Here is a 57,671-nt window from a genome sequence, read left to right on the forward strand (position 1 = left end):
CGAATGCATGCACGTATTGGGATCGGCAGGAACTGCAGCGTCAAGCACCCTGGCTAAGCCGGGATACGTATGGCGGGTTGTACAGGCAAGCTGAAAGCGAAGTGCTGCCGTTAAACCTTGTCACAGCTTATGCCAAGTCCGCTCAAGCATACGGGGCTCGAATCATGGAAGGCATTCAGAATGTAACGCTGCAAACCGGGGCAGGACGCATACAAGGGGTTCAAACCTCCATTGGCATGTTGACATGTAAAAATGTCATAGTCGCGGCCGGGCTGCAAGGAGTAGAGTTGATGGAAAGCGTAGGGTTGAACATGCCTGTCGTGCCGGTAAAGGGAGAAATGGTTGCTGTCCGGTTTTCGCATCATGACGCTGCACGGGGAAATGTACCGGACAGGACCGTTTATGCGGAAGATGTTTATATCGTTCCAAAAGCGAATGGAGAAGTGTGGTTGGGTGCAACAAGCTTGGCGGGAGCTTCGGATTTGCATGTGACCCCTGGAGGAATCCAGAAACTGATCTCCGCCGCGGCAGCATGGGTTCCCGCCGTTGCGCACGCCCGATTCGAGCGAGCCTGGGCCGGCGTGAGACCATCGACTCCGGATGGTTTGCCGTATTTGGGGGAAAGCGAACAATATTCCGGATTGTATGCCGCTTTCGGACATTATCGGAACGGTATTTTGCTCAGCGCTATCACAGGCAGTGTGTTGGCGGATTTGATCGAGGGGAAATCAGCCGGTGAACTCGGGATTGCTGCTTTCAATCCGGAGCGCTTAAGCGGAAAGGGGATGATGCATTGAATATTATCGTCAACGGACAATCGATGGAGATTGAAGACCAGTTGAATCGTGTGGACAAATTGTTGCTCTCTTTCAATCTTCAGGTGAAAACCGTCGTTGTTGAGCTGAATCGGCAAATTTTAACGCGAGAGCTTCATGAGACGACGCCGCTGAAAAACGGAGACCGAATCGAAATCGTACATTTTGTGGGAGGCGGATAAGTATGTTAAACATTGGAAAATATGCCTTTGAATCGAGATTGCTGCTGGGAACAGGGAAATTCGAAGACTTGGATGTACAACGACAGGCGGTTGAGGCATCAGGCACAGAGGTTCTGACATTTGCTATAAGGCGCTTGAATTTGGAGCAGCGGGAACGCAAGCATTTTCTCGACACGTTGGACCTGAGTCGATTCACGTTGCTGCCGAATACCGCTGGAGCGACGAATGCCGAAGAAGCGGTACGCATCGCCGAATTGGCACGGGCATCGGGACTTTGTGATATGATTAAGGTAGAAGTGATCGGCGATGGGCGAACGTTGTTGCCCGACCCGATCGAAACGTACAGGGCTTGCGAGATGCTGCTTGAAAGAGGATTTACGGTGCTGCCGTATATTTCGGATGACGTCATTTTGGCCAAACGTCTGCAATTGCTCGGTGTACACGCCGTGATGCCCGGGGCCTCGCCGATTGGTGCGGGCAAAGGGCTGATAAATCCGTACAATCTTGAGCTGATCATTGAACAGGCTGCGGTTCCGGTCATTGTGGATGCAGGCCTTCGTTCTCCCAAAGATGCTGCCCAAGCGATGGAACTTGGGGCAGATGGCGTATTGCTTAATACGGCTGTTTCAGGTTCACGCGATCCGGTTAAGATGGCTAAGGCCATGCGAATGGGCGTTGAAGCAGGAAGATTGGCATACGAGGCAGGCATGATCCCCGTCAAGCGTTATGCAGCAGCGAGCAGTCCTGCGGAAGGAATGGTTCAGTCATGACAAACCCGAACACGAACGAGCATCCAGAGCAAGAAAACCGTTACTCACGGCAGGAACGATTCGCGCCGCTGGGCAAAAACGGACAGGAGCGGCTGAAAGGAAGCCGTGTACTGATCATTGGTGCAGGCGCGCTGGGAACGGGAATCGCCGAGACGTTGGCACGTGCCGGAATCGGGCATATCACGATCGCCGATCGCGATTACGTGGAGTGGAGCAACCTGCAGCGCCAGCAGCTCTACGCAGAGAAGGACGCATTGGAGCGCATGCCGAAAGCGATCGCTGCTGTAAAGCGTCTGAAAGAGATTAATTCCACAGTAGACATCGTTGGAAAAGTCATGGATGTGCGGACGGATGAATTGGAAGAACTCATTGCGGATGTCGATCTGGTGATGGATGCAACGGATAACTTTGATACAAGACTGCTGATCAACGATATGTGCCAAAAACATCGCAAACCATGGATTTACGGTGGGTGCGTAGGCAGCTACGGGATTACCTACACCTTTATGCCAGGGGAAACCCCTTGTTTGAATTGTTTGCTCGGGGAGGTGCCGTTGGGCGGGGATACCTGCGATACTTCTGGAATCATTCCGCAAGCCGTGCAGATGGTCACGGCCAATCAGACTGCAGAAGCCATGAAGCTTCTTAGCGGAAATCATGGCGCCTTAAGGCGCAAGCTGCTGTCGTTTGACCTGTGGCGGAACGAGTACATAACGATCAACGTGGATGGCGCGAAGAAGCCGGATTGTCCTTCGTGCAGCGCATCGGCTTCATTTCCGTATTTATCCGCCTCGAATCTCGAAAAAACGGACGTGCTCTGCGGCAGGGATACGGTGCAGATCCGTCCTTCCCGCCCATTGAAGCTGGATCTCCAACAGACCGCTGAACGTTTGGGTAAGCTTGGGGAAGGGGTCGTGGAACACAATCCGTTTCTGGTCTCGTTCAGCCTAGGGGAACATCGGATGGTTATTTTTCAAGACGGTCGGATCCTCGTCCACGGGACCAAAGATACTGCTGAAGCACGCACGCTTGTCCATCGCTATTTTGGCTAATGCCGTGCACCAAATTCAAGTTCGTTCCTTTCGAGGAATGGACTTTTTCGTTTTTCGGCATCATAACGACATATGGAGGATCGCACGCGACCTCTACAGAGAAAGAATTTGTCCAAGGCCGGGTGAACGGATGAAAACGACCATTTTACTTGTTGGCGCCCAGGAACAGACAAGGTCGCTAAAAGAAGCGCTGAGTGCCGAGGGCTATGCCGTGCTCTTGGCCAGCGCAGGTACATACAAGCAGCAATTGGAGATGGTCAAGCAGAATCTGTCCATGATCATCTGGACCGCTGCTCCTGAAGACACAATCCAGCCCGACGAAGGATTGAAGTGGCATCGCGGACAGAACCATCACAACATTCCGTTTATAATTATTACGACCGCAATATCCGCGGATCGAATCGTGGAATGGTTGGACAGCGGGGCAAACGACATACTCGAGCAAGAGAGCGAACCGAGTATATTGATGGCAAGGATTCGAAATTTGCTTCGCTTGTTTTCTCAAGGTTCGCAGTTCGACGAAGAAGTTATCATGGTGCATGACCTTAAAATCAATTTGCGCTCGCGGAGAGTCAGCCGGGCTGGGGAGTATTTGACGCTCACGCCGAAAGAATACGAATTGTTGGAGTTTTTGGCGCGGCATGCAAACGAAGCCTGTTCGCGGAAGGCGATCTTATCGGAAGTATGGGGCTATGATTTTCAAATGGATACGAACGTGGTGGATGTGTATATCAAACATTTGCGTGAAAAAGTGGACAAGGGTAGGGGCGTCAAACTCATTCAAACTGTGCGCGGAGTGGGTTATATGCTTCATTCTTCCCATTAAAAATGGCCAGATCCTTAATGGATCCGGCCATTTTAGACATATATTCAATGATTCGTAGGGAAATTACAGTACACGGCGTGCTTTAATATACGTTTTCTTCCAGTTTCCCGAGTTCAGGTCAGAGAACGTTACCCCTGGAGATCCGTAAGTGTGCAAGATCTTTCCGTTGCCCGCGTAAACTGCTACGTGCGTAATATTGCTGCCTGTGGAACGGCTGCCGCTCGAAAAGAATACCAGGTCTCCGACGCGCAGGTTCGCTTTGGATACGGCTACGCCTTCCTTGGATTGTTTGACGCTGGTACGCGGAAGGTCCACGCCATACTTTTTAAAGATATATTTCATGAAGGAAGAGCAGTCAAAATTTTTGGTCGTCGAAGTGGATGCTCCAAATTTATATGGCGTTCCCATAAATTGTTTACCGTAATTGACGATTTGTTGTCCTTTGGACACGGTTGCGCTTGCTGCTTGAGCAGCAGGTGCCGATGTCATTGCGATGGCTCCAAAACCAAGTGCTGCGCACAATCCCACGGTCACGGCCTTTTGGACAAAGATGTTTGTTTTCATGTAGTACCTCCAAAATTAAGTTTTCGTTTCGTTTGCTAGAGCGAGTATAACAGGTTTGTAACACCCTAAAATTTGGAGTAGAAGCTTGAAGTGCTTGAAGTGACTGGTTTTGGAGCGTTTTATTAAAATACCATTAAAAATGTCAAAAAATTAATCGTTGACGGATGCATTTAAGGTTTGAAACAGAAAAAACCTTTGAAAATCAAAGGTTTTTACGAATAATAAGTTGCTCTTTTTATTTTTCAGCAAGTTACAAAAATGTAACTTTCATATGAACCAACGTTAATCCTTGCTCTGAATAATGAGCAGCAATCCGCTATCGATGGTAACTGTCCCCGCAGGTCCCAAAAGCTTGTTGCTTATGCCGAGGGATTGTCCCATCCGGAGCGTTGCTTTATCCAGAGGGTACTGAAAGCCTTCCAGACTGATTCCGGTGACCTCGGGCGTCAACGGCAGCAATGAAACGTACTGATACCCCCGATCTTCGACCGAGGCTTCGGACGTGGTCAGTGTCAGATAGTTGTGTTCGTCCTGAAGCGTGCAAGAGATATGATGCTGCATCGCACGGACCATGATATGTACGTTGGCAAGCGTATGATCAAGGCGAGTGCCTGTAGCGCCCAGCATGAGAATATGGGTAGGTTCCATATCCAATGCGGTTTCGAAAGCCATTTCCGTATCCGTCCAGTCCTTCTCGACGGCATCGACGGAAATCATGCGTTCACTGTTCAGGCGGACCCTTTCCCGTTCCTCGTCAGTAATAGAGTCGAAGTCGCCTACGGCAAAGTGGGGTCGAATGCCGTGATCGATCAGGTACAGTGCCCCGCGATCTGCAGCGATGAGCACGTCATCGTGCCTGATTTCTTTGAGAAATTCGGGAGACAGGCTTCCCCCCGTAAAAATGACGACGCGTTTCATGGTCATTCTATTCATCCTTCCTGCCATGAAGAAAGTTTTCATTTATCATTATATTGCGAACCCTTCCAGTATAAATCACAAAATCTAGTTGCACAATTCCGGCACTCGCGGATACAATGATGAGAGCGACATGGAGATGACTTGAAAAGTGAGGTTTGGACGGAATTGGACTTGCACATTTTTGAAGTGTTCAGCATCATCGGCACCATTGCGTTTGCGATGTCGGGGGCTTTCGTGGCCATGGAAGAGGAATACGACATTCTTGGCGTGCTGGTGCTGGGATTGGTCACCGCCTTCGGTGGCGGGGTGGTAAGGAATGTTCTGATCGGTGTGCCCGTGACCACGCTGTGGAGCCAAGGCGCACTTATTATGCTTGCCCTCGTATCCGTAGCCGTGGCATTTGTGCTCCCGCTGAAATGGATCGGACATTGGAAGCGGACGGAAGCGCTCTTCGATGCCATTGGACTTGCCGCCTTTGCGATTCAGGGTGCCCTATATGCCGTTAACATGGGTCATCCCATCAGTGCGGTCATTGTGGCAGCAGTGATGACAGGCATCGGCGGGGGTATCATTCGCGACCTGTTGGCAGGACGCAAACCTTTGGTGTTGCGGGATGAAATCTATGCGGTATGGGCGATCGCTGCCGGGTTTGCGATCGGAATGGGCTGGCTGACAACCAATACGGGATTGCTTATCGGATTTGTTGCGGTCGTATTTTTCCGGATGTGTTCCGTCCATTATAAATGGAAGCTTCCGCGCCGTTCGCTGGTACAGGCGGATCGTGTGCAGCCTCAGGCGGCACAAAGCTCATTAAATCGTACGTTCGGAAAAGGGGAGTAACGAGATGATTCATGTTTTGTTTGTATGTTTGGGGAACATCTGCAGATCCCCGATGGCCGAGGCGGTGATGAGGCACAAAATAGAGCAGCGCGGACTGCAGGACCGAATTCGCGTAGACTCGGCTGGGACAGGCAATTGGCATGTCGGGAAGCCGCCTCATGAAGGAACGCGCCAATTGTTGGATGAATACGGGATTTCCTATGCCAATATGGCCGCCAGGCAATTCGCAAGTACAGACTTTGAACAGTTCGATTATATTGTGTGCATGGATGATTCCAACGTGGCGAACGTACGCAAAGTCATTGGCGGAGAGAAAGCCGATCTGCTCAAATTGATGGATTTGCTGCCTGATGAGACGTTGCGCGAAGTGCCTGATCCGTATTATACGGGGAATTTCGAAGAGGTATACAGACTCGTGGATGCCGGGTGCGACGCATTATTGAAACGGATTGAAAGTGATCATTCACTATCATTATAACATTTCGGAATTCTTCCATACTGAGCGCAACAAAAAGCGACTGAAAGAGCAGGGCGTCCTGCTTCTTTTTTGATCTTGAATGTAAACGCTAACAAATATGCCGGGAAAAAAGCGGCCTTTCAGCCGCCGCCGGACAGATGTTGTTAGCGCTCGCTCAGGAAATAAAGCAGAGCCTCGGGGAGCTCTTTTTGCCAAAACCCCCATTGATGACGCCCGTCTTTTTCCCGGTACGATACAACCGCATCGCGGTTCTCCAAAATGTCGCGCGTATCGCGGTTCAGCTGCACGAAATCGTAGATGCCTGTATCGGATTCAAATGCATCCTCCTGCAAGCCAACGATCATCCAGATGTTCAGCCACGACAAGTCTTCCTCAGCAGCGTAAATTTCTTGGGAAGCGGAATAGAAGGCTCCTGACAGGCTGATGACCCGGTTAAAAAGGTGAGGATAAAGCAGGGCGAGGTGCAGCGATACGCTGCCGCCGAGGGAATCTCCCGCAAGCACACGTTCCTGGGGAGAGCGGCGTACAGGATATTTCTCTTCCACATAGGGAATAATCTCTTCAGCGAAGCAGGCCGTGTATGCTTTGAAGCGATCGCCGAACGGAGCATACTCTTGGGTTCTCACCGAGACATCCACCTGAACGCCTACAATAATGAACGGCTCGGCGCCTTCATCCAGGATGATCCGGTTCGCCGTCGTCGCGATGCGTCCAAAATTGAAAAACTCCTCTCCGTCCTGACAATAAACGACAGGATAAGTTAGCAGTTCGTTATACCCCGGGGGAAGGTAGATGCGCAGGACGCGCTTTTCGCCAAGATGGCGACTCTCGATTTCTTCTTTCACAATCGTCCGTTTCAAATAGCGGGAATCCGTCATAAAACGTCACCTTTCTCGGTTATTTTTTTGCATTCAACTGCACAATACGGTAAGATTAACCTTGTGCGCGGATAGGTCAGACCAGCAGCCATGTACTATGCTGTTATACCATTATTCATCTCCTGTTATACATACAATCCGAAAGGGAATATAAAAAAATTACGGATTTCTTTGACGTATGCGGTGAAACAGGTGTATAATAATTCTATAACAGCGGAACTTGATATTCAAACTTTTTGTTGAGGTGAAGAAAAAAATGAGCAAGGTTCCTTATGAAGTATACACGGAGGAAGTAGAAGCTCTGTCCGTACTGTCTCCGGATGGTGAAATTATTAACAAAGACAAGTTGCCAGAACTTTCCGACGATCAATTAAAAGAAATTATGTACCGCATGGTATTTACCCGCACTTGGGATGATCGTGCAGTTAACCTCGGTCGCCAAGGCCGTCTCGGTTTCTATGCTCCGGTATCCGGACAAGAAGCAACAATGGTGGGTAGTGAATTCGCCATTCAAAAAGAAGACTTTATCTGCCCAGGCTATCGCGACATTCCGCAGCTCGTATGGCATGGACTTCCATTGTACCAAGCATTCCTGTATTCCCGTGGACATCAGCATGGTGGCCAAGTGCCTGACGGCGTTAACGTATTGATGCCGCAAATCATCATCGGCGCGCAAATCCTGCACGCGATGGGGATTGCAATGGGATACAAATTGAAAAAACAAAAACAAGTCGTTATCACATATACAGGTGACGGCGGTTCTTCCGAAGGTGACTTCTACGAAGGTTTGAACTATGCCGGCGTTTACAAACTGCCTGTTATTTTCTTTGTGCAAAACAACGGCTACGCCATCACAACTCCGTTTGCTAAACAAACCGCTGCATTGTCCATCGCTCATAAAGCGGTTGCAGCAGGGATCAAAGGCGTTAAAGTTGACGGTATGGACGTTCTGGCTGTCATCAAAGCGGTTCAAGAAGCTGCTGAGCGCGGCCGCAATGGCGAAGGCGCAACATTGATCGAAGCCGTAACGTATCGTTTCCGTCCTCACTCCCTTTCGGACGATGCTTCCAAATATCGTACCAAAGATGAAGAAGCAGAGTGGAGCGAAAAGGATCCAATCGCGCGTTTTGCGAAATATCTGGAGAAAAAAGGTCTGTGGACCGAAGAAGATACAGCTCGCGTGAAAGAAGAAGCAAAAGCGAAAGTCAACGACGAGATCAAAAAAGCGGAAAAAACAGAAAAAATGACGATTCCAGGCTTGCTTGACAGCATGTTCGAACATACGCCTAAGCACTTGGAAGAGCAAAAAGCAGACTTCCAATAAGTTTTTTCCATTAAAAGCATATATCGTGTCCGGACGATCGTCCGGATTACGGTTCCTTGTGTGATTTCGAGAATGTGAACTGTCAATGTTTAAGGAGGAAATGAAGCAAATGGCACAAATGAACATGAAAGAAGCAATCCGTGATGCGCTTCGCGTTGAATTGAAACGTGATCCTAACGTTGTGCTTTTCGGTGAAGATGTAGGTCATGTAGGCGGCGTTTTCCGTGTAACGGAAGGCCTGCAAAAAGAATTTGGTGAAGAGCGCGTATTCGATACACCGCTGGCTGAGTCCGCAATCGGCGGTCTGGCTGTAGGTTTGGGTATTCAAGGCTTCCGTCCGGTTGCCGAAATCCAATTCGTAGGTTTCATTTTCGAAGCCCTTGACCAAATGGTTGTGCAAGCTGCGCGCATGCGTTACCGTTCCGGCGGCAAATACAACTCCCCAATCGTTTTCCGTACACCTTACGGCGGCGGCGTAAAAGCAGCCGAATTGCATACAGACGCTTTGGAAGGTTTGCTTGCGCAAACTCCGGGTATTAAGGTAGTAATCCCTTCGAACCCTTACGATGCAAAAGGTTTGATGATCGCTTCCATCCGCGACAATGACCCTGTATTCTTCATGGAGCATTTGAACCTGTACCATGCTTTCCGTGCAGAGGTTCCTGAAGAAGACTACGTGGTTGAACTGGGTAAAGCGAACGTGGTTCGCGAAGGTTCGGACGTAACGATCGTTACTTACGGCATGATGGTGCACACGTCCATCAAAGCTGCTGAAGAGTTGGAGAAAAAAGGAATCAAGGTTGAAATTATCGACTTGCGTACGGTTAGCCCGATCGATATCGATACCATCGTTGCTTCCATCAAAAAAACCAACCGCGCTATCGTGGTTCAAGAAGCTCAAAAGAGCGCAGGCGTTGCGGCTGAAGTCATTGCCCAAATCAATGAAAAAGCTATCCTGCACCTGGAAGCGCCGGTTCTGCGCGTAGCAGGTCCTGACACGGTATATCCTTTCGCGCAAATCGAAGATGCTTGGCTGCCTACTCCTGCTCGAATCATCGATGCAGTGAACAAAGTAGTTGAGTTTTAATTCAATCATCTGACATGCCGCAAGGCGCAGTATGGTGATTCACATCGCAGCTGCAAAGCTGCACTGAAAACAGCCATTAGCCCCTTGAGTAGTCACAGTTATTTGCTCTCGCAGTAACGGTAATAGACTTGGAGCTAAGGGTTGTTTTCAGGATTGAGCACATAATCAAGGAGGTTTTTCAGTTGGCTAAATTTGAATACAAATTCCCTGAACTGGGTGAAGGCCTGCACGAAGGCGAAATCATCAAGATGCACATCAAACCCGGTGACAAAGTAACAGACGACGACATCATCATGGAAGTACAGAACGATAAAGCGGTCGTTGAAGTTCCTTGTCCGGTTAACGGAACAGTAACTGAAGTATTTGCAAAAGATGGTCAAGTTTGCCACGTTGGCGAAGTTGTTGCGATCATCGATGCAGAAGGTGACATTCCGGATCAAGGCGACGACGCTGGCGATCAAGCTGAACAAGAAAAAGATGCGGCTCAAGGCGGAGCAGACACTAACGCTTCTTCCCCTGCTCAAGCAAGCAACAACGTTGCTCCAGCAGCTCCGGCCAAAGACGTTTTGGCTACGCCAAGCGTTCGCAAGTTTGCTCGTGAGCAAGGCGTTGACATTGCTCAAGTGAACGGCACCGGCAACAACGGCAAGGTAACCAAAGAAGACGTTGAAGCTTTCAAAAACGGTGGCGGCCAAGCAGCAGCTTCTTCTGCAGCTCCAGCAGCTCAAGAAGAGAAAAAATCCGCAGCTCCGGCAGCCGCAGCAGCAGATGCGCGTCTGGAAGAAGAACGCGTACCATTCAAAGGAATCCGCAAAGCGATTTCCAATGCCATGGTTAAATCTGCTTACACAGCTCCACACGTTACAATCATGGATGAAGTGGACGTCACTGAACTGGTAGCGTTCCGCACTCGCATGAAACCAATTGCAGAGAAAAAAGGCACAAAAGTGACTTATCTGCCATTCATCGTTAAAGCTCTGGTTGCGGCTTCCCGTCAATTCCCGGCTCTTAACGCGATGATTGATGAAGAAGCTAACGAAATTGTATACAAAAAATACTACAACATCGGTATCGCTACAGATACAGACAACGGCTTGATCGTTCCTGTTATCAAAGATGCTGATCGTAAATCCATCTGGATGATCGCTGATTCCATCCGTGACCTGGCAGCTCGTGGCCGCGAAGGCAAACTGAGCCCTAACGAAATGAAAGGCAGCACGATCTCCATCACGAACATCGGTTCTGCTGGCGGCATGTTCTTCACTCCGATCATCAACTTCCCTGAAGTTGCTATTCTCGGAACCGGACGCATCAGCGAAAAAGCGGTTGTGAAAAACGGCGAAATCGTTGCAGCACCTGTAATGGCTCTGTCCTTGAGCTTTGACCACCGTATCATCGATGGCGCAACAGCACAAAACTTTATGAACTACATTAAACAGCTGCTCGCTAACCCTGAGCTGCTTGTTATGGAGGTGTAAGATATGGTAGTAGGCGACGCTTCTCTCAATATCGACACATTGGTAATTGGTGCAGGACCTGGCGGCTACGTAGCTGCCATCCGTGCTGCACAACTGGGCCAAAGCGTATTGATCGTAGACAAATCCGAACTGGGCGGCGTATGTTTGAACCGTGGATGTATTCCATCCAAAGCTTTGATCTCGGCTGCGCATCAATATGAAAGTGCATTGCATGGCGACGCTTTTGGTATCTCTGCGGAGAACGTAAAAGTGGACTTTGCCAAAACGCAAGAATTCAAAAACGGCGTTGTTAAGAAAATGACTAGCGGCGTGACTGGCTTGCTCAAAGGCAACAAAGTTGAAGTTTTCAACGGTGAATGCATGTTCATCAACGAAAACGAAGCGCGTGTATTCAACGATCACGAATCTCCGCGTTACAAATTCAAAAATGCAATCATTGCAACAGGTTCCCGTCCAATCGAACTGAAACCTTTCCCGTTTGGCGGTCGCATTCTGTCCTCGACGGAAGCGTTGAACCTGCCTGAAGTACCGAAAAGCCTGATCGTAATCGGTGGCGGATATATCGGTGCCGAGCTTGGTCAAATGTACTCCAAATTCGGTGCGAAAGTAACGATCATCGAAGGTATGGACACGGTATTGCCAGGTTTCGATAAAGACATGACGAGCCTTGTGGCTAAAAACATGAAGAAAACCGGCATCGAAATCGTAACGGGTGCAAAAGCGGAAAGCGCTGAGCAAACGGACAAAGACGTAACGGTTAAATATTCCGTAAACGGCGAGTCCAAAGAAATTACTGCAGACTATCTGCTCGTAACGGTTGGACGTCGTCCAAACACAGACGGAGAACTGGGTCTGGACTTGATCGGTGTTGAAACTGATGAGCGCGGCTTCGTTAAAGTTGACCACCAAGGACGCACTAGCATTCCTCATATCTTCGCAATCGGTGATATCGTGGCTGGTCTGGCATTGGCTCACAAAGCTTCTTACGAAGGTAAAGTGGCTGCAGAAGCCATTGCAGGACAACCGTCCGTAGTTGACTACAAATGTATGCCGGCTGTTGTGTTCACAGATCCTGAGTGCTCCAGCGTAGGTCTGACTGAAAAAGAAGCCAAAGAAAAAGGCTACAAAGTAAAAGCAGGCAAATTCCCTTATGCGGGTAACGGCCGTGCCGTATCTTTGAACCATGCCGAAGGTTTCGTAAAAATCGTTGCTGACGAAGAGAATGGCCTTGTTCTGGGCTGCCAAATCGTAGGTCTGGAAGCTTCCAACTTGATTGCTGAGCTGGGTCTCGCTATCGAAATGGGTGCAACTCTGGAAGACTTGGCTCTGACTATTCACGCTCACCCAACATTGGGCGAAATCGTGATGGAAGCAGCGGAACTGGTTATGGGTCATCCGATCCACATCATTTCCCGTTAATTCAGAACAGCAATGGCCTTGGATTCGTCCGGCCTTATAGATGAACGTACAAGGGATGGGTAACGCCACAGCGTTACCTGTCCTTTTTTTTGACTTGCACGAAACGACAACCTTCGAACACAGTGAGGATGAAAAGCGGAAAACTTTTCGTTGACTGGGTTATGAAATATGCGAAGTGTGAAGTCACCGAATAATGATGCCTTTCCGTGAAAGAATGATATATGATAAACTGTTACAATGAGCTTCTCCAAGAGGTTGAGACTTATCGACAGATGTCCTCCTTGAAAAAGGAGTCAAAAAAATCTGGGATAACAGCAATCGGAATATGGTTCTGACTACATAGTGGCTCGATGTAAAACCATTCGTTCAAACTTATATAGAAACGACTGTGAGGCGATGAATACATGAAAAATTATCTGGAATTGCTGCAGGACGTGCTGCACAACGGGGTTCACAAAGAAGACCGCACGGGCACGGGCACATTGTCCGTCTTTGGGCGCCAATTGCGCTTTGATCTGAACGAAGGTTTTCCGCTGGTTACGACCAAGCGCATCCATCTGAAATCGGTCGTTCACGAGTTGTTATGGTTTCTGAGCGGAGATACCAACATTCGCTACCTGAAGGATAACGGCGTGAGCATCTGGGATGAATGGGCGGATGAGAACGGCGATCTTGGCCCGGTATATGGGTCGCAATGGCGGACCTGGGAAGCTCCGAGTGGCGAAAAAATCGACCAAATCGCTGCCGTGGTGGACGCGATCAAAAACAATCCCGATTCCCGGCGCCATCTGGTTAGCGCGTGGAACGTGGCCGAAATCAATCGCATGAAGCTTCCGCCATGCCATTTTGCGTTTCAGTTTTACGTGGCTGAGGGTAAATTATCCTGTATGTTGACCATGCGTTCGGTGGACACGTTCCTTGGACTGCCGTTTAACATCGCCAGCTATGCGTTATTAACCCATATGATCGCTCAACAGTGCGATCTGGAAGTGGGCGAGTTCATTTGGTCCGGAGGAGATGTGCACATCTATTCGAACCATTTGGAACAAGTCAAAACCCAATTGGAACGTGAGCCGTTTGCATTGCCGAAGCTGGTGATCAAACGCAAACCGGATTCGATTTTCGACTACAAGTTTGAAGATTTCGAATTCGAGAACTACCAGCATCATCCTGGAATCAAAGCCCCGGTTGCCATCTGATTGCATCCGGTGAAAGGAGTGCATACACATGAGTATTGAACTGGTATGGGCCATGGGAGAGAACGGAGCGATCGGCCTTAATAATGCGATCCCTTGGCGATTGCCGAAAGACATGGCTTTTTTTAAACAGCGTACGTTGAACAAAACCATCATCATGGGGCGCAGAACGTGGGAATCTTTCGGTGGCAAACCGTTGCCGCAGCGCCGAAACATCGTGATTACGCGGGACCTGGACTATAAGGTTGAACAGGCAGAAGTGGTCCATACGATTGAAGAAGGTCTGAGTGCAACCCAAGGCGAAGAATTGTGCGTGATCGGGGGTTCCGAGATCTATCGTGAATTCCTTCCGTTTGCCGATCGGTTGGTTGTGACCAAAATTCACGAACATTTTGAAGCGGACACCTTTTTTCCCAACATCGATTGGTCGGAGTGGGAGCTCGTTGAGCAGATCGAAGGCGAACAGGACGAAAAAAATATTTACCCCTACACGTTTGAATTTTATGAACGAAAAAAGTAAATAAAGCATACGTTGAGATCAAAGAGCCCAGATATGACATCAAAGGTCAAGATCCCAAAAAATGATGCACGCAGAAAAAGGGCGCTCGTTACGAATGGTTCGTGACAGTAGCCCTTTTTTTATTCTCGAGCGAAAAAAACGGATATGAAGGTCTGACCGAAGATTTTACATAAAACTAACATAAAAAGTACCAACATCAGGAATGAAATGTGAATTGGGTTTATATATTTTGGTGAAAAAGTATAAACGATGTGCCTTTTTACCGTTGTAAAGCTTTAAATCCGAACAATTCGTTCAACTTGTCTAGCTTTTATTACTTAAAACGTTGATTTTGATGGCAAATTATCTCACATTTACGTAACGTGCATTCATTTTTCTTTATGATCAAGTAATGTGCAAGACGAAATACCCGTATCTGGATAACCAAAATTCGGTTGTTGACCTGCGGTCCTTTGGCCCTCTATGATGTATAAAATACAAATTATTATGCGGATAATCCATTTAATATTCAAATGTTGAAATGCTACTATTATTGAAATATCTTCGACAAGATTTTGTGATACAATATTCAAAAAATGAGAAGTTTGCATAATTCATTCATATAGGGCCTCGGTTATGAAGGGATTAAGATAAAAGAACGGATGGGGGAAATGTAAGATGTCTACACCTACTGGATTTATGGAATACAAACGCCAACTGCCCGCGGATCGGGAGCCTGCAGAGCGTATCAAGGATTGGGAAGAGTTTCATAAACATATGGCGGAAGAAGAGCTGAGAACGCAAGGGGCGCGCTGCATGGATTGCGGAACTCCTTACTGCCATACAGGTATAGATATGATCGGCGGTACGTCGGGCTGTCCCGTGCATAACTTGATTCCGGAGTGGAACAACTTGGTGTATCGTGGTTTGTGGAGAGAGGCACTCGATCGCCTGCACAAAACCAACAATTTCCCTGAATTTACAGGACGTGTATGTCCTGCTCCGTGTGAAGGTTCCTGTACGGTCGGGTTGATCGGGCAGCCGGTTACCATCAAAACGATTGAAGAAGCGATTATCGAAAAAGGATTTGAAGAAGGCTGGGTTGTACCCCAACCGCCTGAAAAGCGTACAGGCAAACGCGTAGCCGTCGTTGGCTCCGGTCCTGCAGGACTTGCCGCAGCAGCGCAGTTGAACAAAGCCGGCCATCTCGTTACGGTGTACGAGCGTGCTGACCGCGTTGGCGGTTTGCTGACGTACGGAATCCCGACCATGAAACTGGATAAAAGAGTCGTACAACGTCGTGTCGACCTGCTTGAGGCTGAAGGCATCCAGTTTGTGACCAATACGGAGATCGGCAAGGACATACCTGCACAGCAATTGGTTGACGAATATGATGCTGTTGTGTTGTGCGGCGGCGCAACCAAACCGCGTGAATTCAACATCGAAGGCAGCGATTTGAACGGCGTGCATTATGCGATGGACTTTTTGAACGGAAGCATCAAAAGTTATTTGGATTCCAAACTCGAAGACGGAAATTACCTGTCTGCAGCACAAAAAGACGTTATTGTCATCGGTGGCGGAGACACCGGTTCGGACTGTGTGGCGACCTCCCTCCGTCATGGCTGCCGTACCGTAACCCAATTCGGTACCCATGCCAAAGCTCCGCTGGAGCGCGATCAAATCAATAACCCTTGGCCGCAATTCCCTAACGTATACACACTGGATTACGCGCAACAAGAAGCCAAAGCCATCTTTGGTCAAGATCCGCGCGAGTTTTCGATCATGACAACCAAGTTTGTGGGTGACGATGAAGGCAACCTTAAAGAATTGCACACGGTTCAAATCGAACGGATCGTGGACGAAACGGGCCGCAAAATCTATCAGCCGATTCCTGGTACGGAGCGCGTATTCCCTGCGCAAATGGCGTTGATCGCCATCGGTTTTGACGGACCGGAGCAAACGTTGGTGGAACAGCTTGGCCTGGCGACGGACCGCCGTACCAACGTGAAAGCACGCTATGGCAAATACAACACCAATGTGGATAAAGTGTTTGCCGCAGGCGACATGCGTCGTGGCCAAAGCCTGGTGGTATGGGCGATCAATGAGGGACGCGAAGCAGCTCGCGAAGTGGATAAATATTTGATGGGTTCCACCGTTCTCGTATAATACGTTTATAAAATAATAGTTTTGCATGTTTTGCCAGCATGATTTAACTTGGCTGCAAACAAAACCCTCCGCAAAAACCCTCCGCAGAAATGCGGGGGGTTTTTGCTATGAATGCGATAGCGCGGTTTCTTCATTGAAAGTGTGATCGAAAGTGTGATCAGCGGCATTGCTTTTTTGACCAGAAAGACTTATTATTAGTTTATAATTATTATAAATAAGAAAATTTGACAACGACTAACCAAAGCAATATTTAGATTGAAGTAGTCATTTACACGAAAACATATATTTCGGAGGTGCGGCCTGCTATGACAAATAACCAGGGCAAATCCATTCAAGAGCAAATTCAATATATAAAGAAGCAGCTGGTCGAGAAAGGGTACAAACTGACGCAGCAGCGGGAAGTCACGGTCCGAGTGCTTCTGGAGCATGAAAAGGACCATTTTAGCGCAGAAGAAGTGTTTTTGCTGGTGAAGGAGCAGTTTCCCGAAATCGGTCTGGCTACCGTTTATCGCACGCTGGAGCTGCTTAGCGATCTGCAGGTCGTGGAAAAAATCAACTTCGGCGACGGGGCTGCCCGCTTTGATCTCCGCAGCACGGACGGGTCGCACCATCATCATCATCTGATATGCATGCACTGCGGCAGCGTGGAGGAGATTATGGAGGATGGATTGTTGAAACTGGAGCAGATGGTGGAACGACAGTACGGTTTCAAAGTGATGGATCATCGTCTGGATTTCCAAGGCGTGTGCCGCGAATGCAGACAGAAGCAAGCCGTGAATGAACCGGCAGTGGGTTAATTCAATGGGGGAGGATGCTCCCGCGATCAAAATCTGATATAATGGATTATAGAAGCAGGGGCTTCCGTGGGCGGAAGGCCCTTTTTGCCGTCATGTGACGGTATAGGAGGAGATTGAGACGGATGAAGACACTGGTTATCGCGGAGAAACCGGACATGGGGAGAACCATTGCCGCCGTTATGGAACCCGGGGCCAAGAACAATCGCACGTATCTGGAAGGCGAAAGCTATATCATTACGTGGGCGATCGGACACTTGCTCGGACTTGCAGAACCGGATGCTTATGATAGCAAATATAAGCGTTGGAACCTCGCGGATTTGCCGATCATTCCGGACCAGTTCAAAATTGTCCCTAACCCGAAAACGAAGGATCAACTGAAAACGATCGGTGAACTGGCCAAAAAATGCTCCATGATCGTTAATGCTTGCGATGCGGGGCGTGAAGGACAATACATTTTTGCATTGATCCAACAGCAGCTAAAGCTTCGTCAACCGGTCAAACGACTGTGGATATCGGACCTGACGGCCGAAAGCATACGGAAGGGATTCGCAGGGCTAAAGGATGCTTCCGAATTCGAAAATCTGACGCATGCTGCGCGGGCGCGAAGCGAGGCCGATTGGTTAATCGGCATGAATGCGTCGAGAGCGTTCACGACCCGCCACAATGCGCTTTTGTCCGTGGGGCGTGTGCAGACCCCTGTTTTGGCGCTGATCTATGACCGTGAAACGGAGATCGAAGCTTTTCAGTCCCAGACTTACTACGAGGTTGCTGCTTGGTTCCGCCAGGAGGATGTGGAGTACCGCGGAGTGCTGCAGGTTCAAGGAGACAAGCTGACTGATCTTGAGGCGGCGGAGGGCATTGCAGCGAGCGTAAAGGGGAAGACGGGCCGCATTGCCAAATACGAGGCGAAACCGACAAAGGAGTATCCGTACCGGTTATACGACTTGACCCTTTTACAGCGGGAGGCCAATGCGAAATTCGGTTACGGCGCGAAAAAAACGTTAGATATTGCCCAAGCTCTTTATGAAAAGCACAAGGTCATTTCGTATCCGCGGACCAATTCCAATTACGTGACCGAACAAAATTTGGACGGCATGCATAAAACGCTGAACATGCTCAAAACAGGAGCATACAGTGAGCTTGCCCAAGGCGCGAAGCCTGAATTGGTGCATAAAAACAACAAGGGTGTCTGCAATCCATCCAAGGTGGAGGATCACCATGCCATCCTGCCTACACTGAAGCGGCCGGGGACGTTGTCGAAGGACGAGCAGAACATTTACGATTTGATCGTCCGGCGATTTTTGTCCCATTTTTATCCTCCGGCAGAGTATAAGCAGCATACCGTGCTGACCGAGGTGGAGAAACACACTTTCAAAACATCCGTAAAAGAGCTCATTTCGTTGGGGTGGAAAGCGGTTCTTCCCGCAGCGGATCAGGAAAAGGGCAAGACGTCGGGCAAAAAGAGGGGCAAAGCCGGCGCTCAGGAGGAGGAGGAACCCGAAGAATGGACGGACAAGGCGTTTTCGGTACGGCCTGAGCTCCCGGTGCAGTGCCAGAAAAGCGAATGCAAGGAGAAGGCGACCCAGCCGCCGAAAAGCTATACCGAAGGCACGTTGTTGCGTGCGATGGAAAGTGCGGGCAAACAGATCGAGAACGAGGAGCTTCGCGACGCGATGAAAGACAGCGGCCTAGGCACCCCTGCAACGCGGGCAGCTACGATCGAACGGCTTAAAAACGTCGGTTATATCACCATGCAGGGGAAAAAGATGCAATTGACGCTGAAAGGGCGAACGGCCATCGAGTTGATTCGGCGTGCCGGGGTCGACCTGTTGACTTCGCCCGAAATGACTGGCCAGTGGGAGCGAAGGTTGTACCAGATTTCCAAAGGCGAAGCCGGGCAGGACAAATTTATGGAAAACGTGAAAAAGTTTACGTTATCCATCATCGATAAAGTGCGTGTCCAGACACCGGCTCCGGCGGACGCGTTTGGTGACGAAGCGCGTGGCGGCCGCGGCAAGGGCAAAGGGAAAGGAAACCGTGCACGCAAAAGCAGCTCGTCTTCAACAGGTTCTCGGCAGGCGGAGTCGGTTGCGACGCGAAGCAGAACAGCTGCAGCAGCAACTACCGGCACGATCAAAACCCCGGACAAGGCAAACGCAGGAAGCAGGGAAGCTTTAGGTTCATGTCCTTCGCAGGGGTGTACGGGGCATATTATCGAGGGCAATAAAGGTTTCGGATGCACCCGCTATAAGGAAGGCTGTCGATTCGTCATTTGGAAAGAATATGCGGGCAAAAAAATTACGGGCACGATGCTGAAGTCGCTGATTGAGAAAGGAAGCACTCAGGTGCTGTCCTTTAAACGGAAAGACGGGAGCACCGTTAAGGCGAGGATTATCCTTGAGGACCGCTCCACCGGTAAGTTGTCTGCAGAACGTGTTTAGGCGTATGGTTGGCGCCGATCGATAACGGCACGAGCCAAAACTGGAATGACAAAAAAGGACCCGAGAGATAGAGACGGGTCCTTTTTTGTGGTTGGGTTCTTCATTTTGGCTTCAGTGCCCTATGACTAATTCGGAAGACGGATCAAAGAAGCAAAGAGTCCTATCTCATTTCGACTGGTGCCGATAGATTCGTTTTGCATGGTGCTGCAGATTTTCATGAATAATCTCTGGCACTTCTTTCAAGGCAGTGATCGTGTACATGGACACATCAGGGTTGGGCTGAAGCTCCACGATGTTATACTGCCACTCGTTCGGCTGTTTGATATAAATGCTGTGGATGCCCGCCGTTACTGCCGGCATAATATCCGTGCGAAGCGAATTGCCCACCATCCAGGTTGCAGTGCGGTCGAACGGTCCGTTTGACAGAATACCCTCCAATGCTTCGATGTTTTTATGCTGCCGGATATAGATCCGGTCATCGAAGTAAAGAGATAACTTCATCTGATCGATTTTGCGCTGTTGAATGACTTTTTCCCCGCCGGTATACAGATAAAGGGAATGTCCTTCCGATTTCAGCTTCTCCAACGTTTCGACCATGTGCGGGTAAGGCTCGACTTCCTGTTCGTATACGCTCATTCCCAGCTTGTGCAGGTAAGCCTCTTCGGAAGCAGCCGTCGGTCGTTTATACTTTTGCGAAAAGTAGCGATACGTGTCAATCAGCGATTGAGGGAAGTGATGGCTCGCGAAGCCGACTTTGTTTACTCCCGTAACATCGATCTCCAGCTGTTTGTCCCGAACCTGCTGAACGGACAAGGCATCGCCTTTAAACCATTCCTGCATATTTTCGAAAAACTCGCCAAGCACGAGGTTGAAGTATTTGTTGCAATAGACGAGCGTATCGTCGAGATCGAATAATATGTGCTGTTTCCAGGTGTTCATCATTAATCACTCCTTGCAGCCGACGGCTACGCATTTCATTCCGATACGGATCAAATACGTATGTAGGATTCCAAAAACATGTTCAATTCGGAAACGCCATCGGGACGGATGCTGTATTTTTCTTTGCGATTGCTGCCGAGCAAATGGGTGCGCAGCAGTCCGGCAATGCGAAGCGCCATAACCTGATCCTTGACCGTATCCTCATCCTTGCCGAGCATTTCGCACATTTCGGCGAGTGATCGGGGTTCCCCGGAGACGTAGCGGAGCAGGCGAAGCCTTTCCGGATCGGAAAGGGCATGGGTAAAACGCAATAAGCAGGTAGGCGGCTGATCCTCGTCCTCTTCCGGAACATCAATCGGATACTGCATGATCATCGCGCCTTCATAGAAATTATACATATTAATAGGCCGATTATGGACGGTCGGGAACAAAATGACCTCTTTGACACCAGGGGTCGGTTCGACGATTACGCCTGCGGTGGCGTATTCCACGAGCAGCTCAGGACCCATCTTGTCAAGCAGTATCCGTTTCTCTTCGGCGTCTTCTTCAATCCAGCACCGGTAATCCTGGCTGATATCCTGGCAATAGTGCTCGTTCCAAAGACGAAGCAAAGGAAGATAACTGTTGCAAATGCGCGTAGTTTCTTCTATTGTAATATGCGGCATAAGGGCAGAGATCCTCGCGAGCGATTGCTCGGGGGTCGAATCGGCCAGCATGCCAAGGAAATCCTCGTTTTCTTGGCCGCAATCGCGATAGGCTGCCCAAGCGAACAGAACGTCAAAATCGTCGAAAGGCCAGGCGGCTGCCGGAGCCAATGCAGCCTTCACGTTGGAACTTAGTTTGCCTTCGACGTCCAGAATCCATTCAGGACCAATATCCAGATGCTGGATCCATTTCTTCGTCACATAAACCATGAAGCTGTTGAGCATCTCATATATCGGTGAAACATCAATTTTAACTTGATAAGACATACGATGCGGAATCCTCCCGTCACATCATTTATACGCAGCGACTTATGTACTATTATGGCTTGTTTTAGAGGGCGTTGTCCACTATAATGTTCAAGTCCGGGACAAACGGCCTTACCACTGGCAGGGTTCGGGCGAATAACTAGATATCTATTTAATGTAAAAAGTCGTCAGCGATGGCGATTTTTCTTTGTATGCACGCAGGGGGAATCATTTTATGTCAAAAAACAGCAGTATCGCCACACATTCATTATCGAATTATTTCATCTTGATTACCGTCATTGTCGTTGCCGGAATAAGCCAGGGCTTATTATTGCCGGTGCTGTCGATCTTTTTGGAGGAGCGAGGCGTTTCACCCGGCCTAAACGGCTTAAACGCCGCAGCGCTGTATATTGGCTCCTTTGCGATGACACTTATTGCGGAACGATTGCTTGGTGCCATCGGGTTCAAGCGGTTGATCGTGAGCGGACTGGTTTTGGTCATGTTCGCGCTTGTCCTTTTTCCTTATATCCCTGATATCAGGGTATGGTTTATGTTGCGGCTGATCGTAGGTTTGGGGGACAGCGCTTTGCATTATGCAGCTCAACTCTGGGTGCTGCTGGTAACAACGCCCGAAAAGAGGGGGCGCTACATCTCCTTGTATGGCATGTCTTACGGACTTGGCTTTAGCATCGGGCCGCTGGGAATCAAGCTGCTTGGTTATGGAGAAGCGGTTCCGTTCTGGGTGCTGTTTGCGTGTCTGGCGGCTGTGTTGATGCTGGTTTTGATCAAACTTCCGGATGCAAGACCGGAAAAGACGGAGCAGGGCGAACGGCCGGAGAGACGTTTTCGGCGCAGCTTTGCATGGGCATGGTATGCCTTGCTGCCTGCGTTTTTATACGGTTACATGGAAGCCGGAATGAACAGCAATTTCCCGGTATACGGTTTGCGCATTGGTTTCGATGCCAATGAGATTTCGTCGCTGCTGCCGTTTGTGGGGATTGGGGGACTACTTCTGCAGCTTCCGCTGGGCATGCTCAGCGACCGCTTTGGGCGCAAAGCGGTATTGATGTTTGCCGGGATCATGGGAGGAGCGACGTTTCTGGTTTTCCCGCTGGCAGGTACACATTTCTGGTGGGCCTTGGTTCTCTTGACCGTGGCTGGCGGCCTGGTCGGCTCCTTTTTTTCGCTTGGCTTGGCCTACGCTGCTGATATTTTGCCCAAGGCGTTTTTGCCGGCGGCGAATGTGGTCGCTTCTTTTTACTTTACGATCGGCAGCATGATCGGCCCCAATCTGGGCGGTCAATTCATTCATTGGTTCTCGCCGGGAAGCATGTTTGTTTTGCTGGGGGTGTTATACATGCTTTTTGGCATCGGAGGACTGTTATTCAAGCGTAAACCTTCCAAGGAATTTGTGGTAGAATAGAAGCGGGTGTTCGCATGGAAATGTATGTCCTTTTCCGAGTACACTAGTAGTAGGAAAACATGGACAAGAGGAGACGTCGCGATGATCAGAGTAGAGAATTTGAATAAATTCGTAGGAGCGGACCGGATTCCGGTGCTGCGCGATATCCGATTCGATATGCAACAGGGGGAAATGATCGCCGTCGTAGGCGCCAGCGGGAGCGGCAAAAGCATGCTTTTGAAATGCCTTGCCCTCATGGAAAAATGGGATAGCGGCAAGTTTACCGTCGACGGAGTCGACATTTTGAGCCAAGGCTGGTCCGGAAAAACGAAAATCAAGCGCGAATGGGCATACTTGGAGCAAAACCCGCAATTGTATCCGAGGCGCACGGCCCTGAAAAATGTGCTGATCGGCCGGGCCGGACAAACACCGTGGTGGAGGATGCTCACCGGTATGGTAAGATCCGACGATTACATGGGAGCCATGGACGTGCTGGAAGGGCTGGGGCTGCTGGATAAAGCGCACCAAACCGCCGAAAAGTTGAGCGGTGGCGAGAGGCAGCGTGTCGCTACGGCAAGGGCCCTTGCTCATGGCGCAAAGGTCATTCTGGCCGATGAACCTGTGGTGGGGCTTGATCCGCATACGGCGGATTCCGTGCTGGAAACGCTGCGCAAATTGTGTGAACAGGAACGAGCAACCGTCATCGCGGTGCTGCCGATCGAACTGGCCGAGAAGCATGCGACCCGGATCTGGGGGCTTGCAGAAGGCCGCATCGTTTTCGATATCCGCGGACGGAGACTGACGCAGCAAGAAAAAAATCTGATTTGATTGAAATGAGTGATGAAATTGCTTAATTCGCGCTGGAGGCGAGCATTCGCTGGCGGAGCCGTCTCCATGATGCTTGTTTCGCTACTGAGTGGGTGTACGGTCATCAGCGATCCCAAAATATTGATGAAACCGCCGACGATGTCGATGGACAAGGAGAGGCTGTATACCATCGTACAGAAAGAACAGCCGCCGGAAAGCAAACTGATCCGTCCCAAAGATCTGAATAATACGAGCATGATTCGTGTAGCCGATCTGGATGGGGACGGTACGCGGGAGGCCATCGTTTTTTACGATACTCCCAACGAAAATGTGCGCATCCACGGCATGCTGCTCGAAGAACAAGGGGATACCTGGGTTAAAAAATTGACGTTTGACGTGCCGGGCAACAGTCTCGAGTCCTTCAAACTGCTTGACATTACGAACGATGGCTACCCTGATATCGTGCTTGGAGTGAGCTTGGAAGCGCAAAAAGCTATGATGGCATATTCTTATAAAGGCGGAGCCCTTGAACAGGTGATGGGCGGCGTTCCGTATAATCAACTGGTGATTGACGACGGCCAGGGGAATCCGTTGGATCTGAACGGGGATGGGGAGAACGACTTTGTTATCGTGTCGCTGAATACCAGCGGGTTTGTTTCGATTGCCCTCTACCAGTATAACGAAGGAAGCTTCAAGGAACTCGACCGGATCCAGTCCGATTACACGGTGAAGGACATTTATACCGCCCTTGGCGGTCAGGTTGCAGAAAACCGGACAGGTATTGCGCTGGATGCCGAGTTGGATGACCGGAGCACATTTTCCCAGATCGTCTACGTTAAGGATAATAAACTGGTGAATGCTTTCCAATCTCCGGACCAAACGTACAGAGATGACAAAATTTTAAGCGGTGACATCAACAATGATGGTATTATTGAATTTGGACTGAAAGAAACGCCCAAAGGTTGGGAGCACTATGTGTTCAATGACCGGATGTGGTTTTACACGTTTTATCAATGGGATGGAAATGAAGGCAAGAAATTTGTGAATTTCCAATACAGGGATGACGCGAATTTGTTCCATTTGAATCTAAAACCCGAGTGGTATGGCAAAATCACCATTGATACCAAATCCGAGAAGGGCAAATATATTCGCTTCAAAATGATCGATTCCGACGAAACGGTCGGTGAGATTCGATATTTCACCATGTCTCAGTGGGAGCAGGAGAAAGGCAAGAAGTGGAAAGAAATTACGCGAACGAGTGATCGTGTAATTGCTTCGCGTGGCGCGCAATTGGATGGTAATGACGGATTACTGGACAATATATCGCAGCTGAACAGAAAGGAAGAACTAAATGAGTAAAGTGCTTATTCTTGAAGATGAAGAATCGATCCGCAGTTTTATCGTCATTAATCTGAAACGAAACGGATTTGAAGTGCTGGAAGCGGGTGACGGAAATGAGGCGCTCCGCATTTTGCAATCCGTGCCGGATATCGACCTCGCATTGCTGGATGTCATGGTGCCGGGCATAGACGGTTTTGAAGTATGCAGACGCATTCGGGAAACGAATGAACGAATCGGTATTATTTTCCTTACAGCCAAGGTACAGGAGCAAGACAAAGTGTATGCACTTTCGGTGGGAGCCGATGACCATGTGAGCAAGCCGTTCAGCCCGACGGAGCTGATTGCCCGCATCCAGTCTTTGCTGCGCAGGGTCAACGTGCATCGTGAGACGGCTGCCAAGGTGACGTTCCAGTCAGGACCGTTTTCGTTGGACTTGATCTCCAAGCAGTTCAAGAAAAACAACGAGCTGATCGAACTGACGCCGACCGAATTTTCGTTGATCCAGTTCTTCCTCGAAAAAGAAAACACGCCGCTGAGCCGCGATCTGCTGCTTGATCACGTATGGGGCAAGGAGTATATGGGAGATCCCAAAATCGTCGATGTGAACATCCGCCGTTTGCGCCAAAAAATCGAAAACAATCCTTCCGAACCAGAGTACCTGCAAACCGTATGGGGACACGGGTATAAGTGGAAGGGCAGGGATCAATGATCAAAAAGGGCATTACCCGGCAGATCGTTCTGCATTATTTTTTCGTGGTGTTCCTGGCACTCTTGCTGGTCGAGTTCATCTTCATGCTTGCGGTCCAGAGATACTACTATGAGAGCATCTATAATACGATTAACCAACGTATTACCGCCACCAATGATTATAAGGAGCCGCTGTCCCTCGTAAGCGGGGCGGAAGATGGAAACAATCTGTCATACTTGCTCGTGAACTTGCAATTGGATAATACCGAACTGCAAATTCTGGATTTGAACGGTCGCGTGCTGGCGAGTTCAACGGCGTTTGAATCGGAGCGGGCCGTTATACAGACGAGCGATATTACCCAAGCGATGAATGGCAGCATTGGACGATGGGTTGGAAGGCAGCCGAATACGGGCGAACAAATCATGGCCGTTTCCCATAAGCTGGACCTGGGCGGCGAGAACACGTACATCATACGATATTTGACCTCCCTGGAGGACGTGAATTCCAGATTGCTGGTGATGGGGTTGCTGGCTATTCTGGTGGGTATCGCGGTACTGGCCATCGTGCTCATTATTAGCATCGGTATGGCGAATTCCATCGTCAAACCGATTAACAACATCACCGCAGTGTCGGAACAGATGGCCCGGGGCCGTTTGGATGTGAGGGTCAAAGGAAACTATAAGCATGAGCTGGGGGAACTGGCTTCAACGCTGAATTTCATGGCTCAGGAAATCGTGCGCAGCAATCAGATCAAGGATGATTTCATTTCCTCGATATCTCACGAACTGCGTACCCCGCTGACCAGTATCAAGGGTTGGAGCGAGACGCTGGATTCCGGCGGCTACGATCCGGATGAGACGCGAATCGGCATGAGCATCATCTCCAAGGAAACGGAACGGTTGATCGGTTTGGTTGAAGAAATGTTGGATTTCTCGAAATTGCAGCAAAATCAGATGAAACTGGTCAAAGGGACGGTCAGCATTCGGGAAATCGTGCAGGAAACGATGTTGAACGTCTGGGCCAAAGCCGAACAGAAACAGATCCATCTCAAGCTGGATGCCGATGAAACGAAGGCCTATAATGTTTTCGGAGACGGTAATCGGCTGAAGCAGGTGTTCCTTAATATCGTCGATAATGCCATCAAATTTTCGCATGAAAATTCGTGGATATACTTGTCCGTGAAAGAAGAAGACGGCAAGGTGATTGCTGCTGTCCAGGATACGGGCATCGGGATTAGCGAAGAACATTTGAGCAAGGTCAGGGACCGCTTCTTTCAGGTTAATCATCAAAACGGAGGCACAGGGTTGGGGCTTGCCATCACCCAGCAGCTGGTCGAACTGCATGAAGGAACAATCTCGATGCAAAGCGAGCTGGGTTCGGGAACGACGGTTACGGTGATGTTGCCAGCTTTGGCTGAAGAGGATGATTTAATGAAACATGACGATCAACAGGCAGGGCCGGATATCGGAACAACGTAAGGAACAAAGCATATCCCTTGTTTGAACCGGGCAGAATGGTTAGGAAATTGAAACACAGGGCTGCGTTACATCCGTCCCGGTTCAAATGAAATAAGATGTATAATAAAGGATATAGGATGAAGCAACAAAAAGGGCGAACCGTTCAACGGCTCGCCTTTTTTGTTTATAAAATCAGGAATAATTAACCTCATACAAATCCTTCGTTATATATTCCCAAGTGAAACTTATGATGAAAGTTCGCCTGCACGCAGTCGACCGGTCTTCTCATAGACTTCCTTCAAAATTCGCGCGGATTGTGTACGCAATGCCGGTTTGGCAGAAACGACTTCTCCTGGGCCAATCACGGCAATTTCGTCTGCGCTGCCTTTGACGATGGCACCGTCCTTGATAATGGCTCCTTCGCCGATAATGGCATGCTCAATGTGGACGCCGCGGCCGATGCGAGCATTAGGCATAATTACGCTCTCCTTGATTTCCGAACCTTTGCCGACCTCAGCCCCGCAGAAAATGACAGAACGTTCGGCACGCCCATCAATGGCACAGGATTCATGGATCATGGACATGGCATGCTCGGTACGGGAAGCGGGGATTCGATACGTACTCGTTTTGCTTCTCCAGCCACGCGTGAACATGGGCCAATGTTCTTTGTGAAGACTCCAGTCCTGATCATTGTGCAGAAGATCCATATGGGCATCCCATAGGCTTTTTACCGTGCCGACATCTTTCCAGTACCCGTTAAAATTATAAACGTAAAGCGAATTGCTTTCATTCAGCATTTGCGGGATGACGTCTTTGCCGAAGTCATGGCTGGAATCCGGATTTTGAGCATCCTCGAGGAGATGGCGCTTCAGATATTCCCAGTTGAACACGTAAATACCCATTGAGGCCAAATTGCTTTTTGGTTTGGCCGGTTTTTCGGTGAACTCGGTTACGCGCAATTCATGGTCTGCGGCCATGATACCAAAACGGTGAGCCTCATTCCAAGGGACTTCCATCACCGAAATGGTGGCGGCTGCTTTGTTGGATTTGTGAGCGTTCAGCATCTCGCGATAATCCATATGATAAATGTGGTCTCCCGACAAAATCAGCACATTTTCGGGGTTTTGTTTATCAATAAAGTCGATATTTTTATAAATGGCATCCGCAGTTCCCAAGTATTCGTCATTTCCTGTATGGTAAGATGGAAGCAACGATATTCCAGATTCAGACGAGTTCTCTTTTCTCCAAGGCTCTCCGCTTCCAATATGTTCATGCAATGATCCTGCTTGATATTGCGTGAGCACGCCAACAGTATCGATTCCCGAGTTTACGCAGTTGCTGAGAGGAAAATCGATGATCCGGTAATGCCCGCCAAACGGCACAGCGGGTTTAGCGATACTTGAAGTCAGGGGTGCCAAACGTTTACCCTCTCCTCCCGCCAACAGCATAGCGATGCAATCTTTATTAAACATAATCGTTTCCCTCCCGGAAATTTTTGTTGAAAGTTGTACATACATTAACGCGATTTGGAGCTGATGAAACGATATATACGGTTAAAAATCTGTAAAATTACAACATTTTCGAAATCGGTCATTTTTCTTTTCAATTTGGCTAGAATGGGGTAATGGTTAACGTTATTATTATTTTCTGGGAAAAGCAGGTGATTTTATGGCGATTGAACCATTCACAGATCCGGTCATTTCACCGGAACTTATTTATTTGTTTCATGAAGGAAGCCTTCATCACAGTTATCGTATGTTGGGTGCACAGCCTGTCGTCGAAAATCAACAACAAGGGTACCGGTTTACGGTATGGGCGCCCCATGCGAAGGAAGTGGGTCTGGCCCTTGACCGCAACCATTGGAACGGAAAAAAGGATCCATTACATAAAGTGCCCAATTCCGGATTTTGGACTCGTTTCTTTCCTGACATTCAGGAAGGGACCCTATACAAATTTCACTTATTGACCAAAAACGGTGAAGAATTGCTCAAAGCCGACCCTTATGCATTTCACGCCGAAGTCAGACCGCGTACGGCATCCATCACCAGCTCCATCGACGGTTACAAGTGGAACGACGGAGCATGGAGGCGCAAGCAAAGAGGCGTATACAACAAACCCGTGCACATTTACGAGATGCACCTGGGAACCTGGAAACGCCGTCCAGACGGCTCGCTTTATAATTATCGTGAAATGGCTGACCTGTTGATTCCGTACCTGTTGGAGATGAACTACACCCATGTAGAGATTATGCCCTTGACGGAGCATCCTTATGACCTTTCATGGGGATATCAAAATACCGGTTTTTTTGCGCCAACGAGCCGCTACGGAAAACCAAAAGATCTGATGTACTTTGTAGACAAGCTTCATCAGGCAGGAATCGGCGTTCTGTTGGATTGGGTTCCTGCCCACTTTGCCAAAGATGCCCATGGCCTCAGATTGTTCGACGGTACGCCATTATACGAGTATGCTGACCCGATGTTAGCCGAGAGACCGGGGTGGGGCACGCTCAGTTTTGACTATTCGAAACCAGAAGTCCGCTCCTTCCTCATCTCCAATGCCGTTTATTGGTTGGAAATGTATCATTTTGATGGGCTGCGCGTTGATGCGGTAACAAGCATGCTGCGGCTGGATTTTGAAAAATCTCCGGGCCAGTTTCGTCCGAATCCGGACGGCGGATTGGAAAACAAGGAAGCCGTATCTTTTTTACAGGAATTGAACGAGACGATATTCCGCTATTTCCCGTACGCGTTAGTCATGGCCGAAGAGTCCAGTGCATGGCCCATGGTGACGTCCCCTACGGATGCAGGAGGACTGGGTTTTAATTACAAATGGAATATGGGATGGATGAACGACACGCTCGATTACATCAAGAGCCCGTTTCATGAGCGCCCAGCCAAACACCATTTGCTAACCTTTCCGATCATGTACTCCTTTAGTGAAAATTACGTGCTGCCTCTGTCCCATGACGAGGTGGTTCATGGCAAAAAATCATTGCTCGACAAGATGCCGGGAACATATGAGCAGAAGTTTGACGGTATGCGGGCGTTTTTGGGTTACTTTATGACATTCCCAGGCAAAAAGCTGTTGTTCATGGGCGGCGAATTCGGCCAATTTATCGAATGGAAGGACGAAGACCAACTGGACTGGTTTTTGCTCGATTATGAGAGCCACCGCAAACTGCATCGTTTCGTACGCGACTTGTCGAAGTTCTACCTTAACGAAAAAGCCTTGTGGGAGCTTGATCATTCCTTTGAAGGATATGAATGGATCACTCCGGATGACCATGGTCAAAGTGTCATTTCATATGTGCGCAAAGGAAAAAAACCATCGGATACACTCCTGGTCATTATTAACTTTCAGCCGATCGAACGGAAGCGTTACCGAATCGGAGTCATGCGTCCCGGTATGTATACCGAAGTGCTGAACAGCGATCATTCCGATTATGGAGGATCAGGTACTCTCAATCATATGCAGCTGCCTACGGAAAAGATTCCATTTCATGGGCGGCCCTATAGCCTTGAAGTGGTGCTGCCTCCGCTCAGCATTGTCATTTTGAAGAAAGCGGGTCGCCAGAGAGCCGCGAAACCCGCTTTGGATGCAGCCGAAGGCAAAGTGAAAGCTTCAAAGAAGGCCCCATCGGGTAAAGCTTCCAAAGACGAAGTTCAGACGCAACCAAAGAGGAGGAAAAAGGCATGAAACTATTGTTTGCAGCAGCTGAAGCACATCCTTTTGTCAAAACGGGTGGTTTGGCCGATGTCATCGGGGCTTTGCCGCTCGCCTTGAAGAAGGCTGGAGTCGACGTTCGGGTGATATTGCCCAAATACAAAAGCATTCCGGACGAATTCAAACAGGCCATGGAAACGGTCGCGGTTACGGAAGTGCCGGTCGGTTGGCGAAGGCAATATTGCGGAGTCGAGATGTTAGTCCATGAAGGCATTCCCATTTACTTTGTCGATAATGAGTACTATTTTGCGCGGGATGGCGTGTACGGTTACATGGATGACGGAGAACGGTTTTCCTTTTTCAATCGGGCGGTGCTCGAAGTGCTGCCTAAGATCGATTTCAAGCCAGACGTTTTGCATACTCACGATTGGCACGCGGGAATGATCCCGTTGCTGCTTCAGGCACATTACGCCCACCATCCGTTTTATACGGAGATCCGTACGGTGTTTACCATACATAACCTGCTGTACCAAGGCATTTTTCCCTATGAAGTGTTCGGTGAATTGCTTCAGCTGCATAGTCGTTACTTTACGATGGAAGGCGCAGAATATTATGGTAACGTCAATTTCCTGAAAGCAGGGGTCGTTTATGCCGACCACGTCACGACAGTAAGCCCGACTTATGCGCAGGAAGTACAGACGGCCTATTACGGTTATGGGTTGGACGGGTTGTTGTCTTCGCTTGGCGATCGGTTTAGCGGAATTGTGAATGGCATCGATACGATGAGCTACAATCCGGCTACCGACAAGAAAATTGCGGTGAAATTCAGATCAAGCCTCTCCAAAAAAACAGAGAATAAAATGGAGCTTCAGAAGGAGCTGGGACTGCCTGTGCGTCCGGATGCGCCTCTTATGGTTATGGTTACGCGTCTGGTGGATTCAAAGGGACTTGACCTCGTCTGTCGAGTTTTGGATGAATTGCTGCACTACGATGATCTTCAATTTGCCGTTTTGGGCACGGGAGACGAGTTTTACGAGCACTGGTTCCGCGAGGCAGCCCACCGCCACCCGCTTAAAATGTCTGCGCAGATTTTGTTTAACGACGGGCTTTCCCGGCGTTTTTATGCCGGAAGCGATCTTTTTCTGATGCCGTCGCGTTTTGAACCTTGCGGAATTAGCCAATTGCTGGCGCTGCGTTATGGCAGCGTGCCGATCGTACGCGAAACGGGCGGTCTGAACGACACCGTTCAGGCATACAATGAACACAGTGGAGAGGGGAACGGGTTTTCGTTCACCCATTTCAACGCCCATGATATGCTGCATACGATCCGTCGGGCAGAGGCGTTTTATCGGGATAAAGCAAGCTGGAAGAAAATCGTGAAAAACGCGATGGGCGGAGATTACAGTTGGGATTCTTCTGCAGAACAATATATGGATATCTACCGTCGAATTTCGCTGGGATGAATTCTGGTTTCCAAGACGCTTTATAAAGCAACCTATAATGGCCACAGTATAACTATACTGTGGCTTTTTTTATAGGAAATACTTCAAGAAGGGGAGCTGGTATATTGAGTAACATCAGTTTTAACTCTGATTACAACTTGAATATGCAAGGATTTAATACCAATGAAGCTTTTAATCCTGTGAGGCTGAATGAAATGTTTGCCCAGGTGCTTGGCAGCATTTCAGCTGTGCAAGCCAGGACCTATGGCAATACGATCGACGTCCGCAACTTTGCTCCAGGGGATGGGAGCGACCAATCCGTGCAAATCAGAGCATTCTTTGATGCTGCCAAAGACGGAGACATCCTGTTGTTCACCCCGGGGCATTACAAAGTAACGAGGCCAGGCTTGTTCTACACGTTTTCGGGCAGATCCGTCATTATCAGGGGACTTCCTGGGGCAGTATTGGAAATGTCAGATCAAGGTCTAAGCATCGTGAACAGCAGTCATGTAGAAGTAACGGGACTGACGCTTAAAAGATCGACGCAGGCTTCTTGGGGAGCAGGAAAAACGGGAATTTCCATTCGAAATAGCAGTAATGTGCTCGTACAGAATAATGAAATCAGCCAATTTACAGATGCGATTGGCGTGATTGGATCGAACAGTCTCGATTCCCCATCTCGTAATATCGTGATTCGAAACAACAAACTGTATGACCTTGGCGAAGAACCGATTGTTGTGCGGTCGAACCTGTCTTTTGTCATCATCAATGAAAATGATTGTTACCGTTATCTCGGTGATGGCATCCTTGTTAAGGCGACTTGGGATTTGCATATCATGAACAATTATTTACATGACCCCATTCTGTCTACGGATGTGGATTACGACGTTTTTACCGGAGGGCAACAAGGGACGAATGTGCCTAAAGCAGGAGGGGGAATCAGCTGCAATAATGAAGGCGGGGAAACTGGAGCTCGCAACATGACGATTCATGGTAACAATGTCTATGGAACGTCGTTTGGTGTGATCTTGGCTGGTTTTAAAGGGGCAATGGTGACCTCAAATGTTCTGAAGAATATCAGGCTAACCTCAGCCATTTCGGTATCGTTTCTTCCCACTCCATTTAATCCAAATAATATAAAAAACCATGAATTCATCATTCAGGGCAATTTCATAGACTCTATTCTCCAATCGGCCCCTACGGCAGCAATTGAAGCCCGGACTACTGTGGGACCCGAAGGGCTTGATATTGGCATTATTGCTGACAACATCATTTTGCCACAAGGAAATCACTGGGGAATCATGGCCAACGGCAATATTATTGTAAGAAGTAACTACATTGCCCAAGCAGGGATTGCGATGGATTTGAAGAATGGTGTTGTTGCGATCGCAAACATAATTGAGCCTGGTTTTGAGACACCTCAACCGGAGCGAATGGTAAACATCTATGATAACGTGACATTTTCGAATAATTCGATCAAGGGGAAGGGGACTGTCATCAAAATACTTGGTTCAAGGAATATTATTACAGGTAATCGTATGCAATACGAAGGAAAATGGTGGGCGGTTCATCTAGAAACAAATAACTATAAGGTTGAACATAATTTAATCCGAGACAATATTTTGACTGTGGGAAGCACAGCAGACGGACGGTATTTATACGGAGTGAGCTCAATAAATGATGGCAAGAACGTTGTCATCGACACGCTTCAGGATCATAACGGGAATTTGTATCAACTGGCAGATCATTTGGTATTGACGGGTCCAAATTCGACGAAGTGGAAAATAATCATTGATGCACAGGGCCAGTTAAAAACCACGAAATTATGATGGATCCAGCCCGCCGAGTCATGCATTTTTAATTTTGGATATGGATGCCGCTTTCTAGATATGAAAGTGGTGTGCATCACAGTATAAACGAATTTTCTCGTTCGGGCTGAGTGATTTTGCCTTATACATAAAAAAGTGTCTGTCCAGTCACGGATAAGTGACCAGACAGACACGTCGAAGCCGATAACATGGTATTACCGAGTCGATTGTTCAAACTCCTTACGAATGGATTGAAGCAGCTGCGGGTTGGTCAGCACGTCGCCGGCCGTTAAGGCAATGGCTTTTGCCCCCAGAATCATGCCATCCAAAGCCCGTTCCTGCAAGGCCAGATCACGGAACTCGATGGAATGAAGCGTGTGTACCTCGTCCACAACGCGAATATAGGGGTGAATCGCCGGACAACGCAACGATACATTTCCGATGTCCATGGAGCCGTGGTCATTGCCAGTAACGATTTCGCGGGCAGGAATACCGAGCTTCAGCAAATTGTCGCTGAATGCGCCGGACAACGTCTCGTTGGTGACCATTTCATCATAAGAAGTTTCGTAATTTGAAGTCACCAGTTTGCACCCGGTTTGCAGGGCAGCTCCTTCCGCGATCTGAATGACCCGCTGCGTAAGCACGTTCAGCTCTTTGCGTGTCGCCGCGCGGACATAGAACTGGGCGGAAGCATAATCGGGAATGATATTGGCCGCTTGTCCGCCGCTGTTAATGATGCCGTGAATCCGAACCGTGCTTTTGACTTGTTGCCGGAATGCATTGATGCCGTTAAAGGTTTGAATGACCGCATCCAACGCATTAATGCCTTCATGAGGCGTTGCTGCGGCATGCGAAGCTTTGCCGTGAAACTCAAACTGAACGGCATCGATGGCCAGCGAGCTTCCCGACTTTTCGTAAGCGTAAAACGGATGGGCCATAAGAGCCACATCGCAATCATCGAACAGGCCGGCTTCCGCCATCGGAACTTTGGCTCCCCGCGTTTCCTCCGCAGGTGTGCCGAAAACTTTAAGCGTTCCTCCCACTTCATCTAATATGGACTTGAGCCCAACGGCAGCACCCAAGCTCATCATGCAGATCAAGTGATGGCCGCATGCGTGACCAATCTCAGGCAAAGCATCATATTCGCACAGCAGGGCAATGGTCGGACCGGATTTGGCTGCCGAGTACGTGCCGATAAATGCCGTCTCCAGACCGAGAACGGGAGCTTCAACGGCAAAGCCGTGATATGTTAGCTCCTCCTTCAAACGTGCGGATGCGAGATATTCCTCGTTTCCTAATTCCGGATTGGCCCCGATATATGATGAAATGTCCTTGAAACGGGAAGCATATTGATCAATAACCGCTAAAATTTGTGTTTGGATGGGTGTCATGGTGGTGTACTCCTTCTGCAAAAATAAAAACGATTTCTTGATTATAGCATGCTTCTCCATTTTTTTCAGGGCGTTGTCATGCGTTGTAAATATGAAAATGCATTGCATATTCATACATTGTCCTTTATAATGACTCAGGCATCCTATGAGAAATAAGCATGTGAATAAAGTAAGGGGAGAACAGGTTTGAAATTAATAAGTCGTTACACCATGATGCTTATGGCCTTTGTGGTCATGCTGACAATGGCTGTTCCAACGGCCATGGCCGCGGGCACGACGGGCATTTCAGAGGGCAAAAAGCTGGTGCTCGGCACAAGTGCCGATTTCGCGCCGTACGAATTTCATAAAGTGATTGACGGCAAGGACCAAATTGTCGGTTTCGATATCGCGATCGCCAAAGCGATTGCAGCCGACATGGGTGCAGAACTTGTCATAGAGGATATGGGCTTTGACGGGCTTCTGCCCGCATTGCAGAGCGGTCGCGTCGACATGGTCATCTCGGGCATGACCCCGACCGATGAACGCAGAAGAAGCATCGACTTCTCGGAAACCTACTACAAATCGAAGCAAGTCATCGTCGTACGCGCTGAGGACAAGGACAAGTTCCCGACGATGGCCGAGCTGGAGAACCAGAAGATCGGCGTGCAGAAAGGCTCTATTCAAGAAGAGATCGGTCAGAAGATTGCCGGTGCTAAGCTGACTGCGTTGGACAAGATTTCCGATATTGTGCTGCAATTGGAGACCAATCGTATCGACGCAGCCATTCTGGAGGACACCGTTGCCGTCGGATACCTGGATGACAACATCGTGCTTGCGCCTGCAGTGCCGGACGAAGAAGAAGCAGAGGCCGCCATCGGTATCCGCAAAGGAAACACGGAACTGCTGAACGCCGTAAACGCAACGCTTGCCCGACTGAAAAGCGAAAACAAAATCCCTCAGATGGTTACCGAAGCGAGCCAAATGATGGCGGGAAAAGAAACCAAAACACCGAATATTCTGGAAGTGTTCTGGCAATACAAAAGCTTTTATGCAACAGGTGTGGGCTATACCTTGCTGTTGTCTGCGCTTGGCGTCATTTTCGGTGTCATCATCGGTCTGATCATCTGTTGGTTCCGTCTCCATGACGCAGCCATCCTGCGCTGGATCGGTACGGCATACGTCGAATTGATCCGTGGAACCCCGATGCTGGTCCAGTTGATGATCATTTATTACGGCCTGGCTTTGACCTTTAGCATTAACTTCTCGCCGCTTCAGGCAGGGATTATTACGTTGTCCATCAACAGCGGTGCTTATTTGGCGGAAATCTTCCGCGCAGGCATTCAAGGCGTGGACCGCGGACAGATGGAAGCGGCTCGGTCTTTGGGGATGGGCAAAGCTGCAGCGATGCGCTTTATTGTCCTGCCGCAGGCCTTCAAAGCGGTCCTTCCGGCGATCGGTAACGAGTTCGTTACCATTATCAAGGAATCGTCCATCATTTCGGTGATCGGTATGGTCGATATCATGTATCAGGCCAGCGTGGTCAAAAACATTACGTATCAGGGCTTGAATCCATTCCTGATCGCCGCAGCCATTTACTTCGTGCTGACATTCATTTTGTCCAAGCTGTTGGGACGACTGGAAAGGAAGTTGAGTGCAAGTGATCGACGTTAAACAACTGCATAAATCTTACGGAAAAAACGAAGTGCTGAAAGGCATTGATGTAACGATCGGAAAAGGAGAAGTCGTGGTGGTCATCGGACCTTCGGGCTCGGGGAAAAGTACGTTTTTGCGCTGCTTGAACCTGCTGGAGCAACCGACTTCAGGCGAAATCAATTTTGAAGGGGTATCCATCACCGACCCTAAACACAACATTAACGCAACCCGTGAAAAAATGGGTATGGTCTTCCAGCATTTTAATCTGTTTCCGCACAAAACGGTGCTGCAGAACGTGACAATCGCCCCGATCAAGGTGAAGAAACAATCCGTCCAGGAAGCAACCAAGATTGCGGAGGATTTGCTGAGAACGGTGGGCCTTTACGACAAAAAGAATGCTTATCCAAGCCAATTGTCAGGCGGACAGAAGCAGCGTATCGCCATTGCCCGGGCGCTCGCCATGCAGCCGCACGTTATGCTGTTCGATGAGCCGACCTCCGCGCTTGATCCGGAAATGGTCGGCGAGGTGCTGGATGTCATGAAACGTCTTGCCGAAGGCGGCATGACCATGGTCATCGTAACCCATGAGATGGGCTTTGCCCGCGAAGTTGGGGATCGCATTTTGTTCATGGACGGCGGAGTGATCGTAGAAGACGGAACGCCTTCAGAAGTGTTCGGTGCACCCAAACATGCACGTACCCGCGATTTTTTGGCAAAGGTGCTTTAGCGGATCATTGGAGTATCAAGATAAACCATGCCTGCTGTTTAAGGAGGCATGGTTTTTTGCTTGGATTGGTGCGCTATGGATTGAAAAAGTAACTTTTCTGTTACCATCTAAGCGGGAACGAGCGACCTTTCGAAACCCCGGATTCCCATGAAACAATGGACATACGCTGAATTACAAGGGGAAGCGACCGCAAATTGGTAACAATTACTAGGCACCATGGTTACAATATTGTGATATATTAGTCGTGCCGAAACTTTCTTAACGGAAGGTGCGGGGGAAGTAATGATGCAGCAGAGGGGCAGTCGCATCCTTGCAGCTGCTTGGGGTGAATTAGGGCGTACATAAGCAATACGTGTAAATCTATACCTATAGGGTGGTCTCCTCCATCCGAATCCGACAACTAACTTCGCAGGCATAATAAGGGAGGTAGACTTAATTCGATGAAACGCATCGTCAAAACCGCAACAGCCATGTTAGCAGCAGCCGTATTGATCCAGGCTGTCCCGGCTCACGCTGATTCCGTCCATGTGGCCAAAGAAGGAGATACCTTTTATACGCTTTCCAAGAAATACAACATTGCCCTCGACACGTTGATGAAGGCCAATACGGGCATCTCCGCGTACAATATCTATGACGGGGTGAAAATCAACATTCCGGGCAAAACAAGCACCGCATCCGCTGCAGCTTCAGCATCGAAAGTTCAGGCCAATGCAGTAACTGCTGCCAGTCTGGACGTAAACAATGAAGACAAAGTCGTAGAGGCGTGGGGCAAGACATTTGATTACAGCAAGACATTGAACGTTGTCGCTACAGGGTATTCGGCGGACCCTTCCGAGAACGGGAAGTGGGGATCTGTTGATTATTTCGGCAACGACCTTGAGCTCGGTACCATCGCGGTAGATCCTAAGATCATCCCGCTCGGAACCAAAGTGTTGGTGACTGGACACAGCCATCCGGGATTGCCTAAACAGGCTTTTGTGGCTACGGCGCGTGATACGGGTTCTGCCATCAAAGGAAACCGCATTGATATTTTCATCCCCGGAAGCAAACAATCCGTGAGTTCATTCGGGTTTCAGGACGTGAAACTCTTTATTTTGAAATAAATCGACAATGGTGTTCGTTCAATCACGAAGCGTGAGTGAAGCGAACACCTTTTTGCATCCGGTCATTTTACGGTTTTTCTGTTTTTGGGCATTTGCAGCATTTCATCTAAAGTGACCAATTTGTATCCTCTTTTTTGCAGCTCCGTGATCACCTCCGGCAATGCCTCTACCGTCCCGCTGAGATTGGTCCCGACGCCGCCACCGGCATGTTGAAGAATAATGGAGCCGGGTTTGACGGCAGATAATATGTTTTCTTTGACCTTTTCTTTGGGGATGCCCTTCCAATCCAATGAATCCACGTTCCAGTTTACGATGCTGTAGTGGTTCCTTGCTGCCCATTTGAGCTGCTCTTCATTAATATCCCCGTACGGAGGACGAATCATTTTTGGAGTATATCCTGTCAGTCTCTGTATGATTTCCCCGGTTCGCAAAATCTGTTTGCGGAATGCGCTCATGGACAATTTGCTGAATTGGGGGTGATTGTAACTGTGATTGCCGACGACATGCCCTTCTTTCACGATGCGTTTGACCAGGTCAGGATGTTTCTCAGCACGGTTGCCTACGATGAAAAAAGTAGCCCGTACATGATGTTCTTTTAAAACATCCAACACTTGAGGCGTGAATCGAGGATCAGGCACATCGTCAAAAGTTAAAGCGACCCGTTTGGTCGACGGACCGTTGGTCTTGAAAGTATCTGCATATTTTCGCCGAAGCTGTCCCAATGTCAGCTGTTCTTCCTCCGATGAATGGATGGTTTCCTTGGACTCCCTTTCAGGAACCGAATGATTTCCCATTGCCTCAGCAGGCCGCAAAGGAGAGAAACTAACGTACAGCAGTATGCAGACGATCCCAATGGCCACGTTGAGGCGAACACGCATGACAGCAGCCTCCTTTCAAGAATGCGTTCTTTTTTGGTATTCCCGGGATCGCAATGGTTTATGCGGGATGTGAAGTGTTTCATTGTCTTTGCGACGAATGAGGCTCATAATTCCAGCAAATACATAAAACATGAAGGTTGGGTGGACGCAGATGAATGAGTTCGATTTGAAAACGATGAAGCTTCAAGCAATTCAGACCGGGGATGACCGCGTATTATTGGTGACAGGAGGAAAAGCGCATATCGGTGCAGTCGCCACATATTATCCGGACGGGGAACGCATTAACGGTTCGGTCATGCACATTCCGGGGCATAAGGAACAGGAACTGTGCGAGCGCCTTGCCCGTAAAGCGGCGCAGCATCTCAGAACGACCGTAACCGTCATTATGGGCATTCATTACAATGGCATTACGCGCATGCAAATCGACGAAATTGTGCAGACTGCGGAAAGGCTGCTTGATGAACATTTAAACCCGTCCGAACATACGAATGGTTTGGTGAACGATGCCGTTCATTCCTAAAACGGCGGTTCACAAATTTTTGATTGAAAATTGAAACGGACAGACGATTGCGACGTATGTATAATTATATACAGGGTTGTATTATCGACTAGGAGGAAAATTAAATGTCCATTTTCAAACGATTGCGTGATTTAACGATGTCAAACATTAACGCTATTATCGACAAGGCGGAAGATCCAATCAAAATGACGGACCAATATATCCGGGACATGCAAGAGGATCTGGAGGATGCGGAGAAAGCCGTTGCAGCCCAGATCGCCATCGAGAAAAAATTCAAACAGCTTTATGAAGAACAGGAAGCGCTCGTAAAAAAACGCGAGGAACAAGCTCATACCGCTGCACGCGCCCAGAACGTAGACCTGGCCCGTCGGGCGCTTGAAGAGAAAAAAGCCGCTGAAGAAAAAATGGCCGAATACAAAGTCAGCTACGACCAGAACAAGGCGGCAGCCGACAATCTGCGCGGCAAACTGGATGAGATGCGCAAACAGCTGACACAGATGAAAAACAAACGCGAAACCCTCGTTGCTCGTTATAACGCAGCCAAGGCGCAGACCGAAATCAACAAGGCTCTTAACGGGTTCAGTTCCGATACGGCGAGCGCCGGCATGAAGCGCATGGAAGAAAAAATGCTGCAAATGGAAGCTCAAGCCGAAGCCAGCAATGAAATGTCATCCAAAGGCAAATCGCTCGATGAGGAGTTCGAAAAACTGGGCAAAGATCAAGCGGTTGAAGATGAACTTGCCGCTTTATTGAAACAGTACGAAAAATAAGATTCGAACGAGCGAGAGTGTGTGTACCCATCTGGCGGAGAAGAAACATGGTTTCTTCTTCGCTTTTAAATGTGGGTTATGTTGAACTTTGGAGGCTGTGTAAATGGATTTGAACATTTTGGCGATGTTGGTCTGGACGCTTTCAGGCTCAGTGCTGCTCTTTATATTGATGTTCGTGGATTCCTTGTTTACAAAATATAAGGATTTTGCCGAAGTGAAGGCCGGAAACATGGCTGTGACGACGCGAATGGTCATGAAGCTGTTTGCGCAGGGCTACGTGCTTGCCACTTCTATTTCGACGGCAGGACATCTGGGTGAAGCCTTGCTTGTATCGGTTGTTTCGTTTGTTATTTTACTTATATTGGAAAGTGTGGTTCATTTCATTATTCGAAAATGGGCAGCACTTGACTTGGATACAGGCATCCAGCAAGGAAAAACAGGGTACGGCCTGTTTTCAGGTGCCCTGCATATCGTGGGCGCACTGATTATTGCGGCTTGCCTATAAGATTGAAGAACGGGAGTAATTCGCATGAGCGTATGGAAACGAATTAAAGGAATTATGGCCAAACCGGAACCACCCAAGGCAGAGAAAACGATGCTTCAGCTTGCGCCAGGCGATATTTGCGAAGTGTCGCTAGTCACGTATGAAGTGGTGGGTAGAGTGCATCATCGGTCCCGAAATGCGGTTGTTCTTACCTTGAAGGACGGCACGTCCGTCCGCTATTTGCATATCGAAGAGCGCGAAACGACACGCTATGCTTTGTATCAACCGATTGATGGCCGACTTGATGCACCGGATGAGGTGCCGACGCTGCTGGATTTGGATGGCCGTGCCTACCACTTGGAAGATGAATACGGAGGAATGGTTACGACAGCGGGCAAAACGCCATACGGGCAAGCAGGCGAGCAGCTTGTATGGCAGTATCAGTCGGATGATCATCTGCTTCTACGCGTGGAGTGGCAAGACAGAAGGTTTGCTCTGTACGAGGGCGAGTCCGTCATTCCCGCAGACATTAAAGTGATTCGTTCGAGCTAGGAGAGGTGCAAATGAAAAAGCGCACGGCGTATGGATTGAAATTAATGCTTGTGCTCAGCCTTCTGATGTCTTTGCTGTCCGCGTGCGGAGCACCTTCCGTTCAGGATACCTATCCACTCGAGTCTGTTAGCGGGAGCGGGAATTCAACATCCTATGTATATCGGGCTGCTGACCGCACCGTGCCTGAAGTGGCTGAAGAACTGTCCGATCAACGCAAGCCGGACCAGATCTCGGCGGTAAACGACGAGCGGATGTTCCTGGTATATTCGGACCAATATTACCACCTGCAGCAGGACCCGAACAAAAAGGAAGATACGCTGATCGAGGTCGATTCAAAGGAATATGTCCGTCAAAATTACGATTCCTCCTTTTTGCAGGGTTATCTGACCGCCACGCTGCTCGGCAATTTGTTCGATGCTCTTGGGGGCAGCGGATCTTCGGGGAAATACCGGGGCTATACAAGCAAGGATACGTATAAGCCCAATGCCGGTTCCTACCGAACGCCAACCAGCAACGATAAAAAAGCAGCGCCTCCGATTACCGTTGAGCGAAAAGGCTCCATTACGAGACGCGGGGGCGATACGGACACGAGCGTAGGTTCAGGCGGCGGTTTGTTCAGCCGGAAAAAAGAACCGAGCACAGGCACCGTTGAACGCAACAAGAGCGGAGGATGGTTTGACTCACCGAAAAGCTCATACAAAAAACCGAAAACAAGGGTTGGCGGAGGAAAAATCAAAAGGCGACGATAGATTTTTGCGATGCTGAGCCGCCCCCAATTGAACAGCCAGCGAGTAAAAGGAGTCGTCTCCCTTTTGCACGCTGGCTGTTTTTTTAGATCAGGAATTGCGAACATGCTTTGACGTGACATTGTCACTTGTCATCGTTGCCTGTTTCGGGCTACACTTTTTTACATAGGGAGATTTTCTCCAAGAAGGAGCGACGAACATGAAATCAAACATGCCTCATGCTGACATGAAAAGTTCCAAATTTATGCGGACCGCCGTTCAGGTGCCCGATGCTCAGGCCAAGATTGCGGCGCGTGCAAGCTCTGGCTCGACCGAGCTGGTCAGGCTTGAACTCGCGCATGGGAGAACGTTGGCCGAAACCGTTCATGCACCGCATCCGTATCCGTTTTTCCGCCGTTCAGGCATGGACGGTTATGCCATTGTAAGCGGCGACACCTTGCATGCTTCCAGCGATGAACAGATCTGGCTGCGCGTGATCGATGAAATACCGTGTGGTTACACTTCGGATCAGATTGTTGTGGAAGGCACTGCTGCGAGAATCATGACGGGTGCACAGGTTCCCGAAGGAGCCGACGCTGTCGTCATGTTGGAGATGACCGAGAGCAGGGAACAGGATGGGCAGCATTGGATCGGTTTGAAACGAGGCATTCAGCCTAACGCCAATATTACGCCCATTGGGCTGGAGGTTCAGGAAGGCGACTTGCTGCTGGAGTCAGGCACGACCATTCGGGCAGGGGAACAGTCGGTCCTTGCGACATTCGGCGTGGCTCATGTACGTGTCTATCGTCGACCCAAGGTCGCGATTTTTGCGACGGGAACCGAACTGCTTGACGTGGACGAGCCTTTGCAGCCTGGACGGATTCGAAACAGCAACAGCTACATGCTTCGTTCCCTGGTCGTTGAGGCCGGGGGAGAACCGGTCATGTACGGTTCGATCGCAGATGACGTTGCTGCTGCCCGCGCCAAGGTGGAAGAGGCTGTGCGCGACAACGATATCGTGGTCACGACAGGTGGCGTTTCCGTAGGAGATTACGATATTATGGGAGATCTCGTGCGCGAAAGCGATGTGGACATGCTGTTCAACAAGGTAACGATGCGCCCGGGCAGCGTAACGACGGCGGCGGTGGTGAACGGAAAGCTGTTGTTTGCTTTGTCAGGCAATCCAGGGGCCTGTTTTGTCGGTTTCTCGCTGTTTGTTTGGCCTACCATCCGGATGATGCAGAACGATCCGCACCCTTATTTGGAGGAGTGGACGGCGATTATGGATACGGAGTATACGAAGGTAAACAACTTTACCCGTTTTGTCCGCGGACGCATCCAAATTAGGGAGGGCACCGTTTACGCTGCACCGGCTCCATCGCGGGTGGATGAATCCAGCGTGATGATTACGATCAAGGACAGCGATTGCCTGATCGTGGTGCCGCCGGAAAGGAAGGGCATCGCGGCCGGGGAGAAGGTCCGCATTATCAAACTCCCTCAAGGCAGGTGAGGCAGGATGTCGATAACCAGCTATGCCAACACTCCGGGACCGGGGCCAAAAGTAGTGCAGGTGGTCGGGTACAAAAACACCGGCAAAAGCACGCTTACGGCAGCCCTTACGCGTGAATTTTCCAACCGCGGACTGAGGGTCGCGGTGATCAAACATGATGGGCATGACCACTTTCAAATGGATCGGGAAGGCACCGATTCGCATCGTTTTGCCGAAGCGGGGGCAGGGGCTGTGGCCGTCATGTCCGATACACGGACGGCCATTCTTGAGAAGCGGGCGGCCAGGTTGGAGGATATGCTCCATTATTTCAAGGATTATGATTGGGTGTTGATCGAAGGCCACAAGCAAGCGCCTTACCCTAAACTGGTGATGGCGAGGAGCGGCGAAGACCTGCTCCTAGTGCAGCAGCTGGAGAGGGTCATCGGAGTTGTTTCGTGGTTCCCGAAGGAAGAGGTACAAAACGAGGCGGATTTCGATGGCCAGCATGTTATTGAGATTGACAACAAAGGAATCGCTTGGCATTCCGTGCATGAGCCCGGACAGGTTGCTAACGTCCTGCTGTCTAGTTCTCGATAAGGGTTGACACTGTGCATCACTGATCGTTCAAAAGCCGCCATTGGGGCGGCTTTTGGGGTTTGATTATCATTTGTTTTTTACGATGACGAAACGGAGAGCTAGTTTTCCTCCAATCGGCGCTCAATCGCTTCGGACATCGTTTTATCGGTAAGATGGGCATAAATTTCAGTGGTCTCGGTGGAAGCGTGACCCAGCTGTTCCTTGGTTTTATAGATATCATTTTGCAAATAATAGTCTGTCGCAAAGGAATGGCGCAATTTATGCACGGTCAGGTACGGTTTGCCGAATTTCTTCGCATATTTGATGATCATGGCCTGAATGGCTCTTTTCGTCATACGGCTGCCTTCGGATTCCCCGTTGCGAAGCGCGATGAACAGCGCTTTTTCGCGTTTCGGAGTGCGATAGCGGGACTGACGCAGCTGCATATAGTTGGCGAGCTCGTCTCTCGCTTGTTCCCTGAAATAAACGGGGGTTTTGAACGTTTCGTCGTTGTTTCCTTTTCGGTATACATGCAGCATCTTGTTGTTCAGATCCAGATCGTCGACGTTTAAGTTGACGACCTCTGACACGCGAAGACCGGAATTGAGGATAAGGCTGGCGATGCAGGCATCCCGTTCTTTGTTTAGTTCATGGGCATAGAGGGCTTGCTTGTTTTTTTGCATATCCACTGCGTAACCCTCCAGAATATAACCAATGAACTCCAGCAATTCGTCTTCTTCCAAAATTTTACCCTTCAACTTGGCTGCCGTGTCTTTGGGTTTGTGCGTGCGCTTGATTTCGATTTTGGCCATAATGTTTCGTTTCAGCAGGGGGTAGAAATCCTCATCTTCAGCAATTTGGCTCAAATAGTGGAACAGGGAGCGCAGGGAGGAGAGCTTGCGGGAAACGGTAATGCGTGAGTTGGCTCCTTCACGTTTGGTGCCCAGAAACAGTCGAAACGACGTGATGGACTCCATTCGCAGCACTTCCAGCTCGGTGAGTTGTACATCTTTGTTCGTCACAGCTTGGGACAGCCCTTCGGCGCGAAGCCAGCTGAAAAATGCGTCGTAATCCCGCAAGTATTCCAATAACGTGGAAGGAGACAGGTCAGGCAGCTTATAGTCAATGAATTGCTGAACGAACCAAGGCATGGAAGGCAGTTTTTCATCCAGCTTGCGTCGGTCAATCTCTTTTTGCACATTGGTCATGTTCGGCACCTCCATAAATGTGTTTATCATTGCGAACGATCGCATGGCATAGTAACACCAGTGTACCATATTTTGCTTGGTCACAGCCTGTTCAACGAACAGAGAGCAAAGAGATTGCTTTCTTGCCCCATGACTTATAAACCAGTAAAGTAATTAGTATAAACGGCAGGCATATCCATAGAAAAGAGGAGTGGACCGGATGAGGGTGCAGATCGAGCTGGTTCCCCAAGAACGCAGTCAGGTGATTCGGCATTTGATGCAATTTTATTTGTATGATTTTACGAAATATTTGAATATTGACGTGGACGTGAACGGCATTTTTCCAGAATATCCGGGCCTGGAATCCTTTTGGACGGAGGAAGGCCGCAAGTTTGCTTTTTTAATTACCAGCGGCGGCGTGCCGGCCGGGTTTGCGCTTGTAGAGAAACAGCCGGGGAACAAGGAAAACGACTATTATCTGACCGAGTTTTTCGTCATGCAGAAATATCGGCGCAGCGGCGTGGGAACATGGGCTGCCCATGAATTGTTCAATCGTTTTTCGGGGCGCTGGAAGGTGACGCAGGTTCGGTCGAATGTCATTGCCCAGGCATTCTGGCGCAAGGTGATCGGAGCGTATACGGGGGGCCGCTTTCGCGAGAAGTTCCATCCCGAGCTCGGAAATCCAAGCCAGTACTTCGTGACGTGAGTGATATACGATACTAATTGCATGGTGGTGCTTTGCGCAGGCCGTGCATGAGATTTGGAAGTTGCGAAAGCACAAACCCGTTCAGATCGGATCGGAGTCGCCCCTGGGCGACTTTTTTTGTGAAAAGAACAAAACGTAGGGGGAATGAGATAGAATGATAGGCAATTTAAATTAAAATTTCATTATATGAAAAATTCACAATAATTAACAAGACTACTTCTGGCGATTTCTCATCAACGGATCGTTCCTTTATTTACAACATTCAAGGACGAATGATCAAAAATATTAATTTCCAAAAACAGGCCTTCATCGTATAATGGAGAACATATGTTTACATAGGCATAGAATATTGTAAGGCAGCAAGGAGGCAGCAGCATGAATTCGCAGTTGAAACAGATTCATCCGCTTGCGTGGACCATCATTGTAGGCACGATTTTCGGACGGATGGCAACGTCGATGAGCATACCGTTTTTGTCGATCTACCTGACGCAGACGATGGGAGCGTCGCCGTCGCAGACGGGCGTGATCGTGGCGGTCAGCGCACTCGTCGGCGTATTTGCAAGCTTTTATGGCGGTTATGTATCAGACCGGATCGGCCGAAAAAAAGTGCTGTTCATATCCGTGTTTGGTTGGGCCATCGTATTCATCGGCTTTGCGGTGGCCGACAGAATCTGGATGTTTTTTGTCATGAATGCATTGAACGGCATATGCAGAGCCACTTTCGAGCCCACGTCGAGGGCGTTATTATCCGATATCACATCCGCTTCCAACAAATTGCTGGTTTTTAATCTGAGATATGCAGCTATCAATCTTGGGGTGGTTTTTGGGCCGCTGCTTGGGCTGTATCTTGGTTTGTCGGATTCGAATCTGTCCTTTCTCGTGGCTGGAGGCGTATATGTGGCCTACGGAGCTTTGTTGATCGTGCAGTTTATGATTCATCCATTGCCATCCGACGGACAAGCCGCAGCGCATACAGAGCCGATCCGCATCCGTGAGGCATTTCGCACGACGGGGAAGGACCCGATTTTTATGTATATATTGATCGGTTCGATCTTCTGCGTGCTGGGGTACGGACACTTCAGTTCCACATTGCCGCAGTTCATGTCATTGAATCCCCATATGCATGACGGTGCGAAATGGTTTGGATACATGCTCTCGCTCAATGCCGTCGTTGTGCTTGCCGTGCAATTTCCGGTCGTGCGCGTTGCAAGCAAATTTCCGCCTGTCGTACCGCTGATCGTCGGGAATGCCATGGTGTCCGGCAGCTTGCTGATGTTCGGCCTGGCGCAAAGTCCGTGGATGCTCGTGCTTGCGGTAATCATCTTTACGGTAGGCGAAGTGCTGATGTTTACACTTATGGACGTCCTGGTCGACCGGATTGCGAAGCCGGAGCTGCGCGGCACGTATTTTGGCATGATCGGTTTTAACAACTTGGGCAACGTCAGTGCCCCGATTTTCGGAGGTGTTTTGTTGGATACGTTCGGAGCAGAGCACCCTTTGCTCGTATTTATCCCCATCGCGGTGACCGCGGTATGCGGCGTTCCGTTTTTGTGGGCAGCGCACAAACGGCTTCGTATGCGAGAGGAGCAGCAATCCGTTGGCGGGGCCACGGCAGCGTCTTAGTTGGGCGGCAATGAAATGGGCGATTTCCAGGGTTGAGATAGAAACGTAAAGATGGAGCCCGCAATACAAACGTACAAACGAACGAAACCCTTGTTCCAAAAGTCGATGGAACAAGGGTTTTTCAGGTCGATAACCATCAAAATTTCAACATATGAAAAATTCATAATAGAACAAACAAAGCCGCTCCTTAGTTCCTCTCATCGAATAAGATTCTACCATCCTTCCTTTGACGTATAAAAAAGCGTGCCATCTTCCAAACCATATTGCAACATCAATTTTATCGTAAAAAAACTATGCCTAGAAACCGTTGGAATTATTCGGTAAAATATACCCATGAAACGAAAAGGAGCGGATTTCAATGTTAAACAAGGTATCATTTAAGGCCGCAGAAGGATTTTCACATGTTCAGTTTTTTTCTGCAGCATTTCAATGCAGGAAGTCGTTGGCAAGATTGTAGACTGGAGGAGATCGTATAAATTATAACGAGGTCGTTCAAAATTGTGGTGAGCATTTGCTTGCTTTAGGATCCCAGTTGTTCGGACTGGAAGGTTATGAATTCCTGCTTATTCAGGGGCATCAAGGAGGGCGGAATGTTGTTTATACCTGTGAGAAAGAGGGTTTCGACCCTCGAATACTTCGAATCGCTTTCTTGCCGGACCGGAGCCGGGAAGATTTTCTGGGAGAAGTGGAGTATATCAGGTATTTATTCGAGCATGGAGGCAGTGTCTCGAATGTAGTCAGCTCCAAGAAGGGGAATTTGCTGGAAGAGGTCACTTATGATGACCATACCTTTTTTATTTGCCTGTTCATGAAGGCCAAAGGTAAAATGCTCGTGGAGAATCATTATCAGTACCGTGAAGGAGCCCCGATTACCGAATACTACTATAATTGCGGTAAAGTCCTGGGAAAACTGCACCACATATCGAAAGGGTATGCTCCGGTCCATCGCCGGCATCATTTTTTTGACAAATACAATGCCGCGTATATCGATAAACGAGTACCCGAATCCTTCACTCTGTTGAAGGAAAAGATGGTTGAACTCCTTGCCTCTTTAAATGAATTGGATACGAACCGGGAGACTTTTGGTATGATCCATTTTGATTTTAATGACGGGAATTATTCGATCGATTTTGATACCGGGCAAATCACCGTATATGATTTCGATAATTCATGTTTCGGCTGGTATATGTACGATCTGGCTGATCTCTGGACCCATGGAGTAGGCTGGATACAATTTGAACCAGACGCGACTAAACGTAAACAGTTTATGGACGATTATTTTGAAACCGTCCTCGCGGGATACCGATCCGAGACCGCAATCGATGATTCGATGTTAGAGAAGCTGCCCTTATTTATTCAAGTCACCCTCCTGGAAAATATTCTAGACGAATTTGAGGAAGTGCAGCGTAGCGGCGAGGAACCGAAGTGTGACGAGGAACTGTCGTATCTCATCAAATGTCTGGAAGACGATATACCGTATAAGGGATTTTTCCATGATATTTATTCTAGTGATGAGCCCTTTGAGTACGAGGGATGAGCTAACGGATGGGTGCGAAAAAGTAAAATCAAATGAATAATAAACGAGGCTGCCGGCATTGACCGGCAGTCTTTTCGTTCATTTGCAATCAGGAGCATCAGAAAAGATCATGTTGAGCGTTTTGATATTCAATGATAACATGAATCCTACTTTAACATTTCATTGACTAACCCAAATGAGTAGAGTACATTGTTTGGTGTCAAAAGGAACCACGGAGAAACCAATCTATGACAACGTGATTACTCTCATGAGGACTGAACGAATGGAAGGAAAGAGGACTGTGCGATGCGTTTGATCCAAATCATCAACGATATCAGGCTGAAAAGAAAGCTCTCCCTGATCTTTATCACTGTGGCCGTGCTCCCGCTTTTAATAAGCGGTATTTACTTAACGAACAAGCTGCGCGAAGTCATGGTCTCGAATGCCTTCGAACAGGCCAGCGATAACGTGGAGCGCGTTCAGAAAAGGACTGCGGAGGTTATTAATGTAGCGCTGGATATTTCCTATCAGCTCTCTAACGATAACCGCATGAAATCCATAGCAAGCCGCAGTTATGACAGCTACAACGAAGTCATCCAAACCTATCGCCAATATACGGATATCCGGGATTATGTGCGGCTCTATAAAGAAATAAAAGCAATTCGGTTGTATGCGTCGAACCCGACGATGCTGAATAACTGGGAATTTATGCAGCCAGATGAACAAACGACGAAGGAAGCGTGGTATGTGTCTGCCCTGAATAAAAAAGGACTGGCAGGTTGGGGTTATATTCAGGATGAGAGGGATCAGAAGCATTACCTAAGTCTGGTTCGGAAAATTAATCTGGATGATTTGAAAAATGAAAGCGTTCTGGTGATCAACGTCAATTCTGATTTGCTGAACTCGATTCTTTCCCAAGAGTCGTTTGCTACCATGATCGTCGATGACAGCAATAACATCGTAGCAGCCAACCGGCCGGATCTTTATGGCAAAAACCTTTCGGCAGTACATGCGGAGAGCAATATGTTATGGCAAAGCGAAGGCAGTTTCGATGCGGTCATGAACGGTAAAAATTCCAAGGTGGTTATTGCCAACCTGAACCCGCAGAATAGCTGGAACGGGCTGCGGATCATTTCGATTTTTACGATATCCGATATTGTTCATGATGCAAACGCTGTCATCCGTATATCTGCATTCGTTGTAGGCGGATGTTTGGTCATTGCCGTCCTGCTCGTTTATGCATCGGCATCATTAATTACGGGTAGGCTGCTCCGGCTTAGCAAACATATGTCCCAAGTAGGTACATTGTCTTGGGATTCTTATCTCGACCTGGACGGAAAGGATGAGATCGGACAACTTTCCAGACAATTTAATGCCCTTGTTCATCGAATAAGCCAGCTGATGTTCGAAGTGGAAGAGAGTAACCAGCAGAAACAGTTACTTCTGCAAAAACAAAACGACATCAAATTCAAAATGTTAGCAAGTCAGGTGAATCCCCACTTTCTGTTCAACACCCTTGAGTCGATTAGGATGGAAGCGCACCTTCGAGGGGAAGAGGACTTGGCCCAAGCCGTATGGCAGCTTAGCATTTTGATTCGCAACAGCCTGGAGGTGGGGAGCCGCCAAATTCCGCTATCGGAAGAGTTGAATATGGTCCGCTGCTACTTGGAACTTCATAAATTCCGATTTGAGGATCGGCTGCAATACAAAATGGAGATCGATCCGGCAACCGAAGGCATCGAGATTCCGCCGCTGATCATCCAACCTTTGGTTGAAAACTCGATTCTTCATGGGTTAGATCGCAAAGAGGATCCGACACTGATCACCGTTCGGACCAGGCTGAACGATCACGGAGAGTTATTCGTCGAGATCCAGGATGATGGTGCGGGTATTCCTCCAAAGAAAATGAAGGATTTAACGATGCGTTTAATGGACTCCGAGGAACCTGGAAATCGTATTGGCCTTCGCAACGTGAACGATCGACTGCAGCTTACCTATGGTCAAGGTGCAAGGCTTTCCATCGAAAGCGAAGAGGGCCGAGGAACCTGCATTACATTTTGCATACCGAAGAAGGGAGTGGAACCTGTTGTTTTCAGTGACAATCGTTGATGATGAGCCGAAGCTGCGTCTGGGATTGCAAACGTTAATACCGTGGAAAGATCTCGGGTTCGAAGTCATGGGGACGGCAGCTGGCGGGAATGAGGCGCTCCGCATGTTTGAAGAAAAGATTCCGGATGTTTTGTTAGTCGATATCCGCATGCCCGGCATGGACGGGCTGGAACTCCTTCAGGAGATCCGCCTCCGCGGCTGGCACATTCACGTCATTATACTCAGTGGTTATGCGGATTTTGAGTATGCGCGCCAAGCCCTTCAATTCGGCGTTGAAGCATACCTGCTTAAACCTGTAAACAAGGAAGAGCTGTCAGCATTGCTTCAAAAGATTCATGGCCAGCTTTCTGCAAAAAAGCAGGAAAAAAGCATGGTACAAAAGACCAATTCTCCGGAATGGATCCTTTATTCTTTACTGTCCGGCAGACACGATTCAGAAGATTCCTTATTAAAGGAATGGTCTGGCTCATTCCAGGCAAAGTGGACCAAATATCAAATCCTTCTAATCGGCTTCCCGGGTTCGCACCCGGAAGAAAGCGAGCGGATTCATAGCTTCAAGGATGTATTAAGCAGAACGTATACTTTCGAGCGTCAAGGAATCGTTTTATATTTTGCTCCGTATATCGTCCTATTGCTCGGGGACCCGCCTGTCGGGGACTATGGTTGGACAGAGCTGCATAAGAATCTCCAACTCTTGTCGGGAGAGCTTCGCTTTGAAATGGATGTTGCGGTTGGACAACCCGTTCGATCGTTGGATGAGATCCTTCATTCTTTTCGAACGGCCCGCTCCCTGTTGGAGCGTAGTTTTTTTTACGATAAGGGGAGGCTTCTGACTGAAGAAACGCCGGAAAGCTATCCAAAAGAAACCGTCCCATCTCCAGCTTTATCTCGATCGAGCAAGGAGGAAGAGGCGTTCAGGCTGCATTATTTGGTAGATGTTGGCCATGCGGAAACGATCTCCTCCTTTCTGGATGAAATAGCATTGCAGCAGGTGGTTCATCACGCGCAGGAAAAGGACATTCGCGACCATTTCTTTTACCTCGCCAATGAAACGGTTCGAAAAATTCATCCCCGTATTTGGTCTTTATCAGGTTATCCAGGAGAACCGGCGCGATTTCTAGCCGAAATATATAATTCCCGTTATATCCGGGAGCTCGTCGGCCACGTTTCTGTAGTGATGGAAAAGCTGGCACGCTGCTCCGATTATAACAGCAAAGACAACGAGATGAAGCGATTGCTTGATTATATAGATCGGCACTATGGGGATAATCTAAGACTGGAAATGCTCGCCGTGTTGTTCAACTACAGCAGTTCCTATCTGGGCCAGCTCTTCAAAAGTTACACGGGGGAATATTTTAACGCATACCTTGATCGGATCCGGATCCAAAAAGCGAAAGAAATGCTGGCACAGGACATGAAGGTGTACGAAGTCGCTGAAAAGGTAGGGTACTCCAACGTGAATTATTTCCACACGAAATTCAAGAAGCTGGAAGGGAAGTCTCCTTCCTTTTATCAGAAAAAAGAATGATCTGCAGCATTACTCCTCTGCAAAGTCAGTAAACGACATTGTAGGGGAGTTTTTTGATTTCTAAATGAAAACAGAACTGTTTTTCTGAAAAAACAGTGAATATCCGTATGAAATGATTTGAAATTTGTGATATGTCCGCAAGTCCCCTTTACCAATATAGTTGAAACGAAAGGAGGGAAATTCACAAAATGAAAGCGATAACAGGACCAGCCATACTCTTTTCATGCATCGTCATGTCGGGTTTTGCCTGCTGCAGGGCGGACGCAGCCATAACGGTACCAGGATTTGTCGTTGATCGGGCTGAAGCGGTGCTTCCCCATCCAACCCAGGTGCTGAAAGTAACCTTTGAAGATGCTTCCATAGAAGGGTACGGCATCAAGAAGCGGTATGGGACCATCGCCAAAGCAGAAGACAATTCATACGATGGCGAAGGCTATCTTTCATTTTTTTTCGAGGAGGATCCGGATGCTGCGGTGAAGAACGGAAGCGCTGCATTCAGCGTTAACGTGCCGGAAGGCGGGCTTTATGAGTTAAGCTTGGGATACTACATTCCTGAAGGCAATGGAGATAAGGCCACATCTATTCAAGTTAATGGTTCAGGGGCTGGTGAATTGACGCTCGATGCTCCAAAAGCGGGAACGGTCCGGGCTGAAAAAAAGATGACGAAAGTGCTTCTTAACGCCGGCAGCAACTCCATCAACATTTTTCGAGGCTGGGGTTACTATGGTATCGAGTATATAAAGCTTGAACGTATACATTCCCCCGCAATCAAAAGCAAGGTACAGATCGACGCCTTAAGCAACTCCGAAGCGATTTCGCAAACCAGAGCACTCTTCGATTTCATGGTCAGCCAGTATGGAAAGAAGATCATTTCGGGACAGCAAACGCTGGAGGATGCGGAGTGGGTCAATCGGCAGACGGGCAAGTACCCTGCGCTTGTTTCCGGTGATTTGATGGACTATTCTCCATCCCGTGTCGAAAACGGAGCCACCTCGAATGAGGTTGAGGAGATGATGGAGTGGCATAAACGTGGAGGCATCGTATCACTGAGTTGGCATTGGAATGCGCCGAAAGGGATCGGAGGCAATGAACCCGGGCACGAATGGTGGCGAGGTTTTAATACCGAGTTCACGACCTTCGATGTAGAATATGCCCTTAGCCATCCGCAATCGGAAGACTACAAGCTTTTAATTCGGGACATCGATGCCATTGCCGTTCAATTGAAGCGATTGCAGGAGCATAACGTTCCCGTACTTTGGAGACCGCTGCACGAAGCGGAGGGCGGCTGGTTTTGGTGGGGAGCCAAAGGCCCCGAACCTGCCAAAAAGCTATATAGGCTCATGTATGAGCGTTTGACCGATCACCATCATTTGAACAATCTCATCTGGGTTTGGAACTCCGTTAAGGAGGAATGGTACCCCGGAGATGATGTGGTCGACATTGTAAGCGTTGACGTTTACAACCCGTCAGGTGACTACAGCCCGAACATTGCCAAGTATGATGAACTTTTGTTTCTGTCCAACCATAGGAAGCTTGTCGCGCTGGCCGAAAACGGGCCGATCCCGGATCCGGAGTTGCTGCGGACTTATGGCGCATATTGGAGCTTTTTCAATACATGGACCGGTGAATATATTCGAGACGGCAAAACGAATACAAAGGCCCATTTGAAAAAGGTGTATGATCACGACGCCGTGATTACCCTGGACGAACTTCCCGAAGGATTGTACGGCAATCCTTAGCTCTGGAACGACAGATCGTTTAATTCGTTTATGGTTGCAGGAACTTAAACATAAATCTAGATGAACAGGAGTGAATGATGTAGTGGCAGTATACGTTGACGAGTTACGGCAAATATTTCATCTGCAATCCCGGGTGACCAGCTATGTTGTTCAAATCGTAGAAGGCTTTCCTTTACTGGTATATTGGGGACAACCGTTGTCCCATGATGGAAACTTGGAAAATCTAGTCCCGGGTTTGGAGAAGCCTGCCCTGGATTCCATGCCCCAAGAATATCCGCAATACGGAACAGGCGATTTCCGGTCGCCTGCATATCAAGTTCAGCTTGAAGACGGGAGCCGGATTACAGAGCTTCGCTACAAAGGGTATACGACCACTGTTGGCAAACCCCCTCTTGAAGGTTTGCCGTATGTTTATACGGAATCGGATCATGAAGCCGATACGTTGGAACTGGAACTGGAGGATGCGTACACAGGCATGACTGTTTGTCTGCGATATAGCATTTTCGGCGATGGAGCCATTACCAGATCAGTCCATTTTAAGAATAATGGTCAAGGAACGCTTAAACTGCTGCGCGCGCTAAGTGCAAATGTGGATTTGTACGGGAAGAGCCATTATGATTTGGTGTACCTTGCTGGTCATTGGGCACGGGAGGCGCATATTCAACGCAGGCCGCTTGGTCCCGGAGGGACCAGCCTCGGCAGTCGTCGGGGAATGAGCAGCCACCAGCACAATCCGTTCGCGGCTGTAGTCAGTCCGGGCACAGACGAGGATCATGGCGAGGTGTTTGCGGCAAATCTGGTGTACAGCGGCAATTTTCACGCTGAAGCGGAAGTCGATGCTTTTGGAATCGTCCGGTTGGGCATTGGACTGAATCCATTCGATTTTTCCTGGGTGCTTCATCCTGGGGAATCCTTTCAAACCCCCGAGGCAGTGCTTGTTTATTCCAACGAAGGACTTGGAGGCATGTCCAGAATCTATCATCGACTATATCGGAATCGCTTATGCCGTGGGGTGCACCGGGACAAAGAACGCCCCATTCTCGTGAATAACTGGGAGGCGACGTATTTTAATTTTACTGCCGAAAAGATTGAAGCGATTGCCAAAACAGGATCTGAGCTAGGCATTGAGCTACTGGTGCTTGATGACGGCTGGTTCGGCAAGCGGGACAGCGACAACAGCTCCCTTGGGGATTGGGTCGAAGATCGCCGAAAGCTTCCGAATGGCCTGCGCGATTTGGCGGAGCGCATTGAACGTCACGGATTGCAGTTCGGGCTGTGGTTTGAGCCGGAAATGATTTCGCCGGACAGCGACCTGTACCGCAAGCATCCGGACTGGTGCCTGCACGTTGCGGGCCGTCGTCGGACGGAAGCACGGTGGCAGCTGGTGTTGGATCTTTCGCGGCCGGAAGTCCGGGATTATTTGTATGACGCACTGGCTGACATCTTCACCGGCGTGCCCGTTTCTTACGTGAAATGGGACATGAATCGCGCATTGACCGAAATTTGCTCTGCAGCGGCTTTGCCGGAGCATCAGCAGGAGATAGCGCATCGTTACGTGCTGGGTCTCTATGAACTGTTGGACAAGCTGACTACAGCCTTTCCCGAAATTCTGTTTGAAAGCTGTTCCAGCGGTGGCGGCCGGTTTGATCCAGGGATGTTATATTACATGCCCCAAACCTGGACAAGTGACAATACGGACGCCGTGGAACGACTGAAAATCCAGTATGGCACCAGTCTGGTGTATCCGGTAAGCACGATCGGAGCTCATGTGTCCGCTGTGCCGAATCATCAAGTGCACCGCGAAACTTCGCTCAAATTCAGGGGAGACGTTGCGATGTCGGGGAATTTTGGCTATGAGCTTGATTTGACGAAATTTAGCGATGCTGAACAATCTCAGGCAAAAGAACAGATCGCGATGTACAAGGAACTCCGGTCTCTCGTTCAACAAGGCAATCTGTATCGGCTTCGCAGTCCATTTACAGGGAATGAAACATCCTGGATGTTCGTGTCGGAAGATCGATCCGAAGCGATCGTATTTTTCTTTCGCGTACTGGCCAAGCCCAATCCTGCAACGGATATGCTGCAGCTCAAGGGATTGGATCATTCGCTTGTTTATACCGTTCAAGGGGCGGATGGGGACGTTGGAACATACGGCGGAGATCGCTTGATGCAAGCAGGCTTGATTATCC

The 57,671-nt window shown here is 48.9% G+C and carries 50 protein-coding genes and 1 riboswitch (2 of these 51 running past the window's edge); of the genes, 41 read left to right on the forward strand and 9 right to left on the reverse strand.

What is annotated here, in order from left to right; genetic code table 11:
• The 5 genes from thiO to L6H98_RS00965 form a co-directional block, all read left to right on the forward strand.
• Positions 1-797, forward strand: partial view of a glycine oxidase ThiO gene (gene thiO, locus L6H98_RS00945; RefSeq protein ID WP_236412225.1) — the 3' portion only. The gene continues 424 nt to the left of window position 1, outside the view; the window shows 797 of its 1,221 coding nt (coding positions 425-1,221); its start codon lies off the left edge, out of view; the stop codon is at positions 795-797.
• Positions 794-997: a sulfur carrier protein ThiS gene (thiS, locus tag L6H98_RS00950; RefSeq protein ID WP_236412227.1), complete on the forward strand. Its 204-nt coding sequence runs from the start codon at positions 794-796 to the stop codon at positions 995-997. Before thiO ends, thiS begins: the two co-directional genes overlap by 4 nt.
• Positions 998-999: 2 nt before the next feature.
• A complete protein-coding gene (locus L6H98_RS00955; RefSeq protein ID WP_236412229.1) occupies positions 1,000-1,767 on the forward strand; it encodes a thiazole synthase in 768 nt (255 codons plus the stop codon).
• On the forward strand, positions 1,764-2,819 hold the full coding sequence (locus tag L6H98_RS00960; protein WP_236412232.1) for a ThiF family adenylyltransferase: 1,056 nt from the start codon (positions 1,764-1,766) through the stop codon (positions 2,817-2,819). Before L6H98_RS00955 ends, L6H98_RS00960 begins: the two co-directional genes overlap by 4 nt.
• A 130-nt stretch (positions 2,820-2,949) precedes the next feature.
• The gene (locus L6H98_RS00965) at positions 2,950-3,645 is read left to right on the forward strand and encodes a response regulator transcription factor (protein WP_236412234.1); all 696 of its coding nucleotides are present in this window, start codon (positions 2,950-2,952) and stop codon (positions 3,643-3,645) included.
• 63 nt (positions 3,646-3,708) lie between these two features.
• On the opposite strand, the gene L6H98_RS00970 is transcribed toward L6H98_RS00965, so the two are convergent.
• Complete coding sequence (locus tag L6H98_RS00970) at positions 3,709-4,209, reverse strand: C40 family peptidase (protein ID WP_236412236.1); 501 nt, start codon at positions 4,207-4,209, stop codon at positions 3,709-3,711.
• A 282-nt stretch (positions 4,210-4,491) separates the two neighbouring features.
• Entirely contained in the window at positions 4,492-5,133 is a 642-nt protein-coding gene (locus L6H98_RS00975) for a thiamine diphosphokinase (RefSeq protein ID WP_236412238.1), read from the reverse strand.
• 165 nt (positions 5,134-5,298) lie between these two features.
• On the opposite strand from L6H98_RS00975, the gene L6H98_RS00980 reads away from it, so the two are divergent.
• Both L6H98_RS00980 and L6H98_RS00985 read left to right on the forward strand, forming a co-directional pair.
• Positions 5,299-5,967 carry a trimeric intracellular cation channel family protein gene (locus L6H98_RS00980; protein WP_236412918.1) on the forward strand — a complete coding sequence of 223 codons (669 nt, stop codon included), beginning with the start codon at positions 5,299-5,301 and terminating at the stop codon, positions 5,965-5,967.
• A 4-nt stretch (positions 5,968-5,971) separates the two neighbouring features.
• The gene (locus L6H98_RS00985; protein WP_236412241.1) at positions 5,972-6,445 is read left to right on the forward strand and encodes a low molecular weight protein-tyrosine-phosphatase; all 474 of its coding nucleotides are present in this window, start codon (positions 5,972-5,974) and stop codon (positions 6,443-6,445) included.
• Positions 6,446-6,588: 143 nt separating this feature from the next.
• Here the strand turns inward: L6H98_RS00985 and L6H98_RS00990 are convergent, their stop codons facing one another.
• Positions 6,589-7,323, reverse strand: coding sequence for an alpha/beta hydrolase-fold protein (locus L6H98_RS00990; RefSeq protein ID WP_236412242.1), 735 nt, complete (start codon positions 7,321-7,323; stop codon positions 6,589-6,591).
• 256 nt (positions 7,324-7,579) lie between these two features.
• Between L6H98_RS00990 and pdhA the strand changes: the two genes are divergently transcribed.
• From pdhA to L6H98_RS01035, 9 genes are all read left to right on the forward strand, one after another.
• Positions 7,580-8,647, forward strand: a complete 1,068-nt coding sequence (gene pdhA / locus L6H98_RS00995) for a pyruvate dehydrogenase (acetyl-transferring) E1 component subunit alpha (RefSeq protein ID WP_236412244.1) — start codon at positions 7,580-7,582, stop codon at positions 8,645-8,647.
• A 109-nt stretch (positions 8,648-8,756) separates the two neighbouring features.
• A complete protein-coding gene (locus tag L6H98_RS01000; protein ID WP_236412245.1) occupies positions 8,757-9,734 on the forward strand; it encodes an alpha-ketoacid dehydrogenase subunit beta in 978 nt (325 codons plus the stop codon).
• Between the two features lie 182 nt (positions 9,735-9,916).
• Positions 9,917-11,212, forward strand: a complete 1,296-nt coding sequence (locus L6H98_RS01005) for a dihydrolipoamide acetyltransferase family protein (protein WP_236412246.1) — start codon at positions 9,917-9,919, stop codon at positions 11,210-11,212.
• A 3-nt stretch (positions 11,213-11,215) separates the two neighbouring features.
• On the forward strand, positions 11,216-12,631 hold the full coding sequence (gene lpdA, locus L6H98_RS01010) for a dihydrolipoyl dehydrogenase (protein ID WP_236412247.1): 1,416 nt from the start codon (positions 11,216-11,218) through the stop codon (positions 12,629-12,631).
• Positions 12,632-13,035: 404 nt separating this feature from the next.
• On the forward strand, positions 13,036-13,830 hold the full coding sequence (gene thyA, locus L6H98_RS01015) for a thymidylate synthase (RefSeq protein ID WP_236412248.1): 795 nt from the start codon (positions 13,036-13,038) through the stop codon (positions 13,828-13,830).
• A gap of 28 nt (positions 13,831-13,858) precedes the next feature.
• Positions 13,859-14,347, forward strand: a complete 489-nt coding sequence (locus L6H98_RS01020) for a dihydrofolate reductase (RefSeq protein WP_236412249.1) — start codon at positions 13,859-13,861, stop codon at positions 14,345-14,347.
• A 657-nt stretch (positions 14,348-15,004) separates the two neighbouring features.
• Complete coding sequence (locus tag L6H98_RS01025) at positions 15,005-16,492, forward strand: glutamate synthase subunit beta (RefSeq protein ID WP_236412250.1); 1,488 nt, start codon at positions 15,005-15,007, stop codon at positions 16,490-16,492.
• Between the two features lie 305 nt (positions 16,493-16,797).
• On the forward strand, positions 16,798-17,289 hold the full coding sequence (locus L6H98_RS01030) for a Fur family transcriptional regulator (protein ID WP_290371401.1): 492 nt from the start codon (positions 16,798-16,800) through the stop codon (positions 17,287-17,289).
• Positions 17,290-17,411: 122 nt separating this feature from the next.
• Positions 17,412-19,730 (forward strand): type IA DNA topoisomerase, encoded by a 2,319-nt coding sequence (locus tag L6H98_RS01035; protein ID WP_236412251.1) that lies wholly within the window; start codon positions 17,412-17,414, stop codon positions 19,728-19,730.
• A gap of 165 nt (positions 19,731-19,895) precedes the next feature.
• Here the strand turns inward: L6H98_RS01035 and L6H98_RS01040 are convergent, their stop codons facing one another.
• Entirely contained in the window at positions 19,896-20,669 is a 774-nt protein-coding gene (locus tag L6H98_RS01040) for an HAD family hydrolase (RefSeq protein ID WP_236412920.1), read from the reverse strand.
• A 50-nt stretch (positions 20,670-20,719) separates the two neighbouring features.
• Positions 20,720-21,640: a helix-turn-helix domain-containing protein gene (locus tag L6H98_RS01045; protein ID WP_236412253.1), complete on the reverse strand. Its 921-nt coding sequence runs from the start codon at positions 21,638-21,640 to the stop codon at positions 20,720-20,722.
• A 214-nt stretch (positions 21,641-21,854) separates the two neighbouring features.
• On the opposite strand from L6H98_RS01045, the gene L6H98_RS01050 reads away from it, so the two are divergent.
• The 5 genes from L6H98_RS01050 to L6H98_RS01070 all read left to right on the forward strand — a co-directional run bounded on the left by L6H98_RS01050 (position 21,855) and on the right by L6H98_RS01070 (position 27,335).
• Entirely contained in the window at positions 21,855-23,042 is a 1,188-nt protein-coding gene (locus tag L6H98_RS01050) for an MFS transporter (RefSeq protein ID WP_236412255.1), read from the forward strand.
• Positions 23,043-23,123: 81 nt separating this feature from the next.
• Positions 23,124-23,849, forward strand: a complete 726-nt coding sequence (locus tag L6H98_RS01055; protein ID WP_236412257.1) for an ATP-binding cassette domain-containing protein — start codon at positions 23,124-23,126, stop codon at positions 23,847-23,849.
• A gap of 66 nt (positions 23,850-23,915) precedes the next feature.
• Positions 23,916-25,187 (forward strand): hypothetical protein, encoded by a 1,272-nt coding sequence (locus L6H98_RS01060; protein ID WP_236412259.1) that lies wholly within the window; start codon positions 23,916-23,918, stop codon positions 25,185-25,187.
• Positions 25,180-25,878: a response regulator transcription factor gene (locus tag L6H98_RS01065; protein ID WP_236412260.1), complete on the forward strand. Its 699-nt coding sequence runs from the start codon at positions 25,180-25,182 to the stop codon at positions 25,876-25,878. The genes L6H98_RS01060 and L6H98_RS01065 overlap by 8 nt, the downstream gene beginning before the upstream one ends.
• Positions 25,875-27,335: a HAMP domain-containing sensor histidine kinase gene (locus tag L6H98_RS01070; protein WP_236412262.1), complete on the forward strand. Its 1,461-nt coding sequence runs from the start codon at positions 25,875-25,877 to the stop codon at positions 27,333-27,335. Before L6H98_RS01065 ends, L6H98_RS01070 begins: the two co-directional genes overlap by 4 nt.
• A 224-nt stretch (positions 27,336-27,559) precedes the next feature.
• Here the strand turns inward: L6H98_RS01070 and L6H98_RS01075 are convergent, their stop codons facing one another.
• The gene (locus tag L6H98_RS01075; RefSeq protein WP_290371402.1) at positions 27,560-28,786 is read right to left on the reverse strand and encodes a glucose-1-phosphate adenylyltransferase; all 1,227 of its coding nucleotides are present in this window, start codon (positions 28,784-28,786) and stop codon (positions 27,560-27,562) included.
• Positions 28,787-28,982: 196 nt separating this feature from the next.
• On the opposite strand from L6H98_RS01075, the gene glgB reads away from it, so the two are divergent.
• From glgB to L6H98_RS01090, 3 genes are all read left to right on the forward strand, one after another.
• Complete coding sequence (gene glgB / locus L6H98_RS01080) at positions 28,983-31,010, forward strand: 1,4-alpha-glucan branching protein GlgB (RefSeq protein ID WP_290371403.1); 2,028 nt, start codon at positions 28,983-28,985, stop codon at positions 31,008-31,010.
• Positions 31,007-32,440 carry a glycogen synthase GlgA gene (gene glgA, locus L6H98_RS01085; RefSeq protein ID WP_236412264.1) on the forward strand — a complete coding sequence of 478 codons (1,434 nt, stop codon included), beginning with the start codon at positions 31,007-31,009 and terminating at the stop codon, positions 32,438-32,440. Before glgB ends, glgA begins: the two co-directional genes overlap by 4 nt.
• A gap of 104 nt (positions 32,441-32,544) precedes the next feature.
• The gene (locus tag L6H98_RS01090) at positions 32,545-34,248 is read left to right on the forward strand and encodes a right-handed parallel beta-helix repeat-containing protein (protein ID WP_236412266.1); all 1,704 of its coding nucleotides are present in this window, start codon (positions 32,545-32,547) and stop codon (positions 34,246-34,248) included.
• Positions 34,249-34,442: 194 nt separating this feature from the next.
• Here the strand turns inward: L6H98_RS01090 and L6H98_RS01095 are convergent, their stop codons facing one another.
• Positions 34,443-35,618, reverse strand: coding sequence for a M20 family metallopeptidase (locus L6H98_RS01095; protein WP_236412268.1), 1,176 nt, complete (start codon positions 35,616-35,618; stop codon positions 34,443-34,445).
• A 186-nt stretch (positions 35,619-35,804) separates the two neighbouring features.
• On the opposite strand from L6H98_RS01095, the gene L6H98_RS01100 reads away from it, so the two are divergent.
• The 3 genes from L6H98_RS01100 to L6H98_RS01110 all read left to right on the forward strand — a co-directional run bounded on the left by L6H98_RS01100 (position 35,805) and on the right by L6H98_RS01110 (position 39,080).
• Positions 35,805-37,268 carry an ABC transporter substrate-binding protein/permease gene (locus L6H98_RS01100; RefSeq protein ID WP_236412270.1) on the forward strand — a complete coding sequence of 488 codons (1,464 nt, stop codon included), beginning with the start codon at positions 35,805-35,807 and terminating at the stop codon, positions 37,266-37,268.
• The gene (locus L6H98_RS01105; RefSeq protein WP_236412272.1) at positions 37,255-37,977 is read left to right on the forward strand and encodes an amino acid ABC transporter ATP-binding protein; all 723 of its coding nucleotides are present in this window, start codon (positions 37,255-37,257) and stop codon (positions 37,975-37,977) included. Before L6H98_RS01100 ends, L6H98_RS01105 begins: the two co-directional genes overlap by 14 nt.
• A 235-nt stretch (positions 37,978-38,212) precedes the next feature.
• A riboswitch (cyclic di-AMP (ydaO/yuaA leader) is annotated at positions 38,213-38,408 on the forward strand.
• A 9-nt stretch (positions 38,409-38,417) separates the two neighbouring features.
• A complete protein-coding gene (locus L6H98_RS01110; RefSeq protein WP_236412274.1) occupies positions 38,418-39,080 on the forward strand; it encodes a 3D domain-containing protein in 663 nt (220 codons plus the stop codon).
• A 62-nt stretch (positions 39,081-39,142) separates the two neighbouring features.
• Here L6H98_RS01110 and L6H98_RS01115 read toward each other — a convergent pair whose 3' ends face one another.
• Positions 39,143-39,958 (reverse strand): polysaccharide deacetylase family protein, encoded by an 816-nt coding sequence (locus L6H98_RS01115; protein ID WP_236412277.1) that lies wholly within the window; start codon positions 39,956-39,958, stop codon positions 39,143-39,145.
• Between the two features lie 151 nt (positions 39,959-40,109).
• Between L6H98_RS01115 and L6H98_RS01120 the strand changes: the two genes are divergently transcribed.
• The 7 genes from L6H98_RS01120 to mobB all read left to right on the forward strand — a co-directional run bounded on the left by L6H98_RS01120 (position 40,110) and on the right by mobB (position 45,095).
• Positions 40,110-40,478, forward strand: a complete 369-nt coding sequence (locus L6H98_RS01120; RefSeq protein WP_236412278.1) for a hypothetical protein — start codon at positions 40,110-40,112, stop codon at positions 40,476-40,478.
• 104 nt (positions 40,479-40,582) lie between these two features.
• Positions 40,583-41,248, forward strand: coding sequence for a PspA/IM30 family protein (locus L6H98_RS01125; protein ID WP_236412279.1), 666 nt, complete (start codon positions 40,583-40,585; stop codon positions 41,246-41,248).
• A 103-nt stretch (positions 41,249-41,351) separates the two neighbouring features.
• Positions 41,352-41,753, forward strand: coding sequence for a DUF350 domain-containing protein (locus L6H98_RS01130; protein ID WP_236412280.1), 402 nt, complete (start codon positions 41,352-41,354; stop codon positions 41,751-41,753).
• 24 nt (positions 41,754-41,777) lie between these two features.
• Positions 41,778-42,284, forward strand: coding sequence for a DUF4178 domain-containing protein (locus L6H98_RS01135; RefSeq protein ID WP_236412281.1), 507 nt, complete (start codon positions 41,778-41,780; stop codon positions 42,282-42,284).
• Positions 42,285-42,295: 11 nt separating this feature from the next.
• Positions 42,296-43,033: a DUF4247 domain-containing protein gene (locus L6H98_RS01140; protein ID WP_236412282.1), complete on the forward strand. Its 738-nt coding sequence runs from the start codon at positions 42,296-42,298 to the stop codon at positions 43,031-43,033.
• A 196-nt stretch (positions 43,034-43,229) separates the two neighbouring features.
• A complete protein-coding gene (gene glp, locus L6H98_RS01145; RefSeq protein ID WP_236412283.1) occupies positions 43,230-44,519 on the forward strand; it encodes a gephyrin-like molybdotransferase Glp in 1,290 nt (429 codons plus the stop codon).
• 6 nt (positions 44,520-44,525) lie between these two features.
• Positions 44,526-45,095: a molybdopterin-guanine dinucleotide biosynthesis protein B gene (gene mobB, locus L6H98_RS01150; RefSeq protein WP_236412284.1), complete on the forward strand. Its 570-nt coding sequence runs from the start codon at positions 44,526-44,528 to the stop codon at positions 45,093-45,095.
• 98 nt (positions 45,096-45,193) lie between these two features.
• On the opposite strand, the gene xerS is transcribed toward mobB, so the two are convergent.
• Positions 45,194-46,282 (reverse strand): tyrosine recombinase XerS, encoded by a 1,089-nt coding sequence (gene xerS / locus L6H98_RS01155; protein ID WP_236412285.1) that lies wholly within the window; start codon positions 46,280-46,282, stop codon positions 45,194-45,196.
• Positions 46,283-46,481: 199 nt separating this feature from the next.
• On the opposite strand from xerS, the gene L6H98_RS01160 reads away from it, so the two are divergent.
• The 7 genes from L6H98_RS01160 to L6H98_RS01190 form a co-directional block, all read left to right on the forward strand.
• Complete coding sequence (locus tag L6H98_RS01160; RefSeq protein WP_236412287.1) at positions 46,482-46,967, forward strand: GNAT family N-acetyltransferase; 486 nt, start codon at positions 46,482-46,484, stop codon at positions 46,965-46,967.
• A 375-nt stretch (positions 46,968-47,342) separates the two neighbouring features.
• Positions 47,343-48,590: an MFS transporter gene (locus L6H98_RS01165; protein ID WP_236412289.1), complete on the forward strand. Its 1,248-nt coding sequence runs from the start codon at positions 47,343-47,345 to the stop codon at positions 48,588-48,590.
• 532 nt (positions 48,591-49,122) lie between these two features.
• Complete coding sequence (locus L6H98_RS01170) at positions 49,123-50,127, forward strand: phosphotransferase (protein ID WP_236412923.1); 1,005 nt, start codon at positions 49,123-49,125, stop codon at positions 50,125-50,127.
• A gap of 285 nt (positions 50,128-50,412) precedes the next feature.
• The gene (locus L6H98_RS01175; protein WP_236412290.1) at positions 50,413-52,215 is read left to right on the forward strand and encodes a sensor histidine kinase; all 1,803 of its coding nucleotides are present in this window, start codon (positions 50,413-50,415) and stop codon (positions 52,213-52,215) included.
• On the forward strand, positions 52,202-53,743 hold the full coding sequence (locus L6H98_RS01180) for a response regulator transcription factor (RefSeq protein ID WP_236412924.1): 1,542 nt from the start codon (positions 52,202-52,204) through the stop codon (positions 53,741-53,743). Before L6H98_RS01175 ends, L6H98_RS01180 begins: the two co-directional genes overlap by 14 nt.
• A 188-nt stretch (positions 53,744-53,931) precedes the next feature.
• The gene (locus L6H98_RS01185; protein ID WP_236412291.1) at positions 53,932-55,482 is read left to right on the forward strand and encodes a glycosyl hydrolase; all 1,551 of its coding nucleotides are present in this window, start codon (positions 53,932-53,934) and stop codon (positions 55,480-55,482) included.
• A gap of 82 nt (positions 55,483-55,564) precedes the next feature.
• A protein-coding gene (locus tag L6H98_RS01190) for an alpha-galactosidase (protein ID WP_236412292.1) crosses the window boundary here: on the forward strand, positions 55,565-57,671 show its 5' portion. The gene runs 68 nt beyond the window's last position; the window shows 2,107 of its 2,175 coding nt (coding positions 1-2,107); its start codon is at positions 55,565-55,567; its stop codon lies beyond the right edge, outside the window.

The sequence above is a fragment of the Paenibacillus sp. JJ-223 genome (assembly GCF_927798175.1).
Classification (GTDB): domain Bacteria; phylum Bacillota; class Bacilli; order Paenibacillales; family Paenibacillaceae; genus Paenibacillus; species Paenibacillus hubeiensis.

Excerpts from the sequence above, each read along its gene's own strand:
- L6H98_RS01135 (WP_236412281.1), top strand. The coding sequence starts at position 41,778 with ATGAGCGTATGGAAACGAATTAAAGGAATTATGGCCAAACCGGAACCA.
- L6H98_RS01095 (WP_236412268.1), bottom strand. The coding sequence starts at position 35,618 with ATGACACCCATCCAAACACAAATTTTAGCGGTTATTGATCAATATGCT.
- L6H98_RS01020 (WP_236412249.1), top strand. The coding sequence starts at position 13,859 with ATGAGTATTGAACTGGTATGGGCCATGGGAGAGAACGGAGCGATCGGC.
- L6H98_RS01065 (WP_236412260.1), top strand. The coding sequence starts at position 25,180 with ATGAGTAAAGTGCTTATTCTTGAAGATGAAGAATCGATCCGCAGTTTT.
- L6H98_RS01000 (WP_236412245.1), top strand. The coding sequence starts at position 8,757 with ATGGCACAAATGAACATGAAAGAAGCAATCCGTGATGCGCTTCGCGTT.
- L6H98_RS01075 (WP_290371402.1), bottom strand. The coding sequence starts at position 28,786 with ATGTTTAATAAAGATTGCATCGCTATGCTGTTGGCGGGAGGAGAGGGT.
- L6H98_RS00985 (WP_236412241.1), top strand. The coding sequence starts at position 5,972 with ATGATTCATGTTTTGTTTGTATGTTTGGGGAACATCTGCAGATCCCCG.
- L6H98_RS01115 (WP_236412277.1), bottom strand. The coding sequence starts at position 39,958 with ATGCGTGTTCGCCTCAACGTGGCCATTGGGATCGTCTGCATACTGCTG.
- lpdA (WP_236412247.1), top strand. The coding sequence starts at position 11,216 with ATGGTAGTAGGCGACGCTTCTCTCAATATCGACACATTGGTAATTGGT.
- L6H98_RS00960 (WP_236412232.1), top strand. The coding sequence starts at position 1,764 with ATGACAAACCCGAACACGAACGAGCATCCAGAGCAAGAAAACCGTTAC.
- L6H98_RS00965 (WP_236412234.1), top strand. The coding sequence starts at position 2,950 with ATGAAAACGACCATTTTACTTGTTGGCGCCCAGGAACAGACAAGGTCG.
- L6H98_RS01070 (WP_236412262.1), top strand. The coding sequence starts at position 25,875 with ATGATCAAAAAGGGCATTACCCGGCAGATCGTTCTGCATTATTTTTTC.
- L6H98_RS01025 (WP_236412250.1), top strand. The coding sequence starts at position 15,005 with ATGTCTACACCTACTGGATTTATGGAATACAAACGCCAACTGCCCGCG.
- thyA (WP_236412248.1), top strand. The coding sequence starts at position 13,036 with ATGAAAAATTATCTGGAATTGCTGCAGGACGTGCTGCACAACGGGGTT.
- mobB (WP_236412284.1), top strand. The coding sequence starts at position 44,526 with ATGTCGATAACCAGCTATGCCAACACTCCGGGACCGGGGCCAAAAGTA.
- L6H98_RS01175 (WP_236412290.1), top strand. The coding sequence starts at position 50,413 with ATGCGTTTGATCCAAATCATCAACGATATCAGGCTGAAAAGAAAGCTC.
- L6H98_RS01035 (WP_236412251.1), top strand. The coding sequence starts at position 17,412 with ATGAAGACACTGGTTATCGCGGAGAAACCGGACATGGGGAGAACCATT.
- L6H98_RS01130 (WP_236412280.1), top strand. The coding sequence starts at position 41,352 with ATGGATTTGAACATTTTGGCGATGTTGGTCTGGACGCTTTCAGGCTCA.
- L6H98_RS01110 (WP_236412274.1), top strand. The coding sequence starts at position 38,418 with ATGAAACGCATCGTCAAAACCGCAACAGCCATGTTAGCAGCAGCCGTA.
- L6H98_RS01125 (WP_236412279.1), top strand. The coding sequence starts at position 40,583 with ATGTCCATTTTCAAACGATTGCGTGATTTAACGATGTCAAACATTAAC.
- glgA (WP_236412264.1), top strand. The coding sequence starts at position 31,007 with ATGAAACTATTGTTTGCAGCAGCTGAAGCACATCCTTTTGTCAAAACG.
- L6H98_RS00970 (WP_236412236.1), bottom strand. The coding sequence starts at position 4,209 with ATGAAAACAAACATCTTTGTCCAAAAGGCCGTGACCGTGGGATTGTGC.
- L6H98_RS01120 (WP_236412278.1), top strand. The coding sequence starts at position 40,110 with ATGAATGAGTTCGATTTGAAAACGATGAAGCTTCAAGCAATTCAGACC.
- L6H98_RS00990 (WP_236412242.1), bottom strand. The coding sequence starts at position 7,323 with ATGACGGATTCCCGCTATTTGAAACGGACGATTGTGAAAGAAGAAATC.
- L6H98_RS01165 (WP_236412289.1), top strand. The coding sequence starts at position 47,343 with ATGAATTCGCAGTTGAAACAGATTCATCCGCTTGCGTGGACCATCATT.
- pdhA (WP_236412244.1), top strand. The coding sequence starts at position 7,580 with ATGAGCAAGGTTCCTTATGAAGTATACACGGAGGAAGTAGAAGCTCTG.
- L6H98_RS01140 (WP_236412282.1), top strand. The coding sequence starts at position 42,296 with ATGAAAAAGCGCACGGCGTATGGATTGAAATTAATGCTTGTGCTCAGC.
- L6H98_RS01060 (WP_236412259.1), top strand. The coding sequence starts at position 23,916 with ATGATGCTTGTTTCGCTACTGAGTGGGTGTACGGTCATCAGCGATCCC.
- L6H98_RS01045 (WP_236412253.1), bottom strand. The coding sequence starts at position 21,640 with ATGTCTTATCAAGTTAAAATTGATGTTTCACCGATATATGAGATGCTC.
- L6H98_RS00975 (WP_236412238.1), bottom strand. The coding sequence starts at position 5,133 with ATGACCATGAAACGCGTCGTCATTTTTACGGGGGGAAGCCTGTCTCCC.
- glp (WP_236412283.1), top strand. The coding sequence starts at position 43,230 with ATGAAATCAAACATGCCTCATGCTGACATGAAAAGTTCCAAATTTATG.
- L6H98_RS01040 (WP_236412920.1), bottom strand. The coding sequence starts at position 20,669 with ATGAACACCTGGAAACAGCACATATTATTCGATCTCGACGATACGCTC.
- L6H98_RS01050 (WP_236412255.1), top strand. The coding sequence starts at position 21,855 with ATGTCAAAAAACAGCAGTATCGCCACACATTCATTATCGAATTATTTC.
- L6H98_RS00955 (WP_236412229.1), top strand. The coding sequence starts at position 1,000 with ATGTTAAACATTGGAAAATATGCCTTTGAATCGAGATTGCTGCTGGGA.
- glgB (WP_290371403.1), top strand. The coding sequence starts at position 28,983 with ATGGCGATTGAACCATTCACAGATCCGGTCATTTCACCGGAACTTATT.
- L6H98_RS01055 (WP_236412257.1), top strand. The coding sequence starts at position 23,124 with ATGATCAGAGTAGAGAATTTGAATAAATTCGTAGGAGCGGACCGGATT.
- xerS (WP_236412285.1), bottom strand. The coding sequence starts at position 46,282 with ATGACCAATGTGCAAAAAGAGATTGACCGACGCAAGCTGGATGAAAAA.
- L6H98_RS01160 (WP_236412287.1), top strand. The coding sequence starts at position 46,482 with ATGAGGGTGCAGATCGAGCTGGTTCCCCAAGAACGCAGTCAGGTGATT.
- L6H98_RS01030 (WP_290371401.1), top strand. The coding sequence starts at position 16,798 with ATGACAAATAACCAGGGCAAATCCATTCAAGAGCAAATTCAATATATA.
- L6H98_RS01185 (WP_236412291.1), top strand. The coding sequence starts at position 53,932 with ATGAAAGCGATAACAGGACCAGCCATACTCTTTTCATGCATCGTCATG.